Source organism: Micromonospora sp. NPDC005161, assembly GCF_053599855.1.
Map to the genome: position 1 here is coordinate 56,069 of NZ_JBSFYQ010000026.1, position 47,630 is coordinate 103,698.

General features: G+C 70.6%; 41 protein-coding genes and 1 pseudogene (1 of these 42 cut by a window edge). 26 read left to right on the forward strand and 16 right to left on the reverse strand.

The annotated features are described in order from the left end of the window. The 7 genes from ACWD5O_RS23520 to ACWD5O_RS23550 form a co-directional block, all read left to right on the forward strand. Window positions 1–2,554 carry the 3' end of a S8 family serine peptidase gene (locus ACWD5O_RS23520; protein ID WP_450086571.1) on the forward strand. The gene continues 3,635 nt to the left of window position 1, outside the view, so the window shows 2,554 of its 6,189 coding nt (coding positions 3,636–6,189); the start codon falls outside the window, past its left edge; the stop codon is at window positions 2,552–2,554. Between the two features lie 123 nt (window positions 2,555–2,677). Beyond that, window positions 2,678–3,319, forward strand: coding sequence for a hypothetical protein (locus tag ACWD5O_RS23525; RefSeq protein ID WP_354964286.1), 642 nt, complete (start codon window positions 2,678–2,680; stop codon window positions 3,317–3,319). An 83-nt stretch (window positions 3,320–3,402) separates the two neighbouring features. After that, window positions 3,403–4,128 (forward strand): ABC transporter ATP-binding protein, encoded by a 726-nt coding sequence (locus ACWD5O_RS23530; RefSeq protein ID WP_354964287.1) that lies wholly within the window; start codon window positions 3,403–3,405, stop codon window positions 4,126–4,128. Further along, on the forward strand, window positions 4,125–4,895 hold the full coding sequence (locus tag ACWD5O_RS23535) for an ABC-2 transporter permease (protein WP_387325611.1): 771 nt from the start codon (window positions 4,125–4,127) through the stop codon (window positions 4,893–4,895). Before ACWD5O_RS23530 ends, ACWD5O_RS23535 begins: the two co-directional genes overlap by 4 nt. Window positions 4,896–4,913: 18 nt before the next feature. Then, entirely contained in the window at window positions 4,914–6,239 is a 1,326-nt protein-coding gene (locus ACWD5O_RS23540; RefSeq protein WP_354964289.1) for a sensor histidine kinase, read from the forward strand. Window positions 6,240–6,253: 14 nt separating this feature from the next. Continuing rightward, window positions 6,254–6,901, forward strand: a complete 648-nt coding sequence (locus ACWD5O_RS23545) for a response regulator transcription factor (protein ID WP_354964290.1) — start codon at window positions 6,254–6,256, stop codon at window positions 6,899–6,901. An 18-nt stretch (window positions 6,902–6,919) separates the two neighbouring features. Then, window positions 6,920–7,237 (forward strand): NAD(P)H-dependent oxidoreductase, encoded by a 318-nt coding sequence (locus ACWD5O_RS23550; protein ID WP_354964291.1) that lies wholly within the window; start codon window positions 6,920–6,922, stop codon window positions 7,235–7,237. 43 nt (window positions 7,238–7,280) lie between these two features. Here ACWD5O_RS23550 and ACWD5O_RS23555 read toward each other — a convergent pair. Continuing rightward, a pseudogene (locus ACWD5O_RS23555) lies at window positions 7,281–7,481 on the reverse strand (universal stress protein); the annotation flags it as partial. Here ACWD5O_RS23555 and ACWD5O_RS23560 point away from each other — a divergent pair. After that, complete coding sequence (locus ACWD5O_RS23560; protein ID WP_354964292.1) at window positions 7,463–7,855, forward strand: GNAT family N-acetyltransferase; 393 nt, start codon at window positions 7,463–7,465, stop codon at window positions 7,853–7,855. The pseudogene ACWD5O_RS23555 and the gene ACWD5O_RS23560 overlap by 19 nt on opposite strands. On the opposite strand, the gene rfbD is transcribed toward ACWD5O_RS23560, so the two are convergent. Genes rfbD through rfbA form a run of 4 tightly spaced genes read right to left on the reverse strand, consistent with a single transcriptional unit; the run spans window position 7,852 to window position 11,244 of the window. After that, the gene (gene rfbD / locus ACWD5O_RS23565; RefSeq protein WP_450086572.1) at window positions 7,852–8,721 is read right to left on the reverse strand and encodes a dTDP-4-dehydrorhamnose reductase; all 870 of its coding nucleotides are present in this window, start codon (window positions 8,719–8,721) and stop codon (window positions 7,852–7,854) included. The genes ACWD5O_RS23560 and rfbD overlap by 4 nt on opposite strands. Continuing rightward, window positions 8,718–9,731, reverse strand: a complete 1,014-nt coding sequence (rfbB, locus tag ACWD5O_RS23570) for a dTDP-glucose 4,6-dehydratase (RefSeq protein ID WP_450086573.1) — start codon at window positions 9,729–9,731, stop codon at window positions 8,718–8,720. The genes rfbD and rfbB overlap by 4 nt, the downstream gene beginning before the upstream one ends. After that, window positions 9,728–10,360 carry a dTDP-4-dehydrorhamnose 3,5-epimerase gene (gene rfbC / locus ACWD5O_RS23575; RefSeq protein WP_354964295.1) on the reverse strand — a complete coding sequence of 211 codons (633 nt, stop codon included), beginning with the start codon at window positions 10,358–10,360 and terminating at the stop codon, window positions 9,728–9,730. Before rfbC ends, rfbB begins: the two co-directional genes overlap by 4 nt. Continuing rightward, window positions 10,357–11,244 (reverse strand): glucose-1-phosphate thymidylyltransferase RfbA, encoded by an 888-nt coding sequence (gene rfbA, locus ACWD5O_RS23580; protein ID WP_354964296.1) that lies wholly within the window; start codon window positions 11,242–11,244, stop codon window positions 10,357–10,359. Before rfbA ends, rfbC begins: the two co-directional genes overlap by 4 nt. 481 nt (window positions 11,245–11,725) lie before the next feature. Here rfbA and ACWD5O_RS23585 point away from each other — a divergent pair, with 481 nt between their 5' ends. The 4 genes from ACWD5O_RS23585 (at window position 11,726) to ACWD5O_RS23600 (ending at window position 16,756) form a co-directional block, all read left to right on the forward strand. Further along, window positions 11,726–13,120, forward strand: coding sequence for a sugar transferase (locus tag ACWD5O_RS23585; RefSeq protein ID WP_354964297.1), 1,395 nt, complete (start codon window positions 11,726–11,728; stop codon window positions 13,118–13,120). Window positions 13,121–13,193: 73 nt separating this feature from the next. Beyond that, window positions 13,194–14,546, forward strand: a complete 1,353-nt coding sequence (locus ACWD5O_RS23590) for a UDP-glucose dehydrogenase family protein (RefSeq protein ID WP_450086574.1) — start codon at window positions 13,194–13,196, stop codon at window positions 14,544–14,546. Window positions 14,547–14,716: 170 nt separating this feature from the next. Then, window positions 14,717–15,793 (forward strand): GNAT family N-acetyltransferase, encoded by a 1,077-nt coding sequence (locus tag ACWD5O_RS23595; RefSeq protein WP_387325598.1) that lies wholly within the window; start codon window positions 14,717–14,719, stop codon window positions 15,791–15,793. Window positions 15,794–15,823: 30 nt separating this feature from the next. After that, complete coding sequence (locus tag ACWD5O_RS23600) at window positions 15,824–16,756, forward strand: glycosyltransferase family 2 protein (protein ID WP_354964300.1); 933 nt, start codon at window positions 15,824–15,826, stop codon at window positions 16,754–16,756. Window positions 16,757–16,762: 6 nt separating this feature from the next. On the opposite strand, the gene ACWD5O_RS23605 is transcribed toward ACWD5O_RS23600, so the two are convergent. The 4 genes from ACWD5O_RS23605 to ACWD5O_RS23620 all read right to left on the reverse strand — a co-directional run bounded on the left by ACWD5O_RS23605 (window position 16,763) and on the right by ACWD5O_RS23620 (window position 20,446). Beyond that, on the reverse strand, window positions 16,763–17,455 hold the full coding sequence (locus ACWD5O_RS23605) for a polysaccharide deacetylase family protein (protein ID WP_354964301.1): 693 nt from the start codon (window positions 17,453–17,455) through the stop codon (window positions 16,763–16,765). Beyond that, window positions 17,436–18,302: a glycosyltransferase gene (locus ACWD5O_RS23610; protein WP_354964302.1), complete on the reverse strand. Its 867-nt coding sequence runs from the start codon at window positions 18,300–18,302 to the stop codon at window positions 17,436–17,438. Before ACWD5O_RS23610 ends, ACWD5O_RS23605 begins: the two co-directional genes overlap by 20 nt. Next, window positions 18,299–19,630 (reverse strand): glycosyltransferase family 4 protein, encoded by a 1,332-nt coding sequence (locus ACWD5O_RS23615; RefSeq protein ID WP_450086575.1) that lies wholly within the window; start codon window positions 19,628–19,630, stop codon window positions 18,299–18,301. The genes ACWD5O_RS23610 and ACWD5O_RS23615 overlap by 4 nt, the downstream gene beginning before the upstream one ends. 183 nt (window positions 19,631–19,813) lie before the next feature. Further along, a complete protein-coding gene (locus ACWD5O_RS23620) occupies window positions 19,814–20,446 on the reverse strand; it encodes a hypothetical protein (RefSeq protein ID WP_354964304.1) in 633 nt (210 codons plus the stop codon). A 241-nt stretch (window positions 20,447–20,687) separates the two neighbouring features. Here ACWD5O_RS23620 and ACWD5O_RS23625 point away from each other — a divergent pair, with 241 nt between their 5' ends. The 7 genes from ACWD5O_RS23625 (at window position 20,688) to ACWD5O_RS23655 (ending at window position 31,039) form a co-directional block, all read left to right on the forward strand. After that, window positions 20,688–21,662: a YveK family protein gene (locus tag ACWD5O_RS23625; RefSeq protein ID WP_354964305.1), complete on the forward strand. Its 975-nt coding sequence runs from the start codon at window positions 20,688–20,690 to the stop codon at window positions 21,660–21,662. Next, on the forward strand, window positions 21,637–23,004 hold the full coding sequence (locus ACWD5O_RS23630) for an O-antigen ligase family protein (protein WP_354964306.1): 1,368 nt from the start codon (window positions 21,637–21,639) through the stop codon (window positions 23,002–23,004). The genes ACWD5O_RS23625 and ACWD5O_RS23630 overlap by 26 nt, the downstream gene beginning before the upstream one ends. Next, window positions 23,001–24,476: an oligosaccharide flippase family protein gene (locus ACWD5O_RS23635; RefSeq protein WP_354964307.1), complete on the forward strand. Its 1,476-nt coding sequence runs from the start codon at window positions 23,001–23,003 to the stop codon at window positions 24,474–24,476. The genes ACWD5O_RS23630 and ACWD5O_RS23635 overlap by 4 nt, the downstream gene beginning before the upstream one ends. Before the next feature lie 14 nt (window positions 24,477–24,490). Beyond that, complete coding sequence (locus ACWD5O_RS23640; RefSeq protein ID WP_450086576.1) at window positions 24,491–25,294, forward strand: glycosyltransferase family 2 protein; 804 nt, start codon at window positions 24,491–24,493, stop codon at window positions 25,292–25,294. Between the two features lie 25 nt (window positions 25,295–25,319). Then, window positions 25,320–26,525: a hypothetical protein gene (locus ACWD5O_RS23645; protein ID WP_387325580.1), complete on the forward strand. Its 1,206-nt coding sequence runs from the start codon at window positions 25,320–25,322 to the stop codon at window positions 26,523–26,525. A 399-nt stretch (window positions 26,526–26,924) separates the two neighbouring features. Then, complete coding sequence (locus tag ACWD5O_RS23650) at window positions 26,925–29,918, forward strand: N,N-dimethylformamidase beta subunit family domain-containing protein (RefSeq protein WP_387325577.1); 2,994 nt, start codon at window positions 26,925–26,927, stop codon at window positions 29,916–29,918. Window positions 29,919–29,992: 74 nt separating this feature from the next. Beyond that, window positions 29,993–31,039, forward strand: coding sequence for a glycosyltransferase family 2 protein (locus ACWD5O_RS23655; protein ID WP_450086577.1), 1,047 nt, complete (start codon window positions 29,993–29,995; stop codon window positions 31,037–31,039). Between the two features lie 24 nt (window positions 31,040–31,063). On the opposite strand, the gene ACWD5O_RS23660 is transcribed toward ACWD5O_RS23655, so the two are convergent. Genes ACWD5O_RS23660 through ACWD5O_RS23670 form a run of 3 tightly spaced genes read right to left on the reverse strand, consistent with a single transcriptional unit; the run spans window position 31,064 to window position 34,066 of the window. Then, complete coding sequence (locus tag ACWD5O_RS23660; RefSeq protein WP_450086578.1) at window positions 31,064–32,191, reverse strand: biotin/lipoyl-containing protein; 1,128 nt, start codon at window positions 32,189–32,191, stop codon at window positions 31,064–31,066. 25 nt (window positions 32,192–32,216) lie between these two features. Continuing rightward, entirely contained in the window at window positions 32,217–33,227 is a 1,011-nt protein-coding gene (locus ACWD5O_RS23665; RefSeq protein WP_354964313.1) for an alpha-ketoacid dehydrogenase subunit beta, read from the reverse strand. Next, window positions 33,224–34,066 (reverse strand): thiamine pyrophosphate-dependent dehydrogenase E1 component subunit alpha, encoded by an 843-nt coding sequence (locus tag ACWD5O_RS23670; RefSeq protein ID WP_450086579.1) that lies wholly within the window; start codon window positions 34,064–34,066, stop codon window positions 33,224–33,226. Before ACWD5O_RS23670 ends, ACWD5O_RS23665 begins: the two co-directional genes overlap by 4 nt. Before the next feature lie 616 nt (window positions 34,067–34,682). Here ACWD5O_RS23670 and ACWD5O_RS23675 point away from each other — a divergent pair. Genes ACWD5O_RS23675 through ACWD5O_RS23685 form a run of 3 tightly spaced genes read left to right on the forward strand, consistent with a single transcriptional unit; the run spans window position 34,683 to window position 38,104 of the window. After that, the gene (locus tag ACWD5O_RS23675; protein ID WP_450086580.1) at window positions 34,683–35,798 is read left to right on the forward strand and encodes a DegT/DnrJ/EryC1/StrS family aminotransferase; all 1,116 of its coding nucleotides are present in this window, start codon (window positions 34,683–34,685) and stop codon (window positions 35,796–35,798) included. Window positions 35,799–35,810: 12 nt separating this feature from the next. After that, the gene (locus tag ACWD5O_RS23680; RefSeq protein WP_450086581.1) at window positions 35,811–37,091 is read left to right on the forward strand and encodes an MFS transporter; all 1,281 of its coding nucleotides are present in this window, start codon (window positions 35,811–35,813) and stop codon (window positions 37,089–37,091) included. Continuing rightward, entirely contained in the window at window positions 37,088–38,104 is a 1,017-nt protein-coding gene (locus ACWD5O_RS23685; RefSeq protein ID WP_387325558.1) for a TolB-like translocation protein, read from the forward strand. Before ACWD5O_RS23680 ends, ACWD5O_RS23685 begins: the two co-directional genes overlap by 4 nt. Here the strand turns inward: ACWD5O_RS23685 and ACWD5O_RS23690 are convergent. Continuing rightward, window positions 38,067–39,323, reverse strand: coding sequence for an acyltransferase family protein (locus tag ACWD5O_RS23690; protein ID WP_450086582.1), 1,257 nt, complete (start codon window positions 39,321–39,323; stop codon window positions 38,067–38,069). The genes ACWD5O_RS23685 and ACWD5O_RS23690 overlap by 38 nt on opposite strands. A 197-nt stretch (window positions 39,324–39,520) precedes the next feature. Between ACWD5O_RS23690 and ACWD5O_RS23695 the strand changes: the two genes are divergently transcribed. After that, entirely contained in the window at window positions 39,521–41,311 is a 1,791-nt protein-coding gene (locus ACWD5O_RS23695; protein WP_449938850.1) for a hypothetical protein, read from the forward strand. Window positions 41,312–41,743: 432 nt separating this feature from the next. Beyond that, a complete protein-coding gene (locus ACWD5O_RS23700; RefSeq protein WP_450086583.1) occupies window positions 41,744–43,459 on the forward strand; it encodes a DUF4082 domain-containing protein in 1,716 nt (571 codons plus the stop codon). Between the two features lie 75 nt (window positions 43,460–43,534). On the opposite strand, the gene ACWD5O_RS23705 is transcribed toward ACWD5O_RS23700, so the two are convergent. Genes ACWD5O_RS23705 through ACWD5O_RS23715 form a run of 3 tightly spaced genes read right to left on the reverse strand, consistent with a single transcriptional unit; the run spans window position 43,535 to window position 46,772 of the window. Beyond that, window positions 43,535–44,674, reverse strand: coding sequence for a DegT/DnrJ/EryC1/StrS family aminotransferase (locus ACWD5O_RS23705; RefSeq protein ID WP_244298828.1), 1,140 nt, complete (start codon window positions 44,672–44,674; stop codon window positions 43,535–43,537). Then, window positions 44,671–45,636: an NAD-dependent epimerase/dehydratase family protein gene (locus ACWD5O_RS23710; protein ID WP_450086584.1), complete on the reverse strand. Its 966-nt coding sequence runs from the start codon at window positions 45,634–45,636 to the stop codon at window positions 44,671–44,673. The genes ACWD5O_RS23705 and ACWD5O_RS23710 overlap by 4 nt, the downstream gene beginning before the upstream one ends. Further along, window positions 45,633–46,772: a Gfo/Idh/MocA family protein gene (locus tag ACWD5O_RS23715; protein ID WP_387325543.1), complete on the reverse strand. Its 1,140-nt coding sequence runs from the start codon at window positions 46,770–46,772 to the stop codon at window positions 45,633–45,635. The genes ACWD5O_RS23710 and ACWD5O_RS23715 overlap by 4 nt, the downstream gene beginning before the upstream one ends. Before the next feature lie 277 nt (window positions 46,773–47,049). Here ACWD5O_RS23715 and ACWD5O_RS23720 point away from each other — a divergent pair, with 277 nt between their 5' ends. Continuing rightward, entirely contained in the window at window positions 47,050–47,370 is a 321-nt protein-coding gene (locus tag ACWD5O_RS23720; RefSeq protein WP_354964323.1) for a DapH/DapD/GlmU-related protein, read from the forward strand. Beyond that, window positions 47,319–47,471, forward strand: coding sequence for an LbetaH domain-containing protein (locus tag ACWD5O_RS23725; protein WP_387325912.1), 153 nt, complete (start codon window positions 47,319–47,321; stop codon window positions 47,469–47,471). Before ACWD5O_RS23720 ends, ACWD5O_RS23725 begins: the two co-directional genes overlap by 52 nt. The last annotated feature ends 159 nt before the right edge of the window (window positions 47,472–47,630 follow it).

Here is a 47,630-nt window from a genome sequence, read left to right on the forward strand (position 1 = left end):
GCAGGTCGACCCCGACGACTGCTCGCTGGTGAACGCGTGGTGGTTCCCGGGCCAGAAGGTGAGCCAGGGCGGCGGCCTCGAGACCGACTCGACCGGGGCGCTGTGGGCCGCGGACCAGGTCGCCGACGACGTCGTGCTGGTCGACGTCGAGGACGACCTGATCACTGACCTGCCGTGGCTGTCGCTCTCCTCGGCCGGCGGCACCCTTGCCCCGGGTGAGTCGACGACCGTCAAGGTCTCGATCTCCTCAAAGGACGCCAAGCCCGGAGTCCTCGGCGCGAACATCGTGGTGAGGTCCGACTCCGGACGCCAGTCCAAGACCTACGTCCCCGTGACGCTCACGACCACGAAGTATCAGGTCGGCATCAACGCCGGCGGCTCAAAGTTCACCGATGGCTCCGGCTACACCTGGTCCGGCGACCAGGCCGCCGGCAAGAAGGCGTGGGGCTACGAGGGGAAGACGAAGGTCGCCTCCACGAAGGCCGGGATCGAAGGCACGACGGACGACGCCCTGTTCCAGTCGCAGCGCACCACGCCGGACAAGCAGCTGTTCTACAGCTTCCCCGACGCGCCCAAGGGCACCTACGCGATCGATCTCGGGTTCGCCGAGATCGAGAAGGTGGCCAAGGGCAAGCGGGTGTTCGACGTCCTCGTGGACGGATCGCTGACGGAGTACGCGTACGACACGGCCGCGGCCGTGGGGCCGAACGCCGCCGACTGGCGCACCGCCGTGGTGAAGCACGAGGGCGGTCCGCTGACCGTGGAGCTGCGGGGCTCGAAGGGCCTACGGGCCCCGACCATTGCCGCGCTGCGTGTGACGCTCGACCCGCGCGCAGACAAGGCGGAGCCGGAGCCCCAGCCCGAGCAGCCGGAGCCGGGCCCCGTACCGGTGGCCCCCGCCGGCCGCTCGTACTCGATGAAGGTGACCGACGGGCTCTACCGCCAGGGCACGGAGGTGTCCGGGTGGCACGGCGATGATGTCTGCGGCGTGCTGTGGTTCGACTCGAGCTTCCTGTTCCCGTTCTACGACACGGCCTGGGACGGCGTGTGCGTGACGACGAACGGCCAGCTGATCTTCGACCAGGCCAGCGCCGTGGGGAACAACACGGAGCTGCCGTCGCCATACGCCTTCGACGCGATCTATCCGCTCTGGGACGACCTGGTCGTCGACGACCAGGCGGACATCTACTTCGGCAAAACCGAGGTGGACGGGCTGGCCGCTGAGGTCATCGAGTGGCGCAACGCCACCTTCTACAGCGACCAGACGGCTCGCGTGAGCTTCTCGGTCACCCTGATCGAGGACGGACGGATCCAGATCGGGTACGGCGACGGCGTCGGCGGCGACAACCCCGTCAGTCGCGGATCGTCGGCGACGGTCGGGGTGGAGAGCCTGGCGCGCAACCCCGCCAGCCAGTACTCCTTCGACCAGCCCGTTCTGAAGGCTGGCCTGGGGCTGGAGTACACCCTCCCGGCGTCGGGCACGATCGAGGGCACGGTCACCGACGCGAACGACGGCAAGCCGATCGCGGGCGCGATCGTCACGCTCAGGGGGCCGAGCGGTGACCGGGTCATCACGGCCGACGCAAAGGGCCGGTGGAAGGCCCAGGCGCTGGTCGGCGAGAACACCGTGGAGGTCTCGACGCCGAACTATGTCACCGCCAGCCGCCCGGTGACCATCGCCAAGAAGGATCAGGCCGAGGTGATCGACACGGCGTTGACCGCGGGCGTCGCCACCGTCACCGGAGGTGACCTTGACTGGCTCGTCGGCCCGGACCAGAAGGCGACGGCCGACGTGACCGTGACCAACACCGGCTCCGCCCCGCTCGAGGTGCGGATCAGCGAGCAGAAACGCACCGGCGACGGCGGGCACGAGGCCGCCGACCTTCCGTGGCTGACCCTCACGGGCGCGGCCGCAACCGGCACGGTCAAGCTCGCGGTCGGCGAGTCCACCACGGTCACGGCGACGGCCGACAACGCCGACGTCGAGCCCGGCGTGCTCGTCGGGGACGTGCTCGTGGCGTCGAACGCCGGCAAGGGCGAAGCTCAGCTCAAGCCGGTCCGCCTGGCGACCTCCGCCTACTGGAAGGGCGTCGACGTGGGCGGGTCCGGGTACGTCGGTGCCGACGGCTTCGTCTGGTCGCCCGACCAGGAGGTCGGCTCGCGGCCGTGGGGCTACGTCGGCGGCAAGGCGCGTGCCACCAAGGCCGACATCGCCGGCACGGAGGACGACGCGCTGTTCCGCACCCAGCGGACCGGCGAGACGTTCAGCTACGTGTTCAAGAACGCGCCCGCCGGGAAGTACCGAATCGGCCTCGACTTCGCGGAGATCGAGAAGGTCAAGGCCGGCAAGCGTGCCTTCGATGTTCTGGTCGACGGCAAAGCCGTGCTCCACGACCACGACGTGCAGGCGAGGGCGGGTGCGCTGACCGCGGACGTGAACGCGGTCACCGTCGAGCACGCCGGTGGCGATCTGAAGGTCGAGCTTCGCCGCGAGATCGGCGAGGGCGACCCGATCCTCAACGCCCTGAAGGTCCAGGAGGACCCGCGCCTATGAGATAGCCAACCAATCCGCCAGCAGTGGTCAGAGCCTCCTCGGAAAGGATCGTCGTGGAGGCTCTGACCACGACTACCGGGTTTGCAGCTTTGGCCCGTACTCGCGCACTTGTAGTCTCACCAGGTGAACTGGTTGGATCTGGTCGGCTGGGCCGGCTCTGCGGTGCTGGTCTGGTCTCTGCTGCAGTCACGCATCCTGCGGCTGCGCGGGCTCAACCTCGTCGGCTGCCTCGTGCTGATCGGTTACAACGCCGCGATCGAGGTCTGGCCGATGGTCGGGCTGAACATCGTGCTCGCGGTGATCAACATCTGGTACCTGCGCGGGATGCTGGCCACCCGGCACGACGAGCAGACCTACCAGGTGGTGGAGGTTGGCGTCGGCGACCAGTTCCTGGCGCACACACTGCGGGTGCACGGGCCGGACATCGCCCGGTTCAATCCCGACTTTCGCTGGAACCCGGATGCCCCGGGACGCTCCGCGTTCCTGGTGGTCACCGCCGACGAGGTGGTCGGGGTGGTGCTGTCGCACGCCGAGGCCCCCGGGGTCGCCCAGATAGACCTGGACTACGTGACCCCGAAGTTCCGCGACTTCACGCCCGGCGAGTTCGTCTACCGGCGCAGTCGCCTCTTCACCGAACGCGGCTTCCACCGCGTGGTCAGCCCGCCCGGGATGGTCGCCCCCTACTACCACCGGCTCGGCTTCCGCCCCGACGGCGACTCGTACGTCCTGGACCTGCCCGCGCCATCGGGGGCCGAACCGGCCTAGCCTGATGGGGGCGGAAAACCTCCAGACGGAGTCGGATGGTTTCCGGCTTCTGACCGCCGTCGGCGTTGCCTAGCGTCGTTCCTATGATCGAACTACGTGAGCTGACGAAACGCTACGGCGGCCGGGTCGCCGTCGACGGGCTGAGCGTCCGGGTGCAACCGGGGGTGGTGACCGGCTTCCTCGGCCCGAACGGATCCGGCAAGTCGACGACGATGCGGATGATCCTCGGCCTGGATGCCCCGAACCACGGCGAGGCACTGATCGGCGGGGTCCGGTACCCGGACCTGAACTGGCCGTTGAAGACGGTCGGCGCGCTCCTCGATGCCGGGGCCTTCCATCCCGGCCGCAGCGCCCGCGCGCACCTGACCGCGCTGGCCGCGAGCAACGACATCTCCGGCTCCCGCGTCGAGCAGGTGTTGCGCATCGTCGGGATGTCCGACGCGGCAGCGCGGCGTGCCGGTACGTACTCGCTCGGCATGCGCCAGCGGCTCGGCGTCGCCGTGGCCCTGCTCGGCGACCCGGGCGTCCTCCTGCTCGACGAGCCGGTCAACGGGCTGGATCCGGAGGGCATCCGCTGGATCCGGGACCTGCTGCGCGGACTCGCCGCCGAAGGCCGGACGGTGTTCGTGTCCAGCCACCTGATCGCCGAGATGGCGCTGACCGCCGACCGGCTGGTGGTCATCGGTCGCGGCCGGCTGCTGGCCGAGACGACCGTCGCCGAACTCGCCGCCGGCGACGACAGCCTGGAGGACGCGTTCTTCCGGCTCACCGCACAGGCCACCGACTATCGCGGAGTGGGAGCGTCATGAACAGGTACGGATTCCGGCACGCGGTCCGGATGGAGCGGATCAAGCTGAGCAGCGTCCGGTCGACGTGGTGGTTGGCGATCGCCGCGGTGGTCTCGATGGCCGCGGCCGGGGTCGGGGTGGGACTCGGGTACCGATCGCACACCCCGGTCGCCACCGCCGCCCAGATCCTGAACAACAGCCTCGGCGGCGCCATCGTGGCCCAACTGCTCCTCGGAGCGCTCGGCGTCCTGGTGGTGACCGGCGAATACGGCAACGGGATGATCCGCTCGACGTTCGCCGCCGTCCCGCGGCGTCGGATCGTCCTGGCCGCGAAGGTCGCCGTGTGCGGCGGCGCGGCCCTCACCGTCGGCCTGGTCGCGAGCTTCGCCGGCTATCTGGGCGGGCAGCTCGCGATCCGCGGCACCGCCATCCCGGCCGCATCCCTCGCAGACCCGGCGATCCTACGCGCGGTCGTGTTGACCGGCGTCTACCTGGGCGTCACCGCGCTGATCGGGGTCGGCATCGGGACGATCGTGCGGCACTCCGGCGCCGCGATCGGCACGCTGTTCGGTCTGATGTTCGTGCCGATGATCGTGGCCGGCCTGTTCGGTGAGAGCGGAATCCAGGTCGGCCGCTTCGTCCCGCTGTTGATGCTGCTCAACTCGATCGCGGTGACCTCGCCGGTACCCGGGCTGTTCTCCAGCTGGATCAGCGCGCTGCTCATGTGCGGGTACGCGGCGGTGGCGATTCTGTGCGGCGGCGTCCTGCTCCGCCATCGCGACGCGTGACGAGCGACAATGGGGCTGATGACCGCGCTGCGTGCTCCGTTCACCACACTGGCCCTGCGTCGGGCGGTGTTCTGCGTCGTCGGCGTGCTCAGCGCGGCCGCGGTGCTGAGCGTGCCGGCGATCGTGCCGGCCCTGGGCGTCCTCATCCTCTGGGCGACCGGAGCCATGTCCAAACAGCCCGCACCTGCCGTCGCACCGATGTTCCTGGTCCTGTTTCCGGTCACCATCGTGCTCCTGGTCGTGCTGGCCGCCCCGATCGGGCGCGCGATGGCAGCCGTGCATCGCTCACTCGCCGGCCGGCTGCTCGACGTGCACGTGGACGCGCCGCCGCCCCGGCCCTCGAAGCGGATCAGCGCCGTGGTCTCCGACGGACCGGGCTGGCGCGCCGTCGGTTACGGCCTGCTCAAGGTGCCACTGGCCATCCCGGAGGGCTACGGCGCGTTCTGCTACGTGTTCGGCCTGGTCAACCTCAGCTACCCGGTGTGGTGGCCGCTGTTTCGCAACCACCCGGCCGGAACGCGCCTCGGACCGGTGTGGGCGCTGACGCCGTTCGGCGCCATCGGTACGCGGACGTTCACCGGAACGTTCCTCATCGCCGCGGCCGGCCTCGCCATGCTGCTGGTCGCACCGTGGTTGATGCGGGCCGGTACGAACCTGGACCTTGCCGCGATGCGACGGCTGCTCGGTCCGCGTCGGCTCGCCGAGCGGGTACGCGAACTGCAGGTCACCCGGGCCCGCGCGATCGACGACGCGGCCGCGATGATGCGCAGACTGGAACGGGACCTGCACGACGGCGCGCAGATCCGGCTGGCCACGCTGGCGATGAACCTCGGCATGGCGACCGAGAAGCTCGGTGTCGACGGCCCGCCACCCGACCTCCCACAGGCCCGCGAACTGGTCGCGCTCGCCCACCGCGGAGCGAAGGATGCCCTCGCCGACCTGCGCGACCTGGTGCGTGGGATCCACCCGCCGGTCCTCGACAACGGTCTCGGCGACGCGCTGGCGACGCTCGCGACGAGCAGCGCCATCCCGGTCGCGGTGAACGTCGAGCTGCCCGACCGCCCGGCGCCCGCGATCGAGACCGTCGCCTACTTCTGCGCCTCCGAACTGCTCGCGAACGCGGCCAAACACAGCCGGGCGACCCGTATCGGGCTCGGCGTCGTCCGATCCGGCGAGCAACTGATGTTGACCGTCACGGACGACGGCATCGGCGGGGCGAACCCGGACGGCCCCGGCCTGTCCGGCCTGGCCCGCCGCATCGCCGTCGTGGACGGCCGGATGCGTGTACACAGTCCGACCGGTGGTCCGACCCGGGTCGAGATCCAGCTGCCCACACACGTGTGAACGGAGGCGACGACATGCGGGTGGTGATCGCGGAGGATGCCGCGATGATGCGCGAAGGGCTGGTCCGGCTGCTCACCGACCGCGGTTTCGAGGTGTGCGCGGCGGTGGCCGACGCGGATGCGTTGCGGTCCGCGATCGCCACCAGCATGCCGAACGTAGCCATCATCGACATCCGGATGCCACCGACGCACACCGACGAGGGACTGCGCGCCGCGATCGACATCCGACGCGACCATCCCGACGTCGGTGTGTTGATGTTCTCCCAGTACGTGGAGACCCGCTACGCGACCCGCCTGCTCGCCGACCGGCCGACCGGCGTCGGATACCTGCTCAAGGACCGAGTCGCCGACGTCGCCGATTTCGTGGACGCGCTGACCCGCGTGGCATCCGGCGGCACCGCGCTGGATCCGGAGGTGGTCGGCCACCTGATGCGGGCCGGGCAGCACACGGCCGGGGTGGCGTCGCTGACCCCCCGCGAGCGCGAGGTGCTGTCGCTGATGGCCGAGGGACGATCCAACGCCGGAATCGCGGCGGCTCTTGTCATCACCTCCGGAGTCGTGGAGAAGCACGTGGCGAACATCTTCGCGAAACTCGGTCTGCCGTCCTCGGAGAGCGACAACCGCCGCGTCCTGGCCGTCCTCCGCCACGTCGGCGGCGGCTGATGCTGAGCTCCTGCGCTCATGACCGCCCGGGGCAGGATCGGCCGGCCGGTGCTGATCGGCGCCACCGGTGGCACCGCCCGGCACTCGCTCTCCCTGGAGCACGCCGTGCGGCCCATGTTCAGCTACCTGCACGCCGTGGTGATGCCCACCGCGGTCTTCGCCGCCCCGGAGGACTGGTCCGCCGGCAGCGCGGACGGCGCGCTGCGGGCCCGCATCGACCGCGCCGGTCGCGAGCTGGCCGAGCAGGTCCGGCAACGCCCGCCGGCGGCCGGCCCCGCCGATCCGTTCGCCCTCACCACCAGCTTCGAGCAGCTGCTCAACCGCACCGAGTCCTGACCACCGCCGCACCCGCCGGGGCGTCCACCCCGGCGGGCTGCGGTCACCTCTCGTGGCGGTGGACGACCAGCACCGGGCAGTTGGCGTGCTGCACCACCGCCTGGCTCACCGAGCCGAGCAGCAGACCGGCGAAGCCGCCCCGCCCCCGCGAGCCGACCACCAGCAGCCCGGCCTGGCCGCTCGCCTCGATGAGCGCCTGCTCCGGCGCTGGCGCCCGGACCGGACGTGGCCGCGTTCGGCCCGGCGGACCCGGCCGACCACCGGGAGTTCGCCCGGCACTGGGCGCGGGTGCTCACCGACCCGGAGATCCTGGTCCGCACCGCAGAGGTCGACGGGGCGGTGGTCGGCCACGTGAGCGCCTTCCCGGACGGCGAGCGCACCGAGGTCACCTACTGGATCGACCCGGCCCGCTGGGGGCGGGGCCACGCCACCGCGGCCCTGGCCGCGCTGCTGCGCGAGCTGCCGCAGCGGCCGGTGCACGCCCGCGCCGCCAAGGACAACGCCGCATCCCTCGCCGTGCTCGGCAAGTGCGGCTTCGTGGTGGTTGGCGAGGACCACGGGTACGCCAACGGCCGCGGCGCCGAGGTCGAGGAGTATTTGCTGGAGCTGCCCGCCTAACGGGTCCGACCGGTGGCCAATGCCTCAGCCAGGGCCGAGCGCCAGTCCGCCAGCGGCCGCAGGTTCGCCGCACGCCAGCGGTCGTGGCCCAGGACGCTGTACGCCGGACGGGGCGCGGACCGCCGGTAACCGTCGCTGGTTGTCGGCCGGATGCGGTCCGGGTCGAGGCCGCGCAGGTCGAACACGGCGCGTGCCAGGCCGTACCAGGTCGTCTCGCCCGAGGCGGTGCCGTGGTAGACGCCGGGGGCGGCGTGGCCGGCCAGCGCCGCGCCGGTCAGCGCGACGAGCTGCTCCGCCAGCCGGTATGACCAGGTGGGTTGCCCCCGCTGGTCGTTCACCACGTCGAGCCGCTCGCGTTCCCCGGCGAGCCGCAGCATGGTCGCGACGAAGTTGGGCCCGTGCGCGCCGTAGAGCCAGGCGGTGCGCACGACGTAGCCGGCGTCGGGGAGCAACCGGGTCACGGCGAGCTCTCCGACGAGTTTGCTGCGCCCGTACGCGTTGACCGGACAGGTCGGGGCGTCCTCCGGGTACGGCTCGGTGGCGTCGCCTCGGAAGACGTAGTCGGTGGAGATGTGGATCATCCGCGCCCCGGTCGCGGCGCAGGCGCTGGCCAGGTTGGCGACCGCGTCGCCGTTGACGGCGGTGGCGGCCTGCTCCCGGGCTTCGGCCCCGTCGACGTCGGTCCACGCCGCGGTGTTGATCACGAGGTCGTGCCCGGCGACGGCGTCCCGCACCGCGTCCGGGTCGGCGATGTCGAGGTCGGCGCGGGTGGTGGCGGTGACCGACAGGTCGTCCCGCGGCCGCAGCGCGGCCAGCAGATCCCGCCCCAGCATGCCGCCGGCGCCGGTGACCAGCAGGCGACTCACGCGGCGACGGCCGGCCTGTTGGCCGCCTTCAGCGGCGCCCACCAGGCCCGGTTGTCCCGGTACCAGCGCACGGTCTGCGCCAGACCGCGCTCGAGGTCGATGCTGGGGGCGTACCCTAGCTCTTCGCTGATCTTGGTGATGTCCAGCGAGTAGCGGCGGTCGTGGCCCTTGCGATCGACGACCGGTACGACCCGGTCCCAGCCGGCGCCGCACGCCTGCAGCAGCCGGCCGGTGAGTTCCTTGTTGGTCAGCTCGGTGCCGCCGCCGATGTTGTACACCTCACCCGCACGGCCCTTGTGCTGGACCAGCGCGATGCCTCGGCAGTGGTCGTGCACGTGCAGCCAGTCGCGGATGTTCCCGCCGTCGCCGTAGAGCGGCACCGTGCCGCCGTCGAGCAGGTTGGTGACGAACAGCGGGATGATCTTCTCGGGGAACTGGTACGGCCCGTAGTTGTTGGAGCAGCGGGTGACCACCACGTCCATGCCGTGGGTGCGGTGGTAGGACAGGGCGAGCAGGTCGGAGCCGGCCTTGGAAGCCGAGTACGGGGAGTTCGGCGACAGCGGCCAGGTCTCTGTCCAGGAGCCCTCGTCAATGGAGCCGTACACCTCGTCGGTGGAGACGTGCACGAACCGCTGCGTGCCGTGCCGCAGTGCGGCGTCGAGCAGGGTCTGGGTGCCGAGCACGTTGGTGACGACGAACGGCGCGGCGCCCTCGATGGAACGGTCCACGTGGGACTCGGCGGCGAAGTGGACGATCACGTCATGGTCGGCGACGACCTCGTCGACGAGGGCACTGTCACAGATGTCACCCGGCACGAGCCGCAGCCGTCGGTCATCCCGCACCGGCGCCAGGTTCTGCCGGTTTCCGGAGTAGGTCAGCTTGTCCAGCACCGTGACGGCGGTCGGCTCGACCTGCGGGTCCCTCGGGCCGGTGCTGCCCGGCGCGGCCAACAGCATGCGCACGTACTCCGACCCGATGAATCCGACTCCGCCGGTGACCAGGATTCTCACGGGTGACTTCCTTCCGTCGAGGCGGGCGTCGTACCGGAGGTCCGGCCGGCCAGCTGGGACCGGCAGGTCGGGTAGTCCGGGAGCTGGCCCGCTGCCCGCGCTTCGGCCAGGGTCGGCGCCGTGGCATCCCGCGCCGACAGCAGCGGCGCCTCGGTCGGCCAGCTGATCGCCAGCTCCGGGTCGAGCGGGTGCACGGCGTGCTCGGCGGCTGGGTTGTACCTGGTGGAGCAGAGGTAGCTGAGGGTGGCATCGTCGGTCAGCGCGCAGAAGCCGTGTCCCAGGCCCTCGCTTAGGTAGACCGCGCGACGGTCGTCGTCGTCGAGACGGACCGCCTCCCACCGCCCGAACGTCGGCGAGCCCATTCGGACGTCCACCACCACGTCGATGACCGCCCCCCGGACGCACGTCACGTACTTGGCCTGGCCGGGGGGCACGTCGGCGAAGTGGATGCCACGGACGACGCCGTGCGCGGAGATCGAGAGGTTGGCCTGGGCGAGCCGCAGCGGATGGCCGACCACGGCGGCGAGCCGGTCGGAGCGGTACCACTCCAGGAACAACCCGCGCGGATCGCCGTGCTGCTGCGGGCTGATCTCCCAGGCCCCGTCGATGCTCAACGGCCGGATCTTCATCGGCGTACCTCCCGGCGGTGGTGCTGGTCCAGCAGGCCGAGCAGGTAGTCGCCGTATCCACTCCTGGACAGTGGCTCGGCCAGCGTCCGCAGCTGGTCGTCGTCGATCAGGCCTGCCCGCCAGACGACCTCCTCGACGCACCCGATCTTCATGCCCTGGCGCTCCTCGATGACCCGGACGAACTCGGCGGCCTGCATCATTGACGTGAAGGTGCCGGTGTCCAGCCAGGCGGTGCCCCGGTCCAGCACTGTCACGGACAGCTCGCCCAGCTCTCGGTAGATCTCGTTCAGCGCTGTGATCTCCAGCTCGCCACGGGCGCTGGGCGTGAGCTTGCGGGCGAAGTCGACCACCCGGTTGTCGTAGAAGTACAGCCCGGGCACGGCGTAGCGGGACTTCGGCCCCGCCGGCTTCTCCTCGATCGAGAGCACTCTGCCGTCGGCGTCGAAGTCGACCACTCCGTACGCCCCGGGGTCAGCCACCTGGTAGGCGAAGATCCGACCGCCGACGAGGTCTCCGTGACCGGCGAGCTGCCGGCCGAGCCCGACGCCGTGGAAGATGTTGTCGCCGAGCACCAGGGCCACGGATTCGGCGCCGATGAAGTCGGCGCCGACGAGGAAGGCCTGCGCGATTCCCTGCGGGCGTGGCTGTACGGCGTACTCCAGCCGCAGCCCCAGTTGGGCCCCGTCACCGAACACGCGACGGAACTGGTCCTGATCCTCGGGTGTGGTGATCATCAAGATCTCGCGTACGCCCGCCATGATCAATGTGGACAGGGGGTAGTAGATCATCGGCTTGTCGAAGATTGGCATGAGTTGCTTGGACACTGCACGGGTGATCGGCCACAGCCGCGTTCCGGTGCCGCCGGCGAGAAGTATTCCGCGCATGGCGCGAGGCTACCGGCCGCGAAGGGTCACCTGGGGACCGGAAACCGAACGATTCTGACAACGTCCGAAAGTGTCACCGCCGCCTCGTTCGGTTGACCAGGGCAACTGGACGGCCATTGTGAAACGCCGGTTCGGTATGCGGTCGGCCGCCAGTCAGCGCGTGCGTAGTCGGCAATTCGACTTTGGCTCAGAAATGCCGAACACGATGCTGGCGCATTGAGTCCGTGGTCAGCATGCTCACCTCAGTCGGTCCCGCCTACGCCTCTGGGAAGGGGATCCCGGACGCATAGTCTTCGCGGGTACCACCAACTCGAGCCGGACGACGAGCCGCAGGGGTGTGGCTGGTCGGCCCGTGTACGTGGGGCGGTGTGCATTGGTAGAAATCGCGCAGGTCATTGACGACACGACTAGGCGGCAGGGTGAGTGGGCGCCGATAGGCCATTCGGTCAATCCGCTGCGGACTGGATGGCAGTCCCGTTACGTGGCCACACTCTGCCTCGTCGACCTCGCGGCCAGTGCCGGGTCGGCCGGGGTGGCGCTGAGCCTTAGATTCGGCCCGGCGACGGCGGAGCCGTACAACCGTGGTCATCTCTGGCTCACCCTTGCGCTGCCGTTCGCCTGGGTGCTGGCGCTCACCCTCAACCGAGCGTATGAATCGCGCCATCTATTCGTAGGAAATGATGAGTACGTCCGGGTCTTCCAAACCGGTCTCGCCGTTACCGCCATGTTGGCGGTCGTCTCCCTCGCGTTCGACTTCCGACTCGCCAGAGGCTACGTGATCATCGCAATGCCACTGGTCACCGTCGCCGGCGTCGCGATGCGCTACCTGGTCCGCCAGCAGCTTCACCGGTCGTGGGCCCGCGGTGAGCGGCTGCACCGGGTGATCCTGGTCGGGCACGAAACCGCCGTCGCGGAGATGACCAGGAGGCTGCGCCGCGAGTGCTACCACGGGCTCGGCGTGGTCGGCGCCTGTCTCCCGCATCTGCCGGTGGCAACCGCGGAGCCACGCGCCAGCGGGCTGCCGCCGATCCTCGGCACCTTCGCGGACGTTCCGGCGGCCGTCACGGGCGCGGGCGCGGACACGATCGTCGTGCTCTCCTGTCCCGAGATGGCGGGATCCGCCCTGCGCCGGTTGGGATGGCAACTCGAACGCGACGAGGTCGACCTGATCGTCGCCAGCAACCTCGTGGACGTGGCCGGCGACCGCACCACCGTCCGACCCGTCGACGGCCTGCCGATGCTGCACGTCGAGCACCCTCGGTTGAAGGGCGGCCGGCGGGTCGTCAAGGCGGTCTTCGACCGGGTGTCGGCGTTCCTGCTGCTGATCGTCGCCGCCCCGGTGCTGCTCGCGATCGCCGTGCTGGTCCGGATGAGCCCGGGTGCCGGCGGGCCCGCCATCTTCCGTCAGGTGCGGGTGGGCAAGAACGGCCGGCCGTTCCGCATCTACAAGTTCCGGACCATGTACGTGAACGCCGAGGAACGCCTGGCGGAACTGCTCGACCGCAACGAGACCGACGGGGAGCTGTTCAAGATGCGCCAGGACCCCCGGGTGACCCGGGTCGGGCGCTGGCTGCGCCGGCTCTCGCTGGACGAGGTCCCGCAGCTCGTCAACGTGCTCAGGGGCGACATGTCGCTGGTCGGACCGCGGCCGCCGCTGCCGGGTGAGGTGGCCAACTATCCGTCGGACATGCGCCGGCGTCTGGTCGTCAAGCCCGGCCTGACCGGGCTGTGGCAGGTTTCCGGCCGGTCGGACCTGTCCTGGGAGGAGTCCATCCGACTCGACCTGTCGTACGTGGAGAACTGGTCGCTGACCATGGACCTGGTGATCCTGGTCCGCACGCTGAGCGCCGTCGTCCGGAGCTCCGGAGCCTACTGACCGCGCCGCACCCCGTCATCGCACGACTGGCGCACGCGCTGTCGGTCGCGTCCTGATCCGTCTGGAGGAAACCATGGACACCGGGTGCATCGAACCGGTGGGTTGCACTGCCCCCAAGCTCACCGTCATCGGCACCGGCTACCTGGGGGCCACCCACGCGGTGTGCATGGCCGCGCTCGGCTACCAGGTGCTCGGCGTCGACGTCGACGCGAACAAGATCGAGCGGCTGGCCGCGGGCGAGGTGCCCTTCTTCGAACCCGGGCTGCCCGAGTTGCTGGCGAAGGCGCTGGATTCGGGGCGGTTGCGCTTCACCACGTCCCTGGCCGAGGCGGCCGACTTCGGCGACGTCCATTTCCTCTGCGTAGGGACCCCGCAGGGGGCCGGTTCGTACGCGGCTGACCTGCGGCATGTCGAGGCGGCGCTGATCACGTTGGCCTGTGGCCTGCACCGACGTGCGCTGGTCGTCGGCAAGTCCACGGTTCCGGTCGGCACCGCTGCCCGGCTCACCGACCTGATGCACGCCGTCTCGCCGGCCGGCGATGCCGTGGAGCTGGCCTGGAACCCCGAGTTCCTCCGTGAGGGCTTCGCCGTCGACGACACGATGCGTCCCGACCGGTTGGTGTTCGGCGTTTCCTCCCGGTGGGCCGAGCGACGCCTGCGCGAGGTGTTCGCTCCGATGGTCGACCAGGGCTGCCCGGTGCTGGTGACGGATCCGCAGACCGCGGAGCTGGTCAAGGTCGCGGCGAACGGCTTCTTGGCCACCAAGATCTCGTACATCAACGCCATGGCAGAGGTGTGCGAGGCCAGCGGCGCGGACGTCCACGACCTGGCCACGGCCCTGGGACTCGACGAGCGGATTGGCAGCCGGTTCCTGCGTCCGGGGCTGGGCTTCGGTGGCGGGTGCCTGCCCAAGGACATCCGCGCGTTCATGCACCGGGCCGAGGAGTTGGGCGTGGGGCGGGCGGTGGCCTTCCTGGGCGAGGTGGACGGGATCAACCAGCGCAGCCGGGAACGCATGGTGGACCTGGTACGCGATCTTGCCGGCGGGGACCTGCGCGGGGTCCGGGTGGCGGCCCTGGGCGCGGCGTTCAAGCCGAACTCTGACGACATCCGGGACGCGCCCGCGCTCGACGTCGCGAGCGCCCTGCACCGGGCGGGGGCACGGGTGCGGGTCTTCGACCCGGTGGCCATGGCCAACGCGCGCCGGGCGTATCCGGCGCTCGAATACGGTGACAGCGCCTTCGATGTGGCGACCGGCGCGGACGTGGTGGTGCTGCTGACCGAGTGGTCGCAGTTCCGGGAAATCGACCCGGCGGCGCTGCGTACGGTGGTGGCGAGGCCGCGTATCGCCGACGGCCGGCACGCCCTGGACCCGGCCCGATGGCAAGCGGCGGGTTGGGAGTACCGGGCCCTTGGCCGCCCGTGAAGCGCCGGAGCGTACCGACGGCTGGGCCCGGCCGTCCGAACGGTGCCGACGGGCCACCACAGGTCCACATGCGCAGACGGCTAACCGACACCGGCCCCGGTTCACCTTTGCGTCGGGAGCGGGCACGATGAACCGCGGCGAAAACAGCGTTGTCCAGGGAAAGGCGACCGATGCAGATCTCCGTTGTCCGTCCGAGTGACCTCGGCCCGGCCGAGGTCACCGAGTGGCGGCAGATGCAGGAGTCCCAGCCGAGGCTGCAGAATCCCTTCCTCGCCCCGGAATTCGCCCTCGCGGTCGGTCGTAGCCGCCCCACTGCCCGGGTGGCGGTGCTGCAGGACGGCCCGAAGATCGTCGGCTTCTTCCCGTATGAGGTGAGGCATCGGGTCATCGGAGTGCCGATTGGCTCCGGCATCTCCGACTGTCAAGGCCTGGTGCACCGTCCCGGCCTGGACTGGGACCCGGTCCGGCTGTTGAAGGCGTGCGGGCTGGCCGTGTGGGAGTTCGACCATCTGCTGGCCGATCAGGCACCCTTCGCGCCGTACCAGGCTCGGGTGGCCGGGTCTCCCATCATCGACCTGTCGAAGGGCTACCAGAGCTACGTCGACGACCGGATGACCGACGGGAACCTGATTCGGCAGGCGCTGCGCAAGCAGCGCCGCATGGTGCGCGAGCTCGGCGAGGAGCGGTTCGAGTGGGAGGACCGCAGCGAGGGCGTGATGCTCGCGCTGCGGCGCTGGAAGTCGGACCAGTACCGCCGGACGCAGCAGTACGACCGGTTCCGGACGCCGTGGATCCAGGCGGTGCTCACGGAGTTGTCCCAGTCCTCCGCGGCCGGCTGCCGGGCCGTCGTCTCCACGCTCTACGCCGGAGACCAGCCCGTCGCCGCCCACCTCGGGCTGCGGAGCCGGTCGGTGCTCGCCTACTGGTTCCCCGCGTACGACGTCGACCTGGCGCGGCACTCCGCCGGCATCCTGCTCTGCCTCCGCATGGCCGAGGCCGGTGCGGCCGATGGGATCGAGCACATCGACCTCGGCAAGTCCGAGGCGCTCTACAAGAGCCGGCTGTCAAATGACGAGGTGCCGGTGGCCGAGGGACGCGTCGGCCGGTCGTGGGCGGTGGCCGGCGCCCGGCGGGCACAATTCGCGCTGGCGCGCTCGGTGCGCACCGGCGCCGTCGGGGCTCGACTCCGCAGCGGCGGGACGGGCCGAATCCTGCGCGGTCTCCGCGCCAGGCTGCACGAGCGGTGACACCCGGCATTTCATGGATGGGAGCACCTGATGAGCGTTACCGAGGTGAGGGTTGCCGTCGTTGTGGTGACCTACAACAGCGAGCGGCTGCTGCCTGATCTCCTCGCGGCACTGGGCCCGGGGCTGGGCGGGTTGTCCTGGCACCTCACGGTCGCCGACAACGCCTCCGCCGACGGCACCGTGGCGGCCCTGCGTCGCCTGGCGCCCGAAGCGACCGTGGTCGAGATGGGACGCAACGCGGGCTACGCCGCCGGTATCAACGCGGCCGTGGCCGCGGCGCCGCCGCACGCGGCGGTGCTCGTGCTCAACCCCGACGTCCGGCTCCGGCCAGGCTGCGTCGAGACCCTGCTGGCCGCCCTCGGCACGAACGGCACCGGCATAGCGGTGCCGCATATCGTGGATGGTGTCGGCGCGCTCATCACGACGCTGCGCCGCGAACCCACCATCCTGCGGGCCCTCGGGGACGCCATTCTCGGGGCTCGGAGAGCCGGCCGCTATGCCGTGATCGGCGAGGTGGTGACCGACGATCGCCGGTACGCCCGGGAGACGGTCACCGACTGGGCCGAGGGTTCCACGCTGCTGATCAGTCGAGAGTGTTGGCAGCGGTGTGGCCCGTGGGACGAGTCCTTCTTCCTCTACTCGGAGGAGACCCACTTCGCCCTGCGGGCCCGGGACGCGGGTCTCGTCACGCGCTTCGTACCCGGTGCCCGCGCCGTGCACCTGGAGGGTGACTCCCGGCACTCGCCGAAGCTGTGGGCGCTGCTCACGCTCAATCGGGTACGCCTCTACCGCCGTCGGCACGGCCTGGCGTCTACCGCGGTCTACTGGTTCGTGCTCCTGGCTCGTGAGGCCAGCCGCGCCCTGCTCGGTCGGCAGACCAGCCGGGCAGCAGCGCGGGACCTGCTCAGGCCCGCGAAGATCCGGGAGGTGCCGGGGCCGGCGACCGTGCACTCCGCCGGGTGACGCCGGCTACCGCCAGCGCTTGGCCACGCTCACCAGCTCGCCCCGGATCCGTCGGGGCCAGCCTCGGCTGGCCCCGACGGCAGCCCGCAGAGTGGCGGGCGTGTCGTCGCGGCGGACGCTGAATCTCGGCTGGAGCCATGCCGCTCGCCTGGCCGGCCGGCGATCACTGGTGAAGACTGCGGTGTAGCCCAGCCGCCGGAGCTCGCCGAGCGCCCGCCGGTCGTACTGCCCGAGCGGGCAGGCGGCCGTCGTGATGTCCTGCTCGACCACCTCGACGAGACGGTACCGGGCCGTCACGAGCTCGTCGTACGTGGTCTGCTCGTCCATTCCGCGCCACGAGCGGTGGTGCAATCCGTGCGTGCCGATCGTCATGCCGTGACCCTGCAGTTCCCGTACGTCGTCTGCGTCCAGGCTGCCGGCCGTCCCGAGCCGCCCCGCCAGGACGAAGAACTCGGCCGACAGGCCGCGGGCGGTGAGCCCGGGCAGACCGATCCGCACGTCGGAGAGGTTGCCGTCGTCGAAGCTGATCCGCGCCGACGGCCAGCTGAGCAGGTCGTCCAGGATGGCGTGGAACTGGTCCGGCCGGATCCAGTAGCGCTCCTCGCCGGGCTCGAGGTCCCGGCGCGGCTCGCCGATGCCGTGGAAGCAGATGTTGACCGTGGTGCCGGTCGGCACGTGCCTACCGTCGGACTGGGGCATGCGCCTCTTCCTGTCGGGACGAGTCGTCGCGCCCCCAACCGGCCGCGCCTTCAGCGTGGCTCCGGGCGGACAGCGCGGCGAGGACCGTGATCGCCACATAGCAGAGCGCCGCCGGGGCGAGCCAGGGCCGGGGGAGGACCACGTCACGGAGCCAGGAGAGGCGGGCCGCGGGGTGGACGCGCGCCCCGACCTGGCCCTGGCCGGCGGCGGCACGCATGGCCGAGTTGCCTCTGCGGACCCGGCTTAGCCGGCGCACCAGGTCCCCGGTGCGCCGCGGGGTCGCCACCCGTGAGCTCACCGTGTCGACCTGCCGTTTCTCGGCTGCCCCGAACAAGGAGTCGAGGAAGAGGTCGTCGGCCACGAGCGCCGGGAACCGGTCAAAGCGATGCCGACCGGCCTCGGACAGTCCGATCACGCCGCGCCCGAAGAGACCGTCCCGGAAGACCGGCAAACGGCGGTGGACGCTGAAGTAGGCGCGCACCAGTATCGGCCGGCCGGTTAGGTCGAGCTCCCGGCGGACCGTCGCGGCCAGGTGCGGTCCGTCAAGCGCCGCGGCGACGGCCCGTACCCCCTGTGTGGAGAGCACAATGTCGGCGTCGAGATAGATGCGCGGGAATCCGCGCGTGGCCTCGTCCCCCGCGTTCAGGGCGGCCGGCTTGCCGGCCTCGGCGAGTTCGACGACCCGTACCCCCGGTCGCGCGGCGGCGATGGCGGCGGTCTCATCGGTGCAGCCGTTGGCGACGACGGTGACCTCGAACTCGCCGGGCGCGGCCTCGGCCAGCAGGGCATCGAGGCAGCGGCCGATGACGGCGCGCTCGTTGTGGGCGGCGATGACGATGCTGGTCACCGCGTGGTTACCCGGTCCTCGGTCGCCGCCGACGGGTGGTGCTCGGCCGGCGCCGCGTCGCCCGCCCGCGTGGCCGGTCCGGCCACCGCGCCGGCGGGGGAGGCGGGCGTGGCAACGCCGTCGGGGAGTCGCTTGGCGAGGAGCCGGCGCCACACCGCGACGTAGGCGTCGGCCTGGTGCTCCCAGGCGAGGGTCTCCCGGAAGCGGGCCAGCCCGACGGCCCGCATCTGCGCCCGGCGAGCCGGATCGTCCAGCAGCTCGTCGATGGCCTCGGCGAACTCCTCCGGTGCACCGGTGGGGACGTAGGCGCCGGCCTCACCCACGCTGCGACGGGTCTCGAGGAGGTCCACCGCCACGACCGGCACACCACGGCCGAGGTACTCGACGGTCTTGGCCATGGTGGACAGTTCGTTCATCCGGGTCGGCAGGTCGGGCTGGATCGCGACCGTCGCGGTGCGCAGCAGTTCGTCGACGGCCACGCCGTCGAGCCAACCGGTGAACTCCACGACGTCCGTCAGGCCCCGGTCCGTGGCGAGCCTGGTCAGCGCCGGCATGCTCTCGCCGTCGCCGGCGAGCACCATGCGCCAGCCGGTACGCCCGCGGCGACGGATCAACTGCTCGGCGGCCAGCACGGCTCCCTCCACGTTGTCCTGTGGTCCGAAGACACCGAGATAGACCACCTTCTGGTCGGCCTGGCGGCCATCCGCCGGGTCGGTGGTTTCGCCCGGCTCGGCGACCTCCCCCCGGGTCGGACCGTTGCGGACCACCGTCACCCGTGCCGGCGAGACGCCACGCCGTACGGCGTTGTCCCTGAACGACTCGTTGGTGGCCACGACCTCGGTGGCCGTATGCAGGGTCAGCCACTCGAAGGCCCGGAGAACCCGGAAGGCCCACTTGTTCGGGGTGCCGACGCGGGACGCGTAGACCTCGGGGCATAGGTCGTGGTGGTCGAAGACCCAAGGGCGGCCCAGGGCCCGCAGCAGCAGCGCCAGCGGCCAGTAGACATCGGGCGGGTTGCACACCTGCACCGCGTGCGCCCGTCCACCGAGCACCTCGGCCAGCAGGCGGACGGCGATCCAGAGGAACGACCAGGCGAATTCGACGCCGTACGAAAGTACCCCGTGGCCGTAGACAAAGGTTGGATAGGGGCGTAGCCGAGTGCTCCGACTGCCCGGCAAAGTGCGCAGGCTTTTGTCGCCACGTGGCGCGATGACGGTGACGTCGAAGCCATATGCCTCGAGGCTCAGGCATTCCCTGATGACTCGGCGATCGCGTTCGGCGGGAAGGTTGGCCACGAGGATGGTGATGTGGGGCCGGGAATTGATCACGTCCGGGTCACCTCGGTTCACGTTCGAGCTGATTCCCTGCGTACGCTCCCCGCCGCTGATTGAGTAAACAATCAACCGTTGGGTCGCCCGGCGTGTCGGGATGTTTACAGAGGACTCACCGAATGTGCCCGTTTCCTGGCCCTGACCTGCGGCAACGTCGGCAACTCTGATGCGGACGATCGGTCACCGGGTCACGTTCACCGATCGGCGCGTGCCGCGGCGGCGGAGAAATTCGTCGGTCCAGAGGGTCACCGCCAGGGTCGCGATGACGCCGAGCAGCCCGGCGCCGACCAGGGCCCGTGACGGCGAGTGGGGCTGCAACGTCGCGCTCGGCGGGACGAGGACGGCGGTGGTGATGCGCAGTTGCCGAGCCACCTTCCACCGGTCCTGCAAGCTCTTGAGCTCCTGCTCGAAGGCGTCCCTGAGCACGGCGAGCGCGCGCAGCCCACTCTCCTCGTCGGATGCGATCGTCGTCATGGTCATCGAGCCGATCACGTACCGGGGCTCCTGGTTGGTGCCGGTGTTGCGGGGCTGGAAGGCGTACGGACCGGTCACTCCCGCCGTCCGCAGGCGCGCCTTCGCGTCGGGCGTGCTCAGCCGCTGCGCCACCGCCGCTCCGGTGATCGAAATCGACGGGTAGAGCCCGGTCATCGGGTTGGGCGCGTAGGGCGAGACCGGCGGCTGCATCACGACGACCTCCGAGGCGAGGTAACGCGGCGTGACCTGGGGCGCGCCCAGGCCGGCCAGCGCGGTGACCACCAGGCCGGTGGCGACGAGATACCACCGCCGACGCAGCGTCGCCAAGACATCAGACATATACACGCCCTTCGGGTCCTTTCTGGTCCGCTCGCCGCTTATGCTGTGTGACGACTCAGGCGTGGAGGATGCCACGGGGCATGGACGAATGCAGCAAGCAACTCGACCGGATCGGCGGTAGCCGTCGTGCCTCCGGTCTGTATAGCTTGACTTCGACCTTCGGCGCGGAACCGTCCCCGGTGTCGAGGAATGCTCTTTCAATTACCGACGACTGACGTCCTAGAGAAGTTGGAGGGGCGTCGTGGACCTAGGCGAGATCCTCTCGGTGGCTCGCGCCCGCTGGTACATCCTCCTGCCGATGATGGTCCTGGCGGTCGGGCTCGGCATTGCCGCCTTCGTGCTGGTGCCGACCTCGTACCAGTCGACCACCACCGTCAGCCTGCTCAGCTCGCCGGTCGCGACCGATGCAGCCACGCCGGGCGAGCACAACGACAACCCGTTCCTCAACTTCAACGGTTCCCTGGTCGCCACCGCCGACTTCCTCGGTCGCAGCCTCCAATCCACCGATGCCCAGGCGGAGCTGCTCAAGATGGGGGTGACCGAGGACTTCGAGGTCGGGCTGGCCGAGGGCGCGCAGGGACCCTTCCTGACCTTCACCATCACCGGCACGGACCAGGCCCACCTGCTCGCCTCGACCGCGACGATCGCGCGGTACGCCGAGGCCAAGCTGGCGAAGATCCAGTCGGAGAACGACGTCAAGGAGCGGGACATGATCCGGATGACCGAGATCATCCCGCCACAGAAGCCCGAACCGCAGCTCAAGGACAAGCTCAAGTTGGTGATCGCGGCCGGTGGCGGCACCGCCGCGCTCGCCCTGCTGCTGACGTTCGTGGTGGAGAGCCTGGCGCGGTCCCGCCAGCGACGCCAGGAGCTGGCCGCCGCCGCCGCGCCCGCCCCGGTCGCTGCCGGCGGCTCCGCCAACGTGCCCGGCCGACCGGCCCCGGCCCGGCCCCCGCAGCGGCCGCCGAACCCCGAGCGGGACGACCGTGCCGCCCAGGGAAAGCCCGCGGTGGCCACGAACGGCGTCGAGGGTCGCGGCAATCGCGGCGGAGCCGACGAGACGGTGATCCTCAGGCGGCCCGGGACGGGGCCGGCTCCGCGGCCGGAGAGCGGGGCGTGGAAAGCCTCGCCGTCGGGGCCGCCGTCCACCACGTACCGGTCCTCGGAGAGGTCCCACCACAGAGGCCAGAATGTCGACCGGCTTAACGGAACCTAGTTTTTCCGCCGCGGTCCCGGCGCCGCGGCGAGCCAGCCGGGTCTACCTCTCCCAGCAGCGCCTCGCCAGCCTCGGACCCCATTCGCTGCTGACCCTCTACGTCGTTTTCCTGATGCTCGTGCCGTCCCGGTTGGTCTTCCCTGGCATCGGGGCAACCGGGACGGTGGCGAGCCTGTTCGTCCTCGTCGGCCTGGTGTGGTTTCTGGCCAGTTGGCTGATGCGGCGGGCTCGGCCGGCGCCGTTCACCCGGGCGCCCCGGCTCGCTCTCTTCGGCGTCGCGGTGGCCGTGCTGCTCAGCTACGTCGCCGCCGCCCGACGGGACGCGGAGCCGCTGGAGGTGAGCGCCGCCGATCGGGGGCTGATCCAGCTCCTGGTGTGGACGTCCATCGTGCTCCTCGCCACGTCGATCCGGAACTACGACCACCTCGACCGGCTGTTGCGGGTCTTCGTGCGGTGCTGCACCGTCATCGCGGTCGTCGCCCTGGGCGAGTTCGTGCTGGGGACGAGCCTGACCGCCTGGATCCAGATCCCGGGGATGTCGAGCGGCGCCCAGGAACTGGTCACCAGGGGTGCCTTCGTCCGGCCCACCGCGACCGCCGCGAACACCCTCGAACTCGCCGCCGTCATGGCCCTGGCGCTGCCGTTCGCCCTCCAGCAGGCATTCCACGGGGGTGAGCGCAAGGCGATGCGCCGCTGGTTGCCGGTCGTGCTGATCGCGATGGGCGCCATCACCACCGTCTCCCGGACCTCCGTGGTGGGTCTGGGCGTGGTGCTGCTCGTGCTCCTGCCGACCTGGAACGCGCGGCGGATCGGGTGGACGTTCGCCACCGTGCTGCCGTCGCTGGCCGTGGCGAGGCTGGCGCTGCCGGGCCTCTTCGTGACGATCATGGGCCTCTTCACCGCGATGTTGAACGGCGGCGACAACAGCACCCAGTCCCGCACCGCGACGAGCGCGGGCGTCAACGCCTACATCGTCGAGCGACTCTGGACGGGCCGGGGTTTCGGCACCTTCCTGCCGCTGATGTACCGCTACACCGACAACCAGTATTTGCTTGCCCTGTTGGAGATGGGCGTCGTCGGCGTGGTGAGCATCGTTCTCGTCTACGTCACCACGCTGCACTGCGGCGGCGCCGGCCGGCGGCGGTTCACCGATCCGGCCCGCCGGGAGACCGGCCAGGCCTTCGTAGCTGTCGGATTCGTGATGCTGGTGGTGACCTTTACCTTCGACACGCTTAGCTTCCCGATGGTGGCCGGGACGTCGTTCCTGTTTCTCGGTCTTTCGGGCGCGTACCTCGGCATCGCCCGCTCCGAGGAGTTCAAGAGGGGAGACCCGGCTCTGTGACGGACCTGAACCAGAAGGTCGCCGCGGCGACCCGATGGAGCATGATCAACACCATCGTACGTCGAGGGGGCACGTTCGCGACCGGCGTCGTGCTGGCGCGGCTGTTCTTCGGGCCGTACGAGTGGGGGCTGTACGCCGTCGGGTCGCTGGTCCTGGCGATGCTGCTCTCCCTGAACGAGATGGGCGTCAGCCTGGCCCTCGTGCGCTGGAACGGCGACATCAAGCGGTTCGCGCCGACCGTCCTGACGTTGTCGACTATCTCCAGCAGCGCCTTCTATCTCGTGCTCTTCGTCACGGCGCCGACGGTGGCGCGCCTGCTGGGGTCGCCAGAGGCGACGGCGATGCTGCGGCTGCTCTGCCTCACCGTGGTCATCGACGGCATCGCCTGTGTGCCGATCGGCAAGCTGAACCGGGAGTTCCAGCAGTTCCGGCGCACCGTTGTCGACGTCGCCAACTTCCTCGTGAACACCGCCGTCACGATCGCCCTGGCCGCCGCCGGGATGGGGGCGATAGCCTTCGCGTGGGGCTCGCTCGCGGGCAACATGGTGGCGCTGGTCGGGTTCGCGCTCTGTGCCCCCGACATGCTGCGATTCGGCTGGGACCGGACGCAGGCCGTCCGGTTGCTGCGGTTCGGGCTTCCCCTGGCGTCGGCGAGTCTGCTCACCCTCGGCATCGTCAACGTCGACTCCGTCGTCGTCGGCTCGGTGCTCGGTCCGGCCGCGCTCGGCCTGTACGCGATGGCCTTCAACATGTCGAGCTGGCCGGTCCGGATCGTGTCGGACACCGTCCGCCGGGTGTCGTACGCCGGTTTCTCCCGCCTCGCGGATTCGCCGGAGGCGTTCGCCGCCGGCTTCCAGCGGGCGCTGGCCATGGTGCTGGCCGCCGCCGTGCCCTGCTGCGTGCTGCTGGGGGTGCTCGCCGACCCGGTCGTCCGCCTGGTGTACGGCGACCAGTGGGCCGGGGCGGCGGTGGCGCTGCAGTTCCTGGTGGGGCTGGGCCTGATCCGGGTCGCCGTCGACCTGGCGTACGACTGCCTGGCCACCCGGGTGCGCAAGACCCTGATGCTGATGCAGGCCTGGTGGCTGTTCAGCCTGACTCCGGTGCTCCTGTTGTTCGCCCACCGGCTCGGCATCGCGGGCGTGGCCGCCGGGCAGGTGGTGGTGGCCGGTCTGCTCGTCACGCCGGTTTTCGTCGTGGTGCTGTCCCGGTTGGGCATCCGGCCCGCGCTGATGCTGCGCGCCTGCGTCCGGCCGGCGCTCGGCGGGGTGGCGGTGGGCGCCCTGGCCTGGGGGATGCACCTCGTCCTCGGCGGCGGCTTCCTCCCGCTGGCAATCATCGGGCTGGCCGCAGTGGCGGTCTATCTGCCCTTCGTCCGGCCGCTGCTGCGAAGCGGCCGGGCGGACCGGTCGCAACCCGGCCGCGAGGCGGAGCCTCACGGTGAAAAGCCGTTGGCGACGGTCACACGGAGCTGAGTGGAGACTCATAGATGAGTTGGGTGAAGCGGCGCCTGCGCGCCACCTTTGGCTGGCTGCCTCTCGAGGAGTTGCGCAACAAGGTGCTGCTCGGGCACACCGCGGTCGGGCTCTACCGGTTCGAACGGTCCGAGATCGCCCGGTTGCTGGCCACGCTGCCCGGCGGCGTCAAGCCCCGGGCCCTGGTGGCGACGATCGTGTTGACCTACAAACGGCCGGATGGATTGCGGCGGGCGGTGGAGTCGGTGCTGGCCCAGACCGTGACCGACCACGTCGTCATCGTGGTCGACGACGGCGGCGGCCAGATCCCCGAACTGCCGGCCGACCCCCGCCTGCACGTGGTCAGCCTGCGCCGCAACATCAACGTGCTGGGGATCAGCCGCAACATCGGGATGGGCCTGGCGGATTCCCGGTTCGTGGCGTTCCTCGACGACGACAACGCCTGGCATCCGCATCACCTGCAGACCGCGCTCGCTCGGCTGCAGGACGACGACCCGTCGCGCCCACGGCCGGACGGGGTCTACACCGCGATGCGCCGGGTGACGCCGGACGGGCTCCAGCGCGACATCCTCTCCGTGGCGTTCGACCGCAAGCTCGCCTGGGAGAAGTGCTTTTTGGATTCCAACCCCTTCGTGGCGAGACGGTCGTCGGACCTGGTGTTCAGCCGGCTGCGCCGCAGTTCCACCGTGGCGCCGAAGGAGGACTGGGAGCTGATCTACCGGTTCAGCCGGCGCCACCGGGTGGAGCACATCTCCGAGCCGACGGTCGACTACGTGATCAACCCGAACAGCTACTGGACGGCCTGGGAACGGACCTAGGTCGGGCGTGCCGGAGGGAGGTCGGGTGTCGATGCCCGGGAAGAGGCGTAGCACCGGCAGGCGTTGGCCGGTCCTGGCGGCGGCCGGCGCGCTCCTGGTCGGGGCCGCCGTCACGGTGGTGGCACTGGAACGCGGCGTGGCCGAGCCGACCGGCTGCGCGATCCCGGCGCGGTGCCAGGCGGCCACCGCTGCCGGGGCCACGTCCGCGCCGACCCGCACCACGCCGGCCACTCCCGCGCCGACCCCCACCGCGGCGGGATCCGCACCTGCCTCCGCCACGGCGCGGGCAGCCGACCCCACCGGTGGTGGCCGCTATCCCGCTCGCTTCTCAGTCGGCGCACCGGGCGTCGGGCGTTACCGGCAGTCGGACGCCCAGCTGCCCGTGCCACGCGGCTACCGGGTGTACGAACCGCACGACGGGGCCAGCAAGGAATGGGACCTGTACGACTGCAAGGGCACGGTCAACCTGGACCGGATCTACTTCCGTGCCTTCATCTACATCGGCACCGACTGCCACGGCACGGTCAACATCACGAACTCGATAATTGCCCCGCCGCCGGGCTCGGCCAACCGGGCCATCCTGGTCAACGCCAACTCTGCCGGCCGCCTCACGCTGAACATCAGGAACACGACCATCCGGCCGGAGCCGGTCGCCGGCGGGCAGCAGAACGCCGCGCTGACCGATCACGCGATCAACGACTGTGCCACCTGCACGATCCGGATCAGCGGGGTGGACGTGGCGAACACCGGCGGCATGTGCCTGTGCGGAGCCAACGTCACCATCGAGCGGAGCTGGCTCCACGACAACTACATCGCCCACCTCGCCGACCCGTCCCAGGCGCACACCGGGGGCGTCTTCCCGTACGGCGGCAGTGGACCGGTGACCATCAGCAACAGCCGCCTGGAACCGGGGGTCGACGCCTTCACCGGAAAGGAGGTGCCGGGCTACTGGAAGGCGATTACCGCAGTGTTGTTCACGCAGAGTGAGGGCACCTCCACTTTGCGGGATTACCTGGTGCGGGACAGCTTCATCTCGCTCGGCGCATTCGGCCTGTACGCCCAGGACGGGATCGGCCTGCGGCTGCGCGACAATGTCTTCGGCCCCACCCATTGGGGGCACACCAGCCAATGCGGTGCGGACTGCTCGGTCACGTATGCGGAGTGGTTCAACAATGTCGTGGGTTCGATTGACGGTACGCCCACCGGTAAGGCGGTGCCCCGACCGTCCTGACCGGATTCCGTCCGGTCGGCTGCGCGTGGCGAGCCGAGTGGCTGCGCGTCGGGAACGATCATCCGCCGAGACTCGGCGCGATACTGACCGAATGGTGTCGCGGCGCGACACCTGCAGATCTGGTATCTCCCCGGCGCTTACGTACGCTCAGTAGCGTCCGGCGGCCCTCCTTTGAGAAGCAGGCGATCTGTAATGAGGTCTCGGGTGTTTCGGGCCGCGGTAGCGGCCGCCACGGGAGCAGCCTTGGTGCTGATTCCCGCGTCAGCGAGTTCAGCCGTGTCCGATCCTTGTGGCACCGGCTCCAACCCTGTTGTCTGTGAGAACTCGAAACTGGGCACACCGCTTGACGACTGGTACGGCGAAAGTGCCTGGGGCGATATCGAGGGATTCGGCACCCGGATGAGTGTGCAGCCGGGCGAGACGCTCCAGTTGAAGGTGCAGTCCCCGACCACCTTCGAGGTCGACATCTACCGGCTCGGCTACTACGGCGGTGACGGTGCGCGGAGGATGCCGACCTCACCGACGAGCAGTTTCCCCGCCCGGACCCAGCCGGCGTGCCTGCACGACGCGGGCACCGGACTGGTGGACTGCGGCAACTGGACCACCAACGTGACCTGGACGGTGCCGTCGAACGCCGTCTCCGGGGTCTATCTCGCGACGCTCGACCAGCCCAACGGCGCGGGCTTCGCGCACGTGCCGTTCGTTGTCGTGGATCCGGCGAACCACTCCGACATCCTGGTGCAGACCTCGGACCAGACCTGGCAGGCGTACAACGACTGGGGCGGTCAGGACCTCTACGGCGGGGGCGGGCCGGCGTACGACGGCCGGGCCTACAAGGTGAGCTACAACCGTCCCATGCGGATCGCCGGGGACAACGGCGTCCTCTCGGCCGAGTACCCGATGATCTACTGGCTCGAGCGCAACGGGTACGACGTCAGTTACGCCTCGAGCATCGACGTGAGCACCAAGCCGGCGAGCCTGCTCGACCACCGGGTCTTCATGTCCTCCGGGCATGACGAGTACTGGAACCAGGCCCAGTGGAACAATGTGGTCGCCGCCCGCGAGGCCGGCGTCAACCTGGCCTTCTTCAGCGGCAACGAAATCTTCTGGCGCACCCGGCTGGAGCCGTCGGTTGCCAGCGGCGGCGGGGACAACCGCACCCTCGTCTGCTACAAGATGACCAAGATGCGGCAGAACCCGCCGAACGGGATCGCGGACCCGAGCGGGCAGTGGACCGGCACCTGGGTCGACTCGGTGGGCGCCGGCTCCGGCGGCGCCACCCCGCCCAACCAGCTGACCGGAACCATTTTCACCGTCAACGGCTACCGCAACGACGCGATCACCGTCCCGGCCGCGTACCGGAACCTTCGCCTCTGGCGGAACATCCCGTCCATCAACAACCTGGCGCCCGGGCAGGTGGCCACGTTCCCCGTCGGCACGCTCGGCTACGAGTGGGACTCCGACGTCGAGAATTCGGTCCGCCCGCCGGGCGCGGTGGCGTTCTCGTCGACGACGCTGGCCATCACCGACGGCACCTTGCTGCTAGACGAGGGGAACGACTACGGGAACGGCACGGCCACGCACAGCCTGGTGGCCTATCGCGACCAGTCCTCCGGCGCGTTGGTCTTTGGCGCGGGCACGGTGCAGTGGTCGTGGGGGTTGAGCAGCCTTCACACGATGCTGCCCTCCACCGAGGACCAGCGCATGCAGCAGGCGACCGTCAACCTCCTCGCCGACATGGACGCCCAGCCGCTGACCCGGCAGGCCAACCTCTTCGCCGCCGTCAGGTCCACCGACGCCACCGGACCGGCGGTGACCATCACCGCGCCGGCGGCCGGTAGCACCCTGGCGGTCCTCACGCCGGTGACCGTCACCGGGACCGCGACGGAGGTCGGCGGCGGCCAACTGGGCCGCGTGGAGGTCTCCACGGACGGCGGCAACACCTGGGCGGCGGCCACCGGGCAGGGAACCTGGTCCTACACGTGGACGCCGAGCACCCAGGGCACCGCACAGATCATGGTGCGGGCCTCCGACGACAGCTTGAACATCGGGGCGGTCACCACCCGGAGCGTGACCGTCGGACCGCAGCAGTGCCCCTGCACGGCGTTCCCGGCCACCGCCGTGCCGACCGGAGTCGACTCCTTCGACACCTCGCCGAACGAGCTCGGGGTGAAGTTCCGGGTCGGCGCGCCGAGCCTGGTGACCGGCGTCAAGTTCTACAAGGCCAGCACCAACACCGGCACCCACCTCGGCAAGCTCTGGACCGCCTCGGGCCAGCTGCTCGCCTCCGGGACGTTCACCGGCGAAACCGCGAGCGGTTGGCAGACCCTGACCTTCGCCAACCCCGTGCCGGTGGCCGCCAACACCACCTACGTGGCGTCGTACTACACGCCCACTGGGCACTACTCGTACACCAGCAACTACTTCGCCAACCAGGGCGCGGGGTTGACGGCCGTCCGGTTGCTGCAGTCGGGGGTGGACGGCGCGAACGGCGTCTACCGGTACGGCTCGGGCGGGGGCTTCCCGAACCTGAGCTGGAACAACACGAACTACTGGGTCGACGTCCTCGTCGACACGGTGGGGGCCGAGACCGCGCCACCGACGATCACCGCGAAGACCCCGGCGGCGGGCGCGTCCGATGTCGGGCTCAATGCCACGCCGACCGCGACCTTCAGCCACGACGTTGACCCGCAGAGCATCGAGTACTCGCTCACCTCGAGTGGCGGTTCCGTCCCGGCGGGCTTCCGCTACGACAACACCACGCGCAAGCTGACCGTCCAGCCGCAGCACGCCCTGACCCCGTCGACCACCTACACCGCCTCGGTGCGGGCGACCGACGCCTGGGGCAACACAATGGCGGCGCCGTACACCTGGACCTTCACCACCGGCACGTCGGTCAGCTGCCCCTGCTCGGTCTGGAACGACTCCGTGGTACCGGCGATCCCCAACGCCTCCGAGGTGAACTCCCTGGAGCTGGGCATGCGGATCACCTCGGCACTCGACGGCTACGTGACGGGCGTGCGGTTCTACAAGGGCAGTGCCAACACCGGCACGCACACCGGCACCCTCTGGTCGAACACCGGCGCGCAGCTCGCCACCGGGACCTTCACGAACGAGAGCAGCACCGGCTGGCAGACGCTGCTGTTCAACCAGCCGGTCGCCATCACGGCCAACACACCGTACGTGGTCTCGTACCACACGGATGTGGGTCGCTACGCCTACACGGGTAACCAGTTCACCCAACCGACGGTGTCCTACCCGCTGACGGCGATCGCCGACTCACCGAACGGCGGGAACGGCCTCTTCCGAGCCGGTTCCGGTGTCGCCTTCCCGACCTCCAGCTGGAATGCGGCGAACTACTGGGTTGATGTGGTTTTCACGACGACTCCGTGAACGGCCGCAGGCCCGCACCGGTACCGGTGCGGGCCCGCGGCACCGGGCGCGGACGGGCCAACGGAAGGGTGTCAGTGAGTACGGTCAGTGTGGTCATTCCGTGCTACCGGTACGGGGACTATCTCCAGGCATGCGTGAGCAGTGTGCTCGAAAACCAGCCTGACGTCGACGTACGCGTGCTCATCATCGATGACGCCTCGCCGGACGACTCGGCGAAGAAGGCGCGTGCCATCGCGGCGGCGGACCCACGGGTCGAGGTCCGGGTCCACGAGACCAACCGTGGCCACATCGCCACCTACAACGAGGGCTTGCTGGAGTGGGCCGACGGCGACTACGCCGTGCTGCTCTCCGCCGACGACCTCCTGACGCCGGGCGCCCTGACTCGGGCGGCAGGCGTGCTGGACGCCAACCCGAACGTCGGCTTCGTCTACGGGCACCCGTTGCATTTCACCCACCCCGGTCCGCCGCCGCCGGCCCGCACCCGGGACCTGGGCCACACCGTCTGGCCGGGGCACTGGTGGCTGGAGCGACGGTTTCGCGAGGCCACCGGCTGCATCACCTCGCCCGAAGTCGTGGTGCGTACGGATCTGCAGCGCAAGGTGGGCGGCTACGATCCCGAACTGCCGCACGCCGGCGACATCGAGATGTGGATGCGGCTGGCCGCGCACGCCGACGTCGGCTATGTGCGCGGGGCGGACCAGGCGTACTACCGCCTGCACGGCGCGAACATGTCGCAGACGGACTACGCCGGCCAACTGGACGACCTGCGCCAGCGTAGGACCGCGTACGACGCGGTGATGCGGCGCTGCGGCGATCTGCTGCCCGACGCCCACCGGCTCGACGCGATGGTGCGCCGGCGCCTTGCCCGCCACGCCCTGCGGCGCGCGGTGCGGGCCTACGACCGGGGGCGCACCGCGAGCGTGCCGGAGGGCGAGCTGATCGCGTTCGCCGCGGATTGCTGGCCGGAGTACCGCGCGCTGCCGGAGTACCGCGGCCTGCGCCTGCGGAAGCGGATCGGGCCGGCCGTCATGCCGTACCTTCAGCCGCTGGTGCTCACCGCGGTCGCCGCCAAGGGCCGGGAGTGGCTCTGGTGGCAGTCGTGGAAGCGGCGCGGCATCTGACGGACCAACCCGGCCCGGGCGGTGCTACCGCCCGGGCCGTCGCTGCGGCACCACCGTCGTCGTGACGACCTTCGTCTTGACGGCATGCTCGGCCGGCACCGATCGGACGATGACCGCGCCGGACGCGACCACCACCCCGTCACCCAGGACGACGTCCGGCTCGATGAAGATGCCGATCCCGAGGCGTACCCGGTCGCCGACCGTCACCTTCCCCGACGAGACACAGGACGGGCCGGTCGCGTTGTCGGAGCCGATCCGGCTGTGATGGTCGAACGAGTTGTAGGCGGAGAGGAAGTTGTTGTCGCCCATCCGCACCCCGGTGCCGAGGTGCGCGAAGGCGCAGATGATGTTCCCCTGGCCGAGGACCACGTCGGTGGCGATCTTGGCGGTGGGATCGATGGCGTTCGCCAGGGGGATCCCGGCCTCCGCGCAGACCTCCCGGAAGCGACGTCGGGTTTCCACCGACGTGCCGATGGCGATGATCGCGGCGTCGTAGGCGCCCTCGGCGAAGAGCGCGGCGAGCCGGTCCGTTCCGCCGACGATCGGCACGCCGTGCACGTCTGCGCCCCACCGCTGCCGGTCGTCGTCCACGATGGCTACGGCCCGCTGCGTCGCGGATCCGGCCAGGATGTCGAGGACCTGGGTGGCACCCAGCGCCCCGCCGATGAGCAGGATGCGCTGCACCCCGGGCTCGGCCCCTAGCGGCGCCGGGAGGTCGTCGGGCCCGACACGGGTCTCCCGGGCGGCCCCCTCCACGTCCTTGACGGTGATCAGCCGTCCGAGCTGGAGGGTGGCCAGGTCGACGCCGAGTTCCGCAGCCCGCCGCACGGCCTTGACGCTCGCCCGGACGGGTGCCGGAGCCGCCGCCGCGGCCGCCGCCCGGGTCTCCCGCTCCCGCACGTACTCGGCGAGGTCGGCCGACGTCTCGAAGAGCATGGCGATCGGCTCGGCGAGGGGGACCTCCTGCAGTCGCTCGGCCATCTGCAGGACGATGCCGGCCTCGGGGGCGACGACCTCGAGCACCGCCTTGCTGGTCTCGATCTCGGCGAGCAGGGTGTCCGCCTCCACCTTGGCCCCGTCGTCGACGAACCAGGCCACGAGCACGCCGTGCTCACTGTTGACGTCGCTGGTCGGAACGATTACCGGCTTCACACTCTCTCCTCAACGGGTCCTGGACTCAGCCGGCCGCGGCGCGCAGCGCCGCCTCGATCCGGCCCTCGCCAACCAGGACCCGGCTCTCCTTGGCCTTGGCCGACGGGATGACGGTGGGCTCGCTGGCCACGACGTCGACGGGGGAACGCAGCTCCCGGAACAGCCGGCGGGAGATCGTCGCGGCCGCCTCGGTGCCCCACGACCAACGGCGGCTGCCCTCCTCCACGGTGACCAGCCGTCCGGTGACGCCGACGGAGCGCTCGACCGGCGCCCAGTCCATCGGTGCGAGCTGAGCGGGCACCAGCAGCTCGACGAAGATCTCTTCCTCGACGGCGAGCCGTTCGACCACCTTCGCGGCGAGCATGGCCTGGTATCCGTAGGCCAGCACGGTCACCGCGCACTCCTCGCGGGGCACCGCGGAGAGGCACACGGTCGGCAGCATGCCGGGGCTGGCGTCCCGCGTCGCCAGCAGGTCGCCCCACCGACCGTCCTCGGGCACGGTCAGGTGCTGCGGGTAGAGCAGCTTGTGCTCCACGTAGAGGACCGGGCTGTCCTGGCTGAGGAACTCGTCGAAGACCGTCCGGGGATCGTGCAGCAGCGACGCGGCGACCACCCGCAGATGCGGCACGCCGAGGAAGTGCTTTTCCAGGCTCTGGCTGTGCGTCGGACCGTATCCCCGGTGGCCGCCGGAGGGGGCGCGCATGATGACCGGGCAGGTCGCCTGGCCGGCGTACATCGCCTGGTACTTGGCGATGTGGTTGACCACCTGATCGAAGACGAGGGTGAGGAAGTCCCCGAACATGATCTCGGCGATGGGCCGGTAGCCGGCCAGGGCCAGCCCGGCGGAGATCCCGGCGATTGCCCCCTCGCTGATCGGCGTCGTGCGGACCCGGTCCGGGAAGGCGGTGGAGAGCCCGCGGGTCACCTTGAACGCTCCGCCGTACGGGTCGGCGATGTCCTCACCGAGCACGAGCACCCGGGGGTCGGCGGTGAGGCAGGCGCGCAACGTCTCGTTCAACTCCTTGGCGAAGATCACCGCAGCGCCCTCGCGGTCGCGACCACCTGGGCCAGCGCGGTCTCCACCTCGCCGTCGACGATCCGCCGTTCGTCGTCGCGCAGCCGTCGACCGTGGACCAGCAACGGCTCGACGGCCCACCGGGCGGCGATCTCCTCGGCGGGACGTTCGTCGTCGCTCTTGGAGTGGTGGCACAGCCGGTAGGTGTGGATCAGCAGGACCCGGGGACCGGCTCCGCCGCGGACCGCGTCGACCTCCGCCCCGGCGGCCGCGCGCAACTCCAGCACGTCGGTGCTGTCGATCTCGCGTACCGGGATGCCGAAGGCCTCGAACCGGCCCGGCATGCTGCCCGCCAGGTTGGCCTCGATCGGCGTGCTCTGCGCCCACTGATTGTCCTCGCAGACCACGAGGAGCGGCAGCCGCCAGAGCGCGGCGATGTTCAACGTCTCGTAGAGCAACCCCTCGCCCAGGGTGCCGTCGCCGATGAACACGACGCTCACCCGGCGGCTGCCGTCGAGCTGGCCGGCGAGGGCGATCCCGGCGGCGGCCGGGACGATGCCGCCCTGGACGCCGTTGGACTTGAAGCCGGGCGCGCAGATGTGCTGGCTACCGCCGATGCCCCGACACATCCCGGCCTCCTTGCCCATGATCTCGGCGAGCAGCCCGAGCGCGTCGCCGGTGCGGGCGAGGTAGTGACCGTGGCACCGGTGGTTGCTGAACACGTGGTCCTCCTCGACCAGGTGCTCCATCACCGCCACCGCGTCGGCCTCCTGACCGATGCACGCGTGTGTCGTGCCATTTAGGACGCCCTCTTCAAAGAGCGAGAGCAGGGTTTCCTCGAAGCGGCGGATAAAGCGCATGCGCCGGTAGAGCCGACGCTCGTCGGATTCGCCGGGTAATCCGCTGAGCCGTTCGTCGACAGGACCAGGAACGTACGGAGAGGCGATGCCATCAGCACCAGCCGCCGGCCGGAGATCAGGTTCGGCGAGATTCACGCCGCGCCATGTGGTTGCCGTCGACACTGTCCGCCTTCCTTTTCCGCACGGCACGCTCCGTGCCATGGGGCACAATGACCCGGGCCTGCCGCAGCCACGTTACCGGGCTTCGTCCATTCGACGGGAGAAACCTTTATCCATCCCGTGTCGACGGGGATCTCGGGAATCCGACTGAATGGACAACTGCCCGTGGCCGTGCGGCGGCTTCGCCGCGCCGCCGTCGCTGGCACACTAGCCCAGTCGGTATGGCCTGGGGCGTGACGAGAACCGTTCTGCCGGATACCCGTCACGGTCCTTCCGCCGCCCGCATCGCTTGGTAGCTTGCCTGCCGGGTCGGCCGGTACGAACGCCAGCCGCACCGATCGTCACCCGCACCGACCGGTTGCCGACCGAGGCTCCGGGCCGTCCGGTCACCGTCGGGTCCGCCCGGTCGCTGATCGACCCCTGCCCGCCGCGATCGCGGCAGATGGAGTAGCGCCAGATGATTCCACTCGTCGACCTGCGGGCCGCCCACGTCGAAGTGGCCGAGGAGGTCAGCACCGGCTTCAAGCGCGTCATCGAGAACACGGCGTTCGTCGGCGGCGAGGAGGTCGCGGCCTTCGAGCGGGAGTTCGCTACGTTCTCGGGCGTCCAGCATTGCGTCGGGGTTGCCAACGGCACGGACGCAGTCGAGCTGGCCCTGCGGGCGACCGGCGTGCGGGCCGGGGACGAGGTGGTGCTGCCGGCGAACACGTTCGTCGCGACCGCCGAGGCCGTGGCCCGGATCGGGGCTCGCGTCGTGCTCGTCGACATCGACCCGGCGACCTACCTCGTCGACGTCGACGCCGCCCTGGCCGCCGTCGGCCCGGCCACCCGGGCGGTGGTCCCCGTCCACCTCTACGGGCAGCTCGCCCCGGTCGAGCGGCTCCGCGCCGGACTCGCCGGCCGCGGCGTCGCGATCGTGGAGGACGCCGCGCAGTGCCAGGGTGCCACCCGCACCGGCGCCGGAGCCGGCACCGGCGGCGTCGCGGCCACCAGCTTCTACCCGGGCAAGAATCTGGGGGCGTACGGTGATGCCGGGGCGGTGCTGACGGACGACGCCGGCCTGGCCACGGTGGTACGCACCCTGGGCAGTCACGGCGGCCTGGCGAAGTACGTCCACGAGTTGATCGGGGTCAACAGCCGGCTCGACGCGCTGCAGGCGGTGGTGCTGCGGGCCAAGCTGACCCGCCTGGCCGCGTGGAACGACGCCCGCCGGGCCGCGGCTGCTCGCTACGACGAACTGCTCGCGTCCCTTGACGTGACGCGTCCCGTCGTTTTCGCCGGGAACGAGCACGTGTGGCACCTCTACGTGGTGCGGATCCCCGGGGGCGCCGGGCGCCGCGACGAGGTCCTGCGGCGGCTGAACGAGGGCGGCGTGGGCGCGGGCATCCACTACCCCTGTCCGGTCCACCTGACGCCGGCGTTCGCGGACCTGCCGTACGGTCCGGGCAGCTTCCCGCATGCCGAGCGGGCGGCCACCGAGATCCTGTCCCTGCCGCTGTTCCCGCAGATCACCGCCGACCAGCAGGCAACCGTCGCGCGCGCGCTCGCGGCCGCGCTGCGGTCAGTGGCCTGACGCGACCCCGCCATGTACGTATCGGTCCGGGACCGCCCAGGCGCGGATCCGGCCGGCGAGCGCGGCAGCAGGCTGCCCCGGGTCGGCGCCACCGTGGTGCTGCTCGGCGTCGTCAGCCTGCTCACCGACGTCTCGTCGGAGATGGTCGCTGCGGTGCTGCCGGTCTATCTCACCGCCGAGCTCGGGCTCGGTGTGCTGGCGTACGGCCTGGTCGACGGGCTCTACCAGGGCGCCAGCGCGCTGGTCAGAATCCTCGGCGGGTATGTCGGCGACCGGTCCGACCGGCCGAAGTGGGTCGCCACCGCCGGCTACGTCCTCTCGGCGGCGAGCCGGCTGGCCATGCTGCCCGCGCACGGGCTCGGCGCGGTCACCGCGGTGGTGACCGCGGATCGGCTGGGCAAGGGGCTGCGTACGGCGCCACGGGACGCGCTCATCGCGGATGCGTCGGATCCGCGCACGCTGGGCCGCTCGTTCGGCGTCCACCGGACCCTGGACACCATCGGAGCGGCCGCCGGCCCATTGGTGGCGTTCTCGCTGCTGTGGTTCCTGCCAGGGGGCTACTCGGCGGTATTCGTCGCGTCGTTCGCGTTCGCCGTGCTGGGCGTCGCCGTCATGGTCCTCTTCGTGCCGGACCGGCGCCGCCGACCGACGGCGGCCCTGCCGGTACGGCGGGTGCTCCGGGAACTGACCGGTCCCCGGCTCCGGCGTCCGCTGATCGCCGCCGGCGTGCTGGGCCTGTTCACGATCGGCGACGGGTTCGTCTACCTGTCCCTGCAGGATCGCGACCAGTTCGCGGCGAGCTATTTCCCGCTGCTGTTCGTCGGCACGAACGTCGCCTATCTCGCCTTGGCGATCCCGCTGGGCCGCCTCGCCGACCGGGTCGGGCGCTCGCGCGTCTTCGTCGGGGGCCACCTGGCGCTGCTCGTCGCGTACCTGGTCGCCGCCGCGCCGCTGGGCGGCCTGGGGGTGACGGCTACGGCCCTGGTTCTGCTGGGTACGTTCTACGCCGCGACCGACGGCGTGCTCGCCGCGCTGGTCAGCCGCAGAGTGGCCAGCGAAGCGCGGGGGAGCGGTATCGCCGCCGCCCAGACCGTCGTCGTGATCGCACGGTTCGCCGGCGCGCTCGCCTTCGGCAGTCTGTGGCAGCTGTTGGGCCGCCAGGCGGCACTCTGTCTGTTGGCCGGCCTGTTGATGACGGGAGTGGTGATGGCCGCTTTGCTGCTGTCGGGGCAGGACCGCCTCGATCCCGTGGCGGTGCCCGGCGTCGACGCGGCGGCGGAGGATCAGCGATGAGCGGGCGGGTACGCCTCTGGACCCTGGCCGTCATCGTCCTGGTCACCCTGCTCGGCACGGTCGGCTACATCTACTCCGTCCGTCGGGAGCAGAGCCAGGTCGTGGCGACGGCGCCGCAGATGCCCACCGGTCCGGACCTCACGGCGGTGACCGCCGACGCCCATGTCGCTTTCCGCAGCACCGCGGCCGGTAACGACTACGGCCGGGTGGCGGTGGTCCCGCTCAGCGACCCGGCCGGGCCCCGAACGTTCACCCCGGCCGCCTGCGACCGCGTCTACGCCCGGCGCGGCGAGGCGGTGTGCCTGTACGCCAGGCCCGGCCTGGTCACCACGTACCGCGCCCAGGTTCTCGGTCCCGACTGGAGGGTCATCCGCGAGCTGCCGCTCTCCGGCGTGCCGAGCCGCACCCGGCTGTCGCGTGACGGGTCGCTCGTGGCGACGACCACCTTCGTCGCGGGGCACAGCTACTCCACCCCCGGCCAGTTCTCCACCGAGACTCTCGTGACCAGGGTTGCCGACGGGCATTCCACCAACATCGAGCACTTCCAGCTGATCGTCGACGGCAGGAGGGTGACGACCGCGGACCGCAATCTCTGGGGGGTCACGTTCGCCGACGGGGACACCTTCTACGCGACGGCGGCGTCGGGCGGCCGGACCTGGCTGGTCCGGGGCAGCCTTCGCGAACAGCGACTCGTCGCGCTTCGAAAGGACGCGGAGTGCCCCTCGCTCTCGCCGGACGGCACCCGGATCGCGGTCAAGACGCGGGCCGGCCAGGCGCCGGGGCACTGGCGGATCGCGGTGTACGACCTCGCCACCGCCAGGTCGACCATCCTGTCCGAGCAGCGCAGCGTGGACGACCAGATCGAGTGGCTCGACGACCGCCGGGTGATCTACGGCCTGCCGCGCAGCGGGGAGGGACCGTCGACGAGCGACCTCTGGGTCGTGCGCGCGGACGGCGGTGGGATTGCCGAGTTGTTCATCCGCGATGCCTGGTCGCCGGCGGTCGTGCGGTAGTCGCCTCCTCCGCCCCGACCGCGGCGGGGACCTTCCCGGTCGCCGGCTCCGGCGCTCGTTGGGGGACCTCCGTCGTGGTGTCACGACGGCGTGGCGACCAGGCCTTCAGCGCCATCGCCGGCCGCTCCACCAGGTGCCAGGATCCAACGGCGAGCGCGACCGTGGCGACGGTGCAGATCGCGACGTAGGGAACCAGGCCGAGCCGCGGCACGCCCACCAGGGCCAGGAGTTGCTGGACCGGGAAGGCGTAGATGTAGCAGCCGTAGGAGTAGTCGTGCCGGCGGCCGACCCGGCGGGTCCAGCGCGGCAGGCGGACCGCCAGCCACAGGACGAGGTAGGCGAAGGCGGGGTAGCCCAGCACCGCGAACGCGCCGAACTGAGTGGTGGCGAGCACGACCGCGGCGGCGGCGACGGCGAGGCCGTCGTGCAGGACGAGCCGCTCCCGGTAGAGCTGGCACACGGCGCCCAGGAGGAAGATGTAGGTCAGGTAGACGAGGGAGTAGCTGTCCAGCCCGCTGACCCCGAAGACCGGGCCGTGCACGCCCTGCGGCCCCGGGATCTCCGGTGCCCGGAGCAGGTCGTGCAGCAGGACGCCGGCCCCGGCCAGCGCGAGGATCGTCACGAGCCACCGGGCCCGGCGCAGCACACCGACGGCCGCCAACCCGGCGACCAGGAGGTAGCAGAGCACCTCGTAGATGAGGCTCCAGAGCGAGCCGTCGAAGACCGACGTGCCGGTGCGCTGCCCGTACGGGGTGTCCAGCAGCAGGCCGGAGATGCCGTACTGCCCGATCGCGATGAAGGCGTTGCTGACGACGTACTGGAACGGTCCGTCGGAGGCGGCGAAGAGGCCGTGGAGCGTGCCGCGCTCCCACAGGGACACGATCGGGGCGAAGACGAAGGCCGTCACCACGAGGCACACCCACAGGCCCGGAAGGATCCGGAGGCCACGGTGCCAGAGGTATCGAAGCACCGGAACCCGGGTGCCGCTGCGGGTGATGAGAAAGCCGGAGATGACGAAGAAGCCCAGGATTCCGATCTCGCCGAGCGCCGTCTGGCCGTTCGTGAGGCCGGCGCCCGGGTCGTCCGCGCCGAAGCCGAGCGGCAGTGAATGGGACACGAGCACGGCGAAGGCGAACATCAGCCGGAGAAAGCCGAAGCTGTTGTCCGCCGACGCACAGGCAGCGGCGAGGGTCTGCCTCGCCCGGATTCCGGCCACCACGGCGAAAGTCAACCACGGCGGGGGAGCAGGGTAGCTGTTTTCCTTGGTCGGGAAGTCGACACCGACATGCCGGAAATCTGTTACCCCATATGGCCTTTGCCGTATTGGTACTGCTTTCCTTGGGTGTTGACGGAGATTACGCTGGCCGCCATGTCTGCCCAAGGTGAGATCGCAACGCCGCCCACGGTGCTGCCGAGATGAAGTCGTTCCTCGCCGTCTCGTACGCCCCGGGCAGGCTGACCGCGACCGAGGAGGCGTCCCGGGCCGACGCTCTCACCCGCCTCGGTGCCGACGCGCGGATACTGTCCACCGAGGACGGCTGGCTCGCCTTCCAGGGCGCGGACCCGGGCGATCGGGTCGACGACAGCGGCAACGCCTTCACACTGCGCCTGGGCCGGGCGGCTCGTACCCGGACCGCCGATGTCGCCACCGCCGAGTTGGCCGAGCAGTTGGGCCGGGGCACGAAGGCGGACGGCGCCGCGCTCGCCGCGCTGGTGCCCCCGTTCGCCGCGGCGCACCGCTCCGGGCCCGGCGAGCCGATCGTGGCGGCCACGGACTGGCTCGGCTTCCGGCAGCTCTTCTGGTGGCAGGGCGATGGTGTGGCCGCGGTGTCGACGAGTGCGCTCGCGCTCGGCGCGCTGGCCGGGGCGGGGCTGGACCACGGCGCGCTCGGCCTGCAGGGCCTGGTGGGCTGGCAGGTGGGGCTCGGCACGGTCTTCGCGCAGGTCGAGAAGGTGCCCGCCGGATGCTTGGCGGTGCTGGACGCGGGCCGGGTGGAGACGCACCGCTACGTGGAGCAGTCGCTCGCCCTGGACGGCCCGGCACCGTCCCTGCCCGAGGTCGCCGACGAGATGGCCGGGATGCTGCGGGAGTTCCTCGGGGCCTACCTCGCTGACCATCCCAGCACCGTGCTCCAGTTGACCGGTGGCCAGGACACCCGCGTCCTGCTCGCGGCGCTGTCCCCGGAGACTCGCCGAGGGCTGCGCGCGCTCACCCTGGATGTGCGGGGCGGCTCGGACGCCACGCTGGCCCAGCGGCTGAGCGCGCTGGGTGGGCTGGATCTGCATGTCCACTGGCTGGACGAGCAGCCACCGGTCACGCCGGCCGCGGCGCACTCCGCGGCGCTACAAGCGGCGGCGGCGCTGGACTGCATGGCCAGCCCGCTGGCCCTGGCCCCGTTGCTCCTCGCCGAGGGCCACCTCGAGCAGGGGCATCGCCTCTCCGGCCTCGGCGGGGAAGCCTGCCGCGGGTTCTACTACTTCGGCCAGCCCCGCGACGCGACCACCTCGCCCCACCTGATCGGCCAGTTGGCGAACTGGCGCCTCTACGCGAACGAGGCCGTCGACGCCCGCGCACTCGAACCGGGCTTCGTGGCCGCCGCGCGCACCGACGCGCTCGAACGGATCACGGCATCCTTCGACGGCGCTCCGCCGCAATGGCTGCAGGCCACCGACTACTTCTATCTCTACCAGCGCATGCAGCGATGGGCGGGAGCGCATGGCTCGGTCGCGGCCGTCAACCGCTTCTTCATCAACCCGATGTTCGATCGCCGCTTCATCCAGTTGGCGCACTCCGTGTCGCCCGACCAGAAGGGGAGCGGCCTGCTGACCGGGCAGCTCATCCACCGGCTCGATGCCGAACTGGCCGCGGTGCCGCTGGATTCCGGGCTGGTTCCCGCCCGGTTGGGGCAACGCGGCATCCGTGACCGCGCGGCGGCGGCCCGGGTCACCGCGCGGAAGCTGTCCGGCAAGGTACGGCAGCGGCTGCGCCATTCCGGCCGGGCGCAGCTGGGCGCGGCCGAGGTAGCGGCGCTCGTGGTCGAGCACTGGCGCAGCGAGCCGGACGTCCTCGCACCGCTTCGGACCACCGGCATCGTCCGGGACGCATGGCTGGACGAGTTGCTGGCGGGGCGGCGGGAGTGCGCCCCTGCCACGGTGGCCTTCCTGACCAACCTCGTGGTCGCCACCGCGCCGCAGCCCGTCACCTGAGGTCACCTGCCCGCCGACGTGCGGCGCACCGTGACCCGACAGCGGAGCCCGCTCCTCCCGACACCGGGAGGAGCCCCTCGCTCACGCCGTCCGCGCAGGTCACCCATGGTCCAACGTCGATACCGGTGACTTAGCGGCATTTCGATCGTTGTGTTGGTGTGTCCCGTGCAGGGGTTGTCAGGCGAGCATCCTCCCGGATCGCCCGGCGAACGCGGTGCTGAGCCCAACGCCTTCGCCGCCCCCGTGAACCGTGCGGCGGGCCCCCGCGCGCGTCCGCCGCCGGCCAGGGCAGACGACGCGAGGAGTCTCACCTGGGGCTGTGGCTGGATCGCGTCGGACGCACCAGCCGTCGACGTCCGCGACACCGCATCTTCCGTACCGGCGTTCGCCCGCCCCGCGTCGAGTGACACCACTTGTGGAGAAGGGAACCACATGGTCAGGAATTCGCGAGCGGTCATCGTGCTAGCCGTTGCCGGCGCGGTGGCGATCTCTGGGACGGCGCTGGCTGGTCGCTACGCGACCAGCCCGGGCGGCGCGGAGCCCGCGGCGGCACCCTCCGGAACGTACTCGCTGTGGAGCAGCTCAGCAGTACCGGGCACGGTTACCGACCCGGACAGACAGGCCGTGGAACTGGGGGTGAAATTCACCGCGACCCAGGACGGCAGCGTCCTCGGCGTCCGGTTCTACAAGTCGAGGAGGAACACCGGCGTGCACACGGGCAGCCTCTGGGCGATCAACGGCACCAGGCTCGCCACCGTGCGGTTCACCAACGAGAGCCCGTCCGGATGGCAGTACGCCGCCTTCTCGGCCTCGGTGGCCGTCAAGGCCAATGCGCTGTACGTGGTGTCGTACCACACCAACGTGGGGCAGTACTCGGCCGACGACCGTTACTTCGCCGCAGATCGCAGCCGGGGCCCGTTGCGCGCGCCGGCCGACGGGTCGCAGGGCGCCAACGGCGTGTACCGGTACGGCGCGGGCGGATTCCCGAACCGGGGCTACCGGGCCACCAACTACTGGGTCGACGTCGTCTTCAATCCCGGCGCTCCCGCCACGTCCAGTCCTACCCCTCGACCCACGACGGCATCCCCCCGCCCCACCTCGCCGAGTCCCACCCCGACCGCGGCGCCGACGCCCAGCTCCACCCCACCCGCGGCGCCGACGCCCAGCTCCACCCCGCCCGCACCGACTCCGACCGTCACCGGCAACCCCGACAGCACCGGTGGCGGCAGGTACCCCCAGCGCTTCTCGGTGGGCGCACCCGGGGTCGGCAGGTACCGCCAGTCCGATGCCCGCCTGCCGGTGCCGGCCGGCTACCAGGAGGTGTTCCCGCACGACACCGGGAGCAAGGAGTGGGACCTGTACGAGTGCAACGGCACCGTGAATCTCGACCACAAGTACTTCCATGCCTTCATCTACATCGGCACGAACTGTCACGGCACCGTCAACATCACGAACTCCATCATCGCGCCGCCACCGGGTTCCGCCAATCGGGCCATCCTGGTCAACGCGAATTCCTCGGGCAGCCTTCGCCTCAACATCAGCAACACGACCATCCGGCCCGAACCGGTGGGCCTGGGCATGAAGAGTGCACCGTTGACCGATCACGCGATCAACGACTGCCCCACCTGCACGATCCAGCTCAGCCGCGTCGACGTGGCGAACACCGGCGGCATGTGCCTCTGCGGGGCGGATACCACCATCGAGTACAGCTGGCTCCACGACAACTACATCGCCCACCTGGCCGACCCCTCCCAGGCCCACACCGGGGGCGTCTTCCCCTATGGCGGCACCGGTCCGCTGGAGATCAGCCACAGCCGGCTCGAGCCGGGCGTCAACGCCTACACCGGCGCGGAGATCCCCAACTACTGGCAGGCCATCACCGCCGTGCTGTTCACCCAGAGTTCGGGCGGCTCCCGGCTGCGCAACTACCAGGTCCACGACAGTTTCATCTCGCTCGGCGCCTTCGGGCTGTACGCCCAGGACGGTGAGGGGCTGCGACTGCGCGACAACGTATTCGGGCCGACGCACTGGGGCTACACGAGCCGGTGCGGGTCCGGATGCTACGTCACCTTCGCCGACTGGACGAACAACGTCGTGGGCACGATCGACGGCGCCCCGACGGCGCAGCTGGTCCCCAGACCCGCATAGGTGGTGACCACCCGGGGCGGGCGTGGTGGTACGCGCCCGCCTGCCCCGGGTTCGGTCGCCCCGTGACGGCCCGACCTAGCGGGCGGCCAGCTTGCGGAGCACGGCGACGATGTGGTCCTGGTCGTCCTCGGTCAGCGCGTGGTGCAGCGGCAGGATGAGCGAGTCGCGGGTCAGCCGCTCGGTCACCGGCAGCGGCGCGGGCGACACGTCGGCGTAGGCCGGCTCCAGGTGGGCGGCCATGATGCCGCGTCGGGCCGACACTCCGGCGGCGGCCAGCTCGGCGAGCACCTCGTCGCGGCCGGTCCCGTACTCCGGGTCGATCAGCAGCCAGAACGACTGGAAGTTGGTCTCGCCGTACTCGGGGTCGCGGACCGGGGCCAGACCCTTGAGGTCCGCCAGCAGCTCGTGGTAGCGGGCCGCCAGCGCGCGCCGGTGAGCCACCAGATCCGCGAGGCGGCCGAGCTGCACGAGACCGATCGCCGCCTGGATGTCGGTCATTCGGTAGTTGAAGGCGGTCTCCAGGTAGGCCTCGATGACCGGCTGGGAGCTGGCGTGGCGGTCGGCCGCGGAGACGTTCATGCCGTGTTCCCGCAACCGGCGCAGCCGGGCCGCCCACTCCGGATCGTCCACGGTGACCATGCCACCCTCGCCCGTCGTCAGCAACTTGCGGGGATGGAACGACCAGGCCGAGATCGTCGCGCCGGCGCCGACCGGCCGTCCGTACGCCGTCGACCCGGCGGCGCAGGCCGCGTCCTCGATCAGCGGCAGCCCCCAGCGGCCGGTGGCGTTCCGCAGCGCGGCGACGTCGAACGGCACGCCGCCCTGGTGCACCGCGATCACCGCCCGGGTCCGGGCGGTGCGCACCGCGTCGATCGTCGCCACCGTCAGGTTGCCGGTGCGGACGTCGACGTCGGCGAAGACCGGGGTGGCGCCGACGTAGCGCACCGCGTTGGCGGTGGCGATGAACGAGAACGATGGCACGATCACCTCGTCGCCCGGGCCGATCTCCAGCACCACCAGCGCCAGATGTAGTGCGGTCGTGCACGAGCTGACGGCCACGCCGTGGCCGGCGCCCACCAGGGCTGCGAACTCCTGCTCGAACCGAGCCACCCGGGGCCCCTGGGCCACCCAGCCCGACCGTACGGCGTCGGCGGCGGCCTGCGCCTCCTCCTCACCGAGGCGGGGGATCATCACCGGGATCCGGGTGCTGCTCACTTCTCGGCCCGCCACCAGTCGACCAGCCCCTGAAGCCCCTCGTGCAGGCCGATCTCGGCGCGGAAGCTCAGCTTCTCCGCGGCGGCGGTGGTGTCGGCCAGTCGGCGGGTGACGCCGTTGACCGCGCGGGCCGGACCGTGCTCGGGTGCGAGGTCGGACTTCATCACGTCGCTGAGCGCCTGGGCCAGCTCCTTGAGGCTGGTCTCGGTGCCGCTGGCGATGTTGAACACCTCGTCGGTGACGTCCGCCCGGGCGGCCAGGATGTTGGCCCGGGCGATGTCGGCGACGTGCACGAAGTCCATCGTCTGCAGGCCGTCACCGAGGATCAGCGGGGGCACACCCGATTCGATCCGCTCCATCCACCGGATCAGGACCTCGGTGTAGAGGCCGTGGATGTCCATCCGGGGGCCGAAGACGTTGAAGTAGCGCAGCGCGATGTAGTCCAGGCCGTACATGCTGTGGTAGCTGCGCAGCATGCCTTCGTTGAACGCCTTGGCGGCGCCGTAGAACGTGTCGTTGTGGTACGGGTGGTGCCGCTCGGTGGTCGGGAACTCGTCGGCGAGCCCGTACACGGAGGCCGACGAGGACAGGATGACCTTGCGGACCCGGGCGGCGGCGGCCGCCTCCAGCACGTTGAACGTGCCGTCGACCAGCACCTCGTTGGCCAGCCGCGGCTCCTCGGCGCACTGGGTGATGCGGATGGCGGCGAGGTGGAAGACCAGGTCCTTGCCGCGGGTCAGCTCGTGCACCAGCCCGACGTCGCGGATGTCTCCCTCGACCAGGCGGACACCGGCGTGCGGCAGGGCCCGGGCGAGGTTCTCCCGGCAGCCGCGGACGAAGTTGTCCAGGACGACGACCTCGGCCGCGCCGCCGGCGACCAGCTGGTCGACGACGTGGGAACCGATCGTGCCCGCTCCACCGGTGACCAGGGCCCGTGTCCCGGCGGTCTCCACCGCGCTCATGCCGCTGCTCCGCTTCGCTCCGCGCCGGACTGAGCAATTGCCCTACCGGTTTCGACGATTTGTCCGTGCACGTCTGTCCATTCGTTGAGATTGACCACTGATCCGCCACTGGCGAGGCTGCGCGAGGCGGCCTCCAGGATGGCCATCACCCGCAGGCCGGACCGGCCGTCGGTCAGGGCGGGCGTGCCGGTGCGGATCGACCGGGCGAACTCCTCGACCATGGTCCGCAGCGCCTCCCGCTCCGTCAGGGCCGGCGCCACCATGTCGCCCGAGCGGTACGAGACCAGCATGTCCCGGCGCTGCTCGTCGCCGAGCTCCTCCGCCGACGCCACGTCGACCCCGCGGTCGAAGATCGAGAGTCGCTGGCTCGGGTTGAGGTCGTCCCAGACCAAGGTCCGCTTCGACCCGCCGATGATCGCGGTCCGGATCTTCACCGGGGAGAGCCAATTGACGTGGATGTGCGCGATCGCGCCGGTGTTGAGGTGCAGCGTCAGGTAGGCGACGCAGGCCCGCCCCGCCCCGATCCGGTCCGCGCCGTGCGCGGCCACCGAGACCGGCGCCACCCCGGACGGGAGGATGAAGTCGAGAATCGACAGGTCGTGCGGCGCCAGGTCCCACATCACGTCGATGTCGCGCTGGACCAGCCCGAGGTTGATTCGTACCGAGTCGAGGTACTGCAGCTCGCCCAGTTCCCCGCCGTGCAGCAGCTCGCGGATGCGCAGTACAGCGGGCGTGTAGCAGTAGGTGTGGTCGCACATCAGCGACAGTCCCCGGCCCTCCGCCTCCGCCACCAGCGCGCGCCCCTGTTCGACGTCGGCCGCCAGCGGCTTCTCCACGAGCACGTGCTTGCCGGCCCGTAGCGCCGCCATCGCCACCTCGAGGTGGGTGCCGGCCGGGGTGGCGATGGCCACCGCGTGTACGTCGTCGTCGGCCAGCACCGTGGCCAGGTCGTCGGTCGCCTGGACTGTCGAGTAGTCACCGAGCGCGCGTCGGGCCCGGGTCATATCGAGGTCGCAGAGCCAGCGCAACCGGAATGCGTCAGAGGTCTGGAAGTTACGCACAAGATTCGGCCCCCAGTAACCGGCACCGATGACGGCAACGCCGATTGGTTCGACGGCAGCGGGCGATGAGTTCACTGATACCCGTTTCGCTAGTCAGGACAGGAAAATCCGCTGAGGGGGGAGTTGGTGGCGACGTCCATTTGGCAAGCTACCGAGGTCGTCCTCGCCAGCGCCAGCACCGACCGGGAATTCCGGCGGTGCCGCCGGGGTCATCCGGTCCGTTTGGTCTGCCCGCGCACTTCGAATGGCCCGTTCTGCGGCCACTGGGTCGGCTTTCTGACATTGCCCTTGTTGCCGAACGTCTACCGTTTTCACCCCACAGAAGATCGCCGCACCGCGGAGGGAACGAGAGATGACGGACGCCCACTGGGCATCGCACGACGGTGCGCAGATCGCCGCGACGGCCGATGTGGACGAACGTGCCACCATCCGTCCCGGCACGCGCGTCTGGCACCTGGCTCAGGTCCGCGAGCATGCCTCGGTCGGCCGGAACTGCGTCATCGGTCGCGGCGCGTACGTCGGGCCGGGCGTCCGCTTGGGCGACAACGTCAAGCTGCAGAACCACGCCCTGGTGTACGCGCCAGCGGAACTGGCCGACGGGTCTTCATCGGGCCGGCCGCGGTGCTCACGAACGACGAGTACCCGCGCTCGGTCACCCCGGAGGGGCGGCTGAAGAGCGGCGACGACTGGACAGCGGTCGGCGTGGTGGTCGGCGAGGGCGCGGCGATCGGAGCGCGGGCCGTCTGCGTGGCGCCGGTCTCGATCGGCCTGTAGGCCCTGATCGCGGCCGGCGCAGTGGTCACCCGGGATGTTCCCGACTTCGCGCTCATGGTCGGAGTTCCCGCCCGCCCGCCCGCCCGCCCGCCCCCCCCCCGCCCCGACCCTGGTGGTCTGTCCCGCCTCGGTGCTCGGCACCTGGGAACGGGAGATCCG

What these genes read in the sequence shown, in the direction of transcription:
- ACWD5O_RS23670 (WP_450086579.1), bottom strand. Translation starts at nt 34,066, where the DNA reads ATGCGCTTTATCCGCCGCTTCGAGGAAACCCTGCTCTCGCTCTTTGAA.
- ACWD5O_RS23535 (WP_387325611.1), top strand. Translation starts at nt 4,125, where the DNA reads ATGAACAGGTACGGATTCCGGCACGCGGTCCGGATGGAGCGGATCAAG.
- ACWD5O_RS23695 (WP_449938850.1), top strand. Translation starts at nt 39,521, where the DNA reads ATGAAGTCGTTCCTCGCCGTCTCGTACGCCCCGGGCAGGCTGACCGCG.
- ACWD5O_RS23550 (WP_354964291.1), top strand. Translation starts at nt 6,920, where the DNA reads ATGACCGCCCGGGGCAGGATCGGCCGGCCGGTGCTGATCGGCGCCACC.
- ACWD5O_RS23590 (WP_450086574.1), top strand. Translation starts at nt 13,194, where the DNA reads ATGGACACCGGGTGCATCGAACCGGTGGGTTGCACTGCCCCCAAGCTC.
- ACWD5O_RS23675 (WP_450086580.1), top strand. Translation starts at nt 34,683, where the DNA reads ATGATTCCACTCGTCGACCTGCGGGCCGCCCACGTCGAAGTGGCCGAG.
- ACWD5O_RS23530 (WP_354964287.1), top strand. Translation starts at nt 3,403, where the DNA reads ATGATCGAACTACGTGAGCTGACGAAACGCTACGGCGGCCGGGTCGCC.
- rfbA (WP_354964296.1), bottom strand. Translation starts at nt 11,244, where the DNA reads ATGCGCGGAATACTTCTCGCCGGCGGCACCGGAACGCGGCTGTGGCCG.
- ACWD5O_RS23685 (WP_387325558.1), top strand. Translation starts at nt 37,088, where the DNA reads ATGAGCGGGCGGGTACGCCTCTGGACCCTGGCCGTCATCGTCCTGGTC.
- ACWD5O_RS23720 (WP_354964323.1), top strand. Translation starts at nt 47,050, where the DNA reads ATGACGGACGCCCACTGGGCATCGCACGACGGTGCGCAGATCGCCGCG.
- ACWD5O_RS23620 (WP_354964304.1), bottom strand. Translation starts at nt 20,446, where the DNA reads ATGTCTGATGTCTTGGCGACGCTGCGTCGGCGGTGGTATCTCGTCGCC.
- ACWD5O_RS23640 (WP_450086576.1), top strand. Translation starts at nt 24,491, where the DNA reads ATGAGTTGGGTGAAGCGGCGCCTGCGCGCCACCTTTGGCTGGCTGCCT.
- rfbC (WP_354964295.1), bottom strand. Translation starts at nt 10,360, where the DNA reads ATGAAGATCCGGCCGTTGAGCATCGACGGGGCCTGGGAGATCAGCCCG.
- ACWD5O_RS23700 (WP_450086583.1), top strand. Translation starts at nt 41,744, where the DNA reads ATGGTCAGGAATTCGCGAGCGGTCATCGTGCTAGCCGTTGCCGGCGCG.
- ACWD5O_RS23605 (WP_354964301.1), bottom strand. Translation starts at nt 17,455, where the DNA reads ATGCCCCAGTCCGACGGTAGGCACGTGCCGACCGGCACCACGGTCAAC.
- ACWD5O_RS23540 (WP_354964289.1), top strand. Translation starts at nt 4,914, where the DNA reads ATGACCGCGCTGCGTGCTCCGTTCACCACACTGGCCCTGCGTCGGGCG.
- ACWD5O_RS23680 (WP_450086581.1), top strand. Translation starts at nt 35,811, where the DNA reads ATGTACGTATCGGTCCGGGACCGCCCAGGCGCGGATCCGGCCGGCGAG.
- ACWD5O_RS23545 (WP_354964290.1), top strand. Translation starts at nt 6,254, where the DNA reads ATGCGGGTGGTGATCGCGGAGGATGCCGCGATGATGCGCGAAGGGCTG.
- ACWD5O_RS23630 (WP_354964306.1), top strand. Translation starts at nt 21,637, where the DNA reads ATGTCGACCGGCTTAACGGAACCTAGTTTTTCCGCCGCGGTCCCGGCG.
- ACWD5O_RS23710 (WP_450086584.1), bottom strand. Translation starts at nt 45,636, where the DNA reads ATGAGCGCGGTGGAGACCGCCGGGACACGGGCCCTGGTCACCGGTGGA.
- ACWD5O_RS23650 (WP_387325577.1), top strand. Translation starts at nt 26,925, where the DNA reads ATGAGTGTGCAGCCGGGCGAGACGCTCCAGTTGAAGGTGCAGTCCCCG.
- ACWD5O_RS23600 (WP_354964300.1), top strand. Translation starts at nt 15,824, where the DNA reads ATGAGCGTTACCGAGGTGAGGGTTGCCGTCGTTGTGGTGACCTACAAC.
- ACWD5O_RS23595 (WP_387325598.1), top strand. Translation starts at nt 14,717, where the DNA reads ATGCAGATCTCCGTTGTCCGTCCGAGTGACCTCGGCCCGGCCGAGGTC.